44 protein-coding genes (1 of these 44 only partly in view) are annotated in these 42,760 nt (G+C 54.7%); 16 read left to right on the top strand and 28 right to left on the bottom strand.

Going from position 1 to position 42,760, the window contains the following annotated elements:
- Nucleotides 1-557 precede the first annotated feature (557 nt).
- Nucleotides 558-1,679, bottom strand: a complete 1,122-nt coding sequence (locus FAP39_RS05970) for a beta-ketoacyl-ACP synthase III (RefSeq protein WP_138015474.1) — start codon at nucleotides 1,677-1,679, stop codon at nucleotides 558-560.
- A gap of 173 nt (nucleotides 1,680-1,852) precedes the next feature.
- A complete protein-coding gene (gene truA / locus FAP39_RS05965; protein ID WP_138015473.1) occupies nucleotides 1,853-2,617 on the bottom strand; it encodes a tRNA pseudouridine(38-40) synthase TruA in 765 nt (254 codons plus the stop codon).
- A gap of 109 nt (nucleotides 2,618-2,726) precedes the next feature.
- On the opposite strand from truA, the gene FAP39_RS05960 reads away from it, so the two are divergent.
- Nucleotides 2,727-4,142 (top strand): YcjX family GTP-binding protein, encoded by a 1,416-nt coding sequence (locus tag FAP39_RS05960; protein WP_138015472.1) that lies wholly within the window; start codon nucleotides 2,727-2,729, stop codon nucleotides 4,140-4,142.
- Entirely contained in the window at nucleotides 4,139-5,128 is a 990-nt protein-coding gene (locus FAP39_RS05955) for a YcjF family protein (protein WP_138015471.1), read from the top strand. Before FAP39_RS05960 ends, FAP39_RS05955 begins: the two co-directional genes overlap by 4 nt.
- 5 nt (nucleotides 5,129-5,133) lie before the next feature.
- On the opposite strand, the gene FAP39_RS05950 is transcribed toward FAP39_RS05955, so the two are convergent.
- The gene (locus FAP39_RS05950) at nucleotides 5,134-5,550 is read right to left on the bottom strand and encodes a group III truncated hemoglobin (RefSeq protein WP_138015470.1); all 417 of its coding nucleotides are present in this window, start codon (nucleotides 5,548-5,550) and stop codon (nucleotides 5,134-5,136) included.
- 123 nt (nucleotides 5,551-5,673) lie between these two features.
- Between FAP39_RS05950 and FAP39_RS05945 the strand changes: the two genes are divergently transcribed.
- The 3 genes from FAP39_RS05945 to FAP39_RS05935 all read left to right on the top strand — a co-directional run bounded on the left by FAP39_RS05945 (nucleotide 5,674) and on the right by FAP39_RS05935 (nucleotide 10,076).
- A complete protein-coding gene (locus FAP39_RS05945) occupies nucleotides 5,674-6,384 on the top strand; it encodes a VIT1/CCC1 transporter family protein (protein WP_138015469.1) in 711 nt (236 codons plus the stop codon).
- A gap of 251 nt (nucleotides 6,385-6,635) precedes the next feature.
- Nucleotides 6,636-9,545: an isoleucine--tRNA ligase gene (gene ileS, locus FAP39_RS05940; protein WP_138015468.1), complete on the top strand. Its 2,910-nt coding sequence runs from the start codon at nucleotides 6,636-6,638 to the stop codon at nucleotides 9,543-9,545.
- A gap of 78 nt (nucleotides 9,546-9,623) precedes the next feature.
- Nucleotides 9,624-10,076: a methylated-DNA--[protein]-cysteine S-methyltransferase gene (locus FAP39_RS05935; RefSeq protein ID WP_138015467.1), complete on the top strand. Its 453-nt coding sequence runs from the start codon at nucleotides 9,624-9,626 to the stop codon at nucleotides 10,074-10,076.
- Here FAP39_RS05935 and FAP39_RS05930 read toward each other — a convergent pair.
- The 15 genes from FAP39_RS05930 to FAP39_RS05865 form a co-directional block, all read right to left on the bottom strand.
- Nucleotides 10,073-10,771, bottom strand: coding sequence for a CDP-alcohol phosphatidyltransferase family protein (locus tag FAP39_RS05930; protein WP_138015466.1), 699 nt, complete (start codon nucleotides 10,769-10,771; stop codon nucleotides 10,073-10,075). The genes FAP39_RS05935 and FAP39_RS05930 overlap by 4 nt on opposite strands.
- A 104-nt stretch (nucleotides 10,772-10,875) precedes the next feature.
- Nucleotides 10,876-11,694 (bottom strand): NAD(P)-dependent oxidoreductase, encoded by an 819-nt coding sequence (locus tag FAP39_RS05925; protein WP_138015465.1) that lies wholly within the window; start codon nucleotides 11,692-11,694, stop codon nucleotides 10,876-10,878.
- 78 nt (nucleotides 11,695-11,772) lie between these two features.
- Nucleotides 11,773-13,080, bottom strand: coding sequence for an ATP-binding protein (locus FAP39_RS05920; protein WP_138015464.1), 1,308 nt, complete (start codon nucleotides 13,078-13,080; stop codon nucleotides 11,773-11,775).
- A 112-nt stretch (nucleotides 13,081-13,192) separates the two neighbouring features.
- Complete coding sequence (locus tag FAP39_RS05915) at nucleotides 13,193-13,687, bottom strand: prepilin peptidase (protein WP_138015463.1); 495 nt, start codon at nucleotides 13,685-13,687, stop codon at nucleotides 13,193-13,195.
- A gap of 2 nt (nucleotides 13,688-13,689) precedes the next feature.
- The gene (locus FAP39_RS05910; protein WP_138015462.1) at nucleotides 13,690-14,547 is read right to left on the bottom strand and encodes a tetratricopeptide repeat protein; all 858 of its coding nucleotides are present in this window, start codon (nucleotides 14,545-14,547) and stop codon (nucleotides 13,690-13,692) included.
- A gap of 28 nt (nucleotides 14,548-14,575) precedes the next feature.
- Nucleotides 14,576-15,136, bottom strand: a complete 561-nt coding sequence (locus FAP39_RS05905) for a tetratricopeptide repeat protein (protein WP_171006786.1) — start codon at nucleotides 15,134-15,136, stop codon at nucleotides 14,576-14,578.
- A gap of 13 nt (nucleotides 15,137-15,149) precedes the next feature.
- Entirely contained in the window at nucleotides 15,150-16,106 is a 957-nt protein-coding gene (locus FAP39_RS05900; protein ID WP_138015461.1) for a type II secretion system F family protein, read from the bottom strand.
- Between the two features lie 15 nt (nucleotides 16,107-16,121).
- The gene (locus tag FAP39_RS05895) at nucleotides 16,122-17,090 is read right to left on the bottom strand and encodes a type II secretion system F family protein (RefSeq protein WP_138015460.1); all 969 of its coding nucleotides are present in this window, start codon (nucleotides 17,088-17,090) and stop codon (nucleotides 16,122-16,124) included.
- A 5-nt stretch (nucleotides 17,091-17,095) separates the two neighbouring features.
- Nucleotides 17,096-18,544: a TadA family conjugal transfer-associated ATPase gene (locus FAP39_RS05890; protein ID WP_138015459.1), complete on the bottom strand. Its 1,449-nt coding sequence runs from the start codon at nucleotides 18,542-18,544 to the stop codon at nucleotides 17,096-17,098.
- Nucleotides 18,545-18,560: 16 nt separating this feature from the next.
- Entirely contained in the window at nucleotides 18,561-19,814 is a 1,254-nt protein-coding gene (locus tag FAP39_RS05885) for a CpaE/TadZ family protein (protein ID WP_138015458.1), read from the bottom strand.
- Nucleotides 19,815-20,030: 216 nt separating this feature from the next.
- Nucleotides 20,031-20,666 carry an OmpA family protein gene (locus FAP39_RS05880; protein WP_138015489.1) on the bottom strand — a complete coding sequence of 212 codons (636 nt, stop codon included), beginning with the start codon at nucleotides 20,664-20,666 and terminating at the stop codon, nucleotides 20,031-20,033.
- A gap of 15 nt (nucleotides 20,667-20,681) precedes the next feature.
- Complete coding sequence (locus tag FAP39_RS05875; RefSeq protein ID WP_138015457.1) at nucleotides 20,682-22,109, bottom strand: type II and III secretion system protein family protein; 1,428 nt, start codon at nucleotides 22,107-22,109, stop codon at nucleotides 20,682-20,684.
- A gap of 192 nt (nucleotides 22,110-22,301) precedes the next feature.
- Nucleotides 22,302-23,162, bottom strand: coding sequence for a Flp pilus assembly protein CpaB (cpaB, locus tag FAP39_RS05870; RefSeq protein ID WP_138015456.1), 861 nt, complete (start codon nucleotides 23,160-23,162; stop codon nucleotides 22,302-22,304).
- 153 nt (nucleotides 23,163-23,315) lie between these two features.
- Nucleotides 23,316-23,492 carry a Flp family type IVb pilin gene (locus FAP39_RS17480; protein ID WP_171006785.1) on the bottom strand — a complete coding sequence of 59 codons (177 nt, stop codon included), beginning with the start codon at nucleotides 23,490-23,492 and terminating at the stop codon, nucleotides 23,316-23,318.
- Between the two features lie 174 nt (nucleotides 23,493-23,666).
- Complete coding sequence (locus FAP39_RS05865) at nucleotides 23,667-23,846, bottom strand: hypothetical protein (RefSeq protein ID WP_138015455.1); 180 nt, start codon at nucleotides 23,844-23,846, stop codon at nucleotides 23,667-23,669.
- A 337-nt stretch (nucleotides 23,847-24,183) separates the two neighbouring features.
- Here FAP39_RS05865 and FAP39_RS05860 point away from each other — a divergent pair, with 337 nt between their 5' ends.
- On the top strand, nucleotides 24,184-24,993 hold the full coding sequence (locus tag FAP39_RS05860; protein ID WP_138015454.1) for a lytic transglycosylase domain-containing protein: 810 nt from the start codon (nucleotides 24,184-24,186) through the stop codon (nucleotides 24,991-24,993).
- A gap of 59 nt (nucleotides 24,994-25,052) precedes the next feature.
- Here FAP39_RS05860 and FAP39_RS05855 read toward each other — a convergent pair whose 3' ends face one another.
- From FAP39_RS05855 to FAP39_RS05845, 3 genes are all read right to left on the bottom strand, one after another.
- Complete coding sequence (locus FAP39_RS05855; RefSeq protein ID WP_138015453.1) at nucleotides 25,053-26,426, bottom strand: L-serine ammonia-lyase; 1,374 nt, start codon at nucleotides 26,424-26,426, stop codon at nucleotides 25,053-25,055.
- A 2-nt stretch (nucleotides 26,427-26,428) separates the two neighbouring features.
- Complete coding sequence (locus tag FAP39_RS05850) at nucleotides 26,429-27,133, bottom strand: glutathione S-transferase family protein (RefSeq protein WP_138015452.1); 705 nt, start codon at nucleotides 27,131-27,133, stop codon at nucleotides 26,429-26,431.
- A gap of 73 nt (nucleotides 27,134-27,206) precedes the next feature.
- Nucleotides 27,207-27,650, bottom strand: a complete 444-nt coding sequence (locus FAP39_RS05845; protein ID WP_138015451.1) for a hypothetical protein — start codon at nucleotides 27,648-27,650, stop codon at nucleotides 27,207-27,209.
- A gap of 76 nt (nucleotides 27,651-27,726) precedes the next feature.
- Between FAP39_RS05845 and FAP39_RS05840 the strand changes: the two genes are divergently transcribed.
- From FAP39_RS05840 to FAP39_RS05810, 7 genes are all read left to right on the top strand, one after another.
- Nucleotides 27,727-28,158 carry a MarR family winged helix-turn-helix transcriptional regulator gene (locus tag FAP39_RS05840; protein WP_138015450.1) on the top strand — a complete coding sequence of 144 codons (432 nt, stop codon included), beginning with the start codon at nucleotides 27,727-27,729 and terminating at the stop codon, nucleotides 28,156-28,158.
- 85 nt (nucleotides 28,159-28,243) lie between these two features.
- Nucleotides 28,244-29,032 carry a ribose-5-phosphate isomerase RpiA gene (gene rpiA, locus FAP39_RS05835; protein WP_138015449.1) on the top strand — a complete coding sequence of 263 codons (789 nt, stop codon included), beginning with the start codon at nucleotides 28,244-28,246 and terminating at the stop codon, nucleotides 29,030-29,032.
- 9 nt (nucleotides 29,033-29,041) lie between these two features.
- A complete protein-coding gene (gene gor / locus FAP39_RS05830; protein WP_138015448.1) occupies nucleotides 29,042-30,397 on the top strand; it encodes a glutathione-disulfide reductase in 1,356 nt (451 codons plus the stop codon).
- 65 nt (nucleotides 30,398-30,462) lie between these two features.
- Nucleotides 30,463-31,611 carry an FtsH protease activity modulator HflK gene (hflK, locus tag FAP39_RS05825; protein WP_138015447.1) on the top strand — a complete coding sequence of 383 codons (1,149 nt, stop codon included), beginning with the start codon at nucleotides 30,463-30,465 and terminating at the stop codon, nucleotides 31,609-31,611.
- A complete protein-coding gene (gene hflC / locus FAP39_RS05820) occupies nucleotides 31,611-32,483 on the top strand; it encodes a protease modulator HflC (protein WP_138015446.1) in 873 nt (290 codons plus the stop codon). Before hflK ends, hflC begins: the two co-directional genes overlap by 1 nt.
- Nucleotides 32,480-32,677 carry a DUF2065 domain-containing protein gene (locus tag FAP39_RS05815; RefSeq protein ID WP_171006784.1) on the top strand — a complete coding sequence of 66 codons (198 nt, stop codon included), beginning with the start codon at nucleotides 32,480-32,482 and terminating at the stop codon, nucleotides 32,675-32,677. The genes hflC and FAP39_RS05815 overlap by 4 nt, the downstream gene beginning before the upstream one ends.
- 223 nt (nucleotides 32,678-32,900) lie before the next feature.
- Nucleotides 32,901-34,334 (top strand): Do family serine endopeptidase, encoded by a 1,434-nt coding sequence (locus FAP39_RS05810; RefSeq protein WP_246058968.1) that lies wholly within the window; start codon nucleotides 32,901-32,903, stop codon nucleotides 34,332-34,334.
- A 72-nt stretch (nucleotides 34,335-34,406) separates the two neighbouring features.
- Here FAP39_RS05810 and FAP39_RS05805 read toward each other — a convergent pair whose 3' ends face one another.
- Nucleotides 34,407-34,823, bottom strand: a complete 417-nt coding sequence (locus tag FAP39_RS05805) for a peptidoglycan-binding domain-containing protein (protein ID WP_246058961.1) — start codon at nucleotides 34,821-34,823, stop codon at nucleotides 34,407-34,409.
- Nucleotides 34,774-34,929, bottom strand: coding sequence for a hypothetical protein (locus tag FAP39_RS17750; RefSeq protein WP_246058959.1), 156 nt, complete (start codon nucleotides 34,927-34,929; stop codon nucleotides 34,774-34,776). The genes FAP39_RS05805 and FAP39_RS17750 overlap by 50 nt, the downstream gene beginning before the upstream one ends.
- Nucleotides 34,930-35,239: 310 nt before the next feature.
- Here FAP39_RS17750 and FAP39_RS05800 point away from each other — a divergent pair, with 310 nt between their 5' ends.
- Nucleotides 35,240-35,563 (top strand): 2Fe-2S iron-sulfur cluster-binding protein, encoded by a 324-nt coding sequence (locus tag FAP39_RS05800; RefSeq protein ID WP_138015444.1) that lies wholly within the window; start codon nucleotides 35,240-35,242, stop codon nucleotides 35,561-35,563.
- A complete protein-coding gene (locus FAP39_RS05795) occupies nucleotides 35,563-36,324 on the top strand; it encodes an FG-GAP repeat domain-containing protein (RefSeq protein WP_246058957.1) in 762 nt (253 codons plus the stop codon). The genes FAP39_RS05800 and FAP39_RS05795 overlap by 1 nt, the downstream gene beginning before the upstream one ends.
- Nucleotides 36,325-36,337: 13 nt before the next feature.
- On the opposite strand, the gene FAP39_RS05790 is transcribed toward FAP39_RS05795, so the two are convergent.
- The 3 genes from FAP39_RS05790 to purD form a co-directional block, all read right to left on the bottom strand.
- Nucleotides 36,338-37,921: a hypothetical protein gene (locus FAP39_RS05790; protein ID WP_138015443.1), complete on the bottom strand. Its 1,584-nt coding sequence runs from the start codon at nucleotides 37,919-37,921 to the stop codon at nucleotides 36,338-36,340.
- A gap of 70 nt (nucleotides 37,922-37,991) precedes the next feature.
- Complete coding sequence (locus FAP39_RS05785; RefSeq protein WP_246058966.1) at nucleotides 37,992-38,603, bottom strand: helix-turn-helix transcriptional regulator; 612 nt, start codon at nucleotides 38,601-38,603, stop codon at nucleotides 37,992-37,994.
- A gap of 223 nt (nucleotides 38,604-38,826) precedes the next feature.
- The gene (purD, locus tag FAP39_RS05780; RefSeq protein WP_138015441.1) at nucleotides 38,827-40,089 is read right to left on the bottom strand and encodes a phosphoribosylamine--glycine ligase; all 1,263 of its coding nucleotides are present in this window, start codon (nucleotides 40,087-40,089) and stop codon (nucleotides 38,827-38,829) included.
- Between the two features lie 74 nt (nucleotides 40,090-40,163).
- On the opposite strand from purD, the gene xseA reads away from it, so the two are divergent.
- On the top strand, nucleotides 40,164-41,648 hold the full coding sequence (gene xseA, locus FAP39_RS05775) for an exodeoxyribonuclease VII large subunit (protein ID WP_138015440.1): 1,485 nt from the start codon (nucleotides 40,164-40,166) through the stop codon (nucleotides 41,646-41,648).
- Nucleotides 41,649-41,675: 27 nt separating this feature from the next.
- Here the strand turns inward: xseA and FAP39_RS05770 are convergent, their stop codons facing one another.
- Together FAP39_RS05770 and FAP39_RS05765 are read right to left on the bottom strand one after the other, a co-directional pair.
- Nucleotides 41,676-42,068, bottom strand: coding sequence for a hypothetical protein (locus FAP39_RS05770; RefSeq protein WP_138015439.1), 393 nt, complete (start codon nucleotides 42,066-42,068; stop codon nucleotides 41,676-41,678).
- Nucleotides 42,069-42,100: 32 nt separating this feature from the next.
- On the bottom strand, nucleotides 42,101-42,760 hold the 3' portion of the coding sequence (locus tag FAP39_RS05765) for an alkane 1-monooxygenase (RefSeq protein ID WP_138015438.1). It continues 381 nt past the right edge of the window; 660 of the gene's 1,041 nt are visible here — the last part of the coding sequence; its start codon lies off the right edge, out of view; its stop codon occupies nucleotides 42,101-42,103.

Genomic DNA, 42,760 nt, shown 5'->3' with positions numbered 1-42,760 from the left:
ATGAACATAAACCAGATGCATCTTAGCCAAGCCGCAAACCTGTCCTAAAAAGCAGGACCACTTCAAATCGCGCGGAATTGGCGGCCCTTGCCATGAGCGTGGGGTTGTTGCCTGATCCGCTCTCACATTCTGGAGAAAGCCGAGAAGTGGTCCGGGTTGATATGGGGGTGCCAGAAGTCGGATCACGTAAATCAACGCGTTTCCGAATTCGAGAGTGACTGCGGTCCTAAAAAAGGACGCCCCAAAAAAGGACGTCCCGATGCTGCTAAAATCACTTCACGATACACCGAGCCCACTCACGGAACTATACTCGGCATAGCTGTACGTTACCGCACAGGCAGAAGACTTCTCGAGGTGTTGCCTAGAAAGCTGGGTACGTACTGGCCCAATGAAAGGCCGTGTGCCTGATTATCTTCCGCACCCTATTTTACGATGATCAGAAACGATTGTCGCGTAGGGAATACCCAACTTTGGGGAGGAATGATGATGTCTTTATTGACAGTACTTTTGCCTAAATCTGTAACAAATAACAGTTAACGAGGGGGGCGCCAGAATTACTATACCCGCTTGACGAGAATCGACCCAACCGAGTATCCGGCGCCAAATGAACAAATAAGACCGACATCGCCAGGGCGCAGATCCGCCGAGTGCTTTGCGAATGCAATGATAGATCCCGCCGAAGACGTATTCGCGTAGTCTTGCAAAATGTTGGGTTGTTCACCTGCTTCAGGGGCGCGCCCAAGAACCTTTTTCCCAATAAAATCGTTCATGGTTTTGTTGGCTTGATGAAGCCAGATGCGCTTCATATCGGTGTTTGTCAGCCCATTGTCGGCCATATGAGACAAAATGTGGCCAGAAACCAATGGGAGGACTTCCTTAAAGACTTTTCTGCCATTTTGCATAAACTGCATGTCACGGCGATCTTTCACGCCATCGGGCCGAGAGCGACGTAGAAATCCGTTGTTGTTGCGGATGTTGTTTGAAAATTGGGTCGCGCAGCGTGTTGATAGAATTTCAAAGGCATCCCCTTGGACGTCTTCTTGGCGTTCGATCACGGTCGCGGTTGCGACGTCTCCGAAAATAAAATGACAGTCCCGGTCCCGCCATTCCAGATGTGCCGAACAAATCTCTGGATTGACGACGATCGCCTTTCTGACCGAGCCAGAGCGGATCATATCGGCAGCGGCTTGAATGCCAAAGGTCGCAGATGAACATGCAACATTCATGTCAAACGCAAACCCACCCGCGCCAAGCGCTTGTTGGATTTCGATTGCGACGGCTGGATAGGCGCGTTCCATATTCGACGCCGCGCAGATGACCAGATCAATGTCTTGTGCAGCGACGTTGGCCTGTTCCAATGCTTTTTCGCAGGCATCCACTGCCATTTCCGCCATCAATGAAATTTCATCATCCGCGCGTTGGCGCAGCTTTGGGTGCATCACCGTTGGATCAAGCACGCCGGATTTGTCCACGACATACCGCTGTTCAATTCCCGAGGCTTTGAAAATGAAGTCAGTCGAAGAATGTTCGATGGCATCCATGTCGCCTGCTGCAATCGCATCGGCATTCTGTGCGTTTGTCATATCGGCAAATGCATTGAAGGCTTCGACCAACTCGCCATTGGTGATGGTTTGGTCGGGGGTGAACACTCCGGTGCCGGATATAGCGGGCTGATACATTGAAAACCTCGTGAATGATGCGCTCTACCAAGCACCAACCAAGGGGGAATGGTCAAGAGTTACCTTAAGGGAAAGCATCGAAATTGGGGGCGCTCAGTGAAACCCTACCGCATGGGTTGTACGTAAGGGGGGCGCAGAAGGCAAAGGCATGCATGGCTTTGCGGAATCTACGTTCAAAAAGGCGCTTCAGGATATCCGACACCTGCAAGATACAGTCCTTGCGGGGGGGACACCGGCCCGCACGCCGCACGATCACAGGCTTCAAGGGCCTCTCTAACATCTTCGGGTGCCCAGCTCCCGGCTCCGACGCGTTCCAGCGTTCCAACAAAGCTACGGACTTGGTTGTGCAAGAATGATCTGGCGCGCACGTGAAAGTGGACCTCGCTGCCCCAAGGCATTTCAACCGGCTCAATGCGAAGCTCGTCCAAGGTTTTGACGGGGCTGGCTGCCTGACAAATCGAGCTCCGGAACGTGGTGAAATCGTGGTGCCCCAAGAGCATATCTGCACCAGCCTGCATTGCGGTCACATCAAGATGCTGGTTCACCTGCCACACAAGACCTGCTTGGTGGGTCGCGGGCGCACGCCGCATCAGAATGCGAAACAAATAGCGTCGTTCGACAGCTGAAAATCGGGCGTGCCAGTCATCGTCTACGCGCACAGCATCTACAATTGCGACCGGAAGTGGCTTGAGATGAAAATTAAGCGCTTCGGAAAGGCGAAAGGGGTCCCAGTCTTTGGTCAAATCACAATGGGCGACCTGCGCAAGACCATGTACGCCGGAATCTGTGCGACCCGCGGCGGCAATGGTGTGCGGACCAGTTTCGAGTTTCCCCAGCGCATCTTCGATGGCTCCTTGCACCGAAGGCTGGTCTGCCTGTCTTTGCCATCCGGCAAAAGGGGCACCGTGATATTCAACTTTGAGAGCAATTCTAGGCATGAATTTGCGATAAACCATCCAAGGGCGAAACAAAAGGCGTTGCGATACACCACTGGAAATGCCGCATAGCAGCGCCTAGGTTGACTTGGAATAATGAAAAGGGCCTGCCGTGGTCATCTCTAGCATTGCCGACAGTGTGACGCGCAGCGTCGAAACAGCGAGCGACCGGCTTTCGCAAAGCTTGTTTGAGCCAGTGATCCGTCTGGGGGTGACTGGTTTGGCACGTTCTGGAAAGACGGTTTTTATCACGTCGCTTGTGGCCAATCTGTTGGATCGCGGGCGTATGCCACAGCTGTCTGCCGCAGCAGAAGGGCGCATTGTGGCGGCGTATTTGCAACCACAACCAGATGACACTGTCCCGCGTTTTGATTTTGAAACACACCTAAGTGATGTGACTGGCCGCGCGCCCCAGTGGCCAAACAGCACCCGATCCGTGTCCGAATTGCGCCTGTCTCTTAAGGTGCAGCCCACCGGCATTTTGGGGGGCATGCAGGGCCCGCGCACCGTGCATCTGGATATCGTTGACTATCCCGGCGAGTGGCTTTTGGATTTGGGTCTGATGGAGCAGACATTCCGCCAGTGGTCTGGAGATACGCTGGCGCGCATTGCGGATCGCCCGCAGGCCCAAGCCTATTTGGATAAAGTTCAACACGCGCATGCCCTGAGCGATTGGCAGGAGCCATTGGCCAAAGACCTGTCCGAAACATTTACGCGGTATCTCGATGCTGCGCGGCGTGACGGATATTACGATATGACACCGGGGCGTTTTTTGCTGCCCGGTGATCTCGAGGGCTCGCCGGCGTTAACGTTTGCGCCGTTGATCGACGAGGATCGCCCTGACCGTAAGGGATTATGGCGTGAAATGGAGCGCCGTTTTGACGCGTATAAAGCCAAGGTTGTGAAGCCGTTCTTTCGTGACCATTTTTCCCGAATTGACCGTCAGATCGTGCTTGTTGATGCTTTGGGTGCCATTCACAGTGGGCCACAGGCCGTGCATGATTTGAACAGGGCAATGGTCAGCACGTTGCAGGCGTTTCGACCAGGGACGAACAGCTTTTTGTCACGGTTGTTGCGTGGCAAGCGGGTGGACAAAATCTTGTTTGCGGCCACCAAGGCGGACCATCTGCACCATACCCAACATCCGCAACTGACGGCCTTTATGCAGGCGCTTACCCGAGAAGCCGCTGATCGCGCGCAATTCGCAGGCGCAAAAACCCATGCGATGTCACTGGCGTCTGTGCGTGCAACGGTGGAAGAAACCTTGAACCATGATGGTCAAGAATTGGCCTGTGTCCGTGGCACGTTGTTGGAAACCGGAAAACAAGCAGCGCTATTTCCCGGAAACCTACCGGATGATCCGTCGCATCTGTTACAGCCCGCGCGCAATGGCGCCAAAAAATGGCTGGATCAGGATTATCAAGTGATGAATTTTGCGCCTGCTCAGTTGACCCTTCGCCCCGGAGAAGGACCACCACATATTCGGTTGGATCGCGCCGCTGAATTTTTGATCGGAGACCGTCTATGACTCAAGGGCCTGTATTGATTGATCTGGACGACGCGCAAACGCCAAAGGTCAGCGAGGCGGCACCTGTGCCCGATTTGCCTGATCGCGCCCCCGAAGGGCAGGCCATGCAAGTGGCGGCCCGTCTTGCGGCGCGCAAGCCATCGCGGTTGTCGCGGTTGTTCTGGAGTGTTCTCGGCCTGCTTCTTTCGACTGTGGTGTCGGTGGCCGCGTGGGATTTCGCCACAACGCTCATGGCACGCGCACCAATTCTGGGGTGGGTGGTCACGGCCCTGATTGGGACGTTGATATTTATTGGATTGCTTTTGGCAGGGCGTGAACTTGCGGGGTTTTCCCGTTTGCGCCGCATGGATAGCTTGCGACAGGCTTCGGATGCGGCTTTGGCCTCTGGTGATTTGGGGGATGCTCGGCGCGTTCTGGATCAACTGGTGACACTGTATCAATCGCGCGATGACACATCGTGGGGCCGCCAGCGCGTGGCCGAAACCCGAGATGACGTGTTGGATGCCGATGGTACGCTGGCCTTGGCCGAGACCGAGCTCTTGGCGCCTTTGGATATGGCGGCGCGCGCCGAGATCGAGGCCGCGGCAAGACAGGTTGCGATGGTCACAGCATTGGTGCCGTTGGCGCTGGCGGATGTGGTGGCCGCCTTGACGTCAAATATCCGGATGATCCGACGTATTGCTGAAATCTATGGCGGGCGCTCCGGGACATTGGGCAGTTGGCGATTGTTGCGCGCGGTGATGACCCATTTGGTGGCCACAGGGGCCGTGGCGATTGGCGACGACATGATAGGCACTTTGGCAGGGGGTGGGGCGCTGGCCAAGGTGAGCCGCCGATTTGGCGAAGGTCTGGTGAACGGGGCTCTGACCGCGCGTGTCGGGGTGGCGGCGATGGATGTCTGTCGGCCGCTGCCCTACGTCAGCGCCAAGCGCCCCTCTGTGACCCATATCGTGAAGCGGTCCCTGACAGGGCTTTTTGGAAAATAGGTGCGCTATTTCAGGACCGGCGGCGTATCTGCGGGGCGGCGCATCTGCTGAATGCCAAATTTGAATCCATCACCAATCCGATGCGCCAACGCAGAGAACGCGCCTGCGGCAGTTGGGTCTAGTTCTTCTGAGAGGGTCTGGTCAAAAAGCCCAAGCCACATTTCGAAATGCTCAACTTTGATTTCGGGCGTTTGAAGGTGCACTCGCATTGGATTTCCGGAATACGAATTCTCGCGCAGAATGGCATTTCGCCAGAAATCGGCAATCTTGGCTTCGTGTGCGGGCCATTCATCATGATCGATATGCGCTCCAAAGACCGGGCCCAACTCTGGGTGCTCGCGAATACGTGCATAAAATACACGCACAACTTGCTGAATTTCGTCCGGCGAGATTTCAAAGCGTTGTAATGGGTTGGACATCATAGCTTTCCCTAAAGAGGCAGCTATTGGTCTGGAGGAGTTTTCAGGGAAACAAAAGGGGCAATTTCGCCGCGCGTGCTCGGTCTTGTGGTTGAAGGATGGGGCGGCAACCATCATGATGGCTGTATGCAAGATCACGGTCACACACTCGGGGAAATCCGGCAGCGCATTGATACACCACCTGGTCGCGGCCAATTGCGGGATCTTGTGTACGGCGGCATCGACGGGTCGGTCACAACCTTTGCCATCGTCGCGGGGGTTGCTGGGGCGGGATTGCCGCCATTGATCATCGTGGCATTGGGGTTTGCGAATGTCCTCGCCGATGGGTTTTCTATGGCGGCGGGTAATTACTCTGGGACCAAAGCCGAGCTTGATAACGCTGAGCGGTTGCGACAGGTCGAGATACGTCACCTGCGTGAATTTCCAGCTGGAGAACGACTTGAAATCAAGGAAATTCTCAGCCGTAAGGGCTTGAGCGGGGCGGTGCTAGAGGCCGCGACTGATGCCATTTTTGCCGACAAAGAGGCCTCGGTCGAATTGATGCTGGAAGGGGAATACGGACTGGCCAGTGTTGATCCGCACCCCATGCGCGCAGCGGTTGCGACGTTTATTGCGTTTTTGGCCGCTGGAATTATCCCGCTCTTGCCATTTGTGATGGGTTTGCAGAATGCGTTCTTGGTGTCTGCGTGTGTTACAGGCGGGGTTTTCTTTGGAATTGGCGCGCTCAAGAGTCGGTGGTCACTGGCGAAATGGTGGCGTTCGGGGCTGGAAACCTTGTGGATCGGCGGGATCGCGGCCGGAATAGCCTTTGGTGTCGGGACGTTGTTCCATACGTAGCCTCACGTGCTGAATTGGCGCTAACGGATACTCTGGTGATATCGATGTATGCTTGCCCACCTGCGATGACTTGGACCTTTACCCTGCTTGGGCTGCGGCCTATAACGCGGGCCATGACACGCCTTATCGCGATCATTATTCGAATTATTGGCCCGGCGCTCTGATTTAGACGAGCCGCCGGGACAAGGCGTATGGGATACCACGCCGCCCCTTCATCCTTGATATGATCCGACAATTGAAGGACGCCACAGATGTGCGCCGAGACCCCCGACTATAAAGATACTTTGAACTTGCCGAAAACCGCGTTTCCAATGCGCGCAGGATTGCCCAAGCGCGAACCAGATTGGTTGGCACGCTGGGCCGAAATCGGCGTTTATGATCGCCTGCGCGAAAAAGAAGGCCGCGAACCGTTTACGCTTCATGATGGTCCTCCCTATGCCAACGGGCATTTGCACATTGGCCATGCGCTAAACAAGACCATCAAAGACATGATTGTGCGGTCTCATCAGATGATGGGCTATGACGCGCGCTATGTGCCGGGCTGGGATTGCCATGGTCTGCCGATTGAATGGAAAATCGAAGAAAAATACCGGAACAAGGGCCAAGACAAAGACGACGTACCTGTGATTGATTTCCGTCAGGAATGTCGCAAGTTTGCCGAAGGTTGGGTCGATATCCAGCGCGAGGAATTCAAGCGTTTGGGCGTCGCGGGCAATTGGGAAAACCCGTATCTGACGATGGATTTCCATGCAGAGCGTGTGATCGCCGAAGAATTTATGAAGTTCCTGATGAATGGAACGCTGTATCAGGGGTCAAAGCCTGTGATGTGGTCGCCAGTTGAGAAAACTGCTCTGGCTGAGGCCGAGATCGAATATCACGATCACAAGAGTCATACGATCTGGGTGAAATTCCCGATTGTGCGCGCGATCGAGGCGACCGGTGCGCGCTCGGGGCTTTTGGGTGTGAATGTGGTGATCTGGACAACCACACCATGGACCATCCCGTCAAACCGCGCTGTCGCGTTTAATCCGACGCTGTCTTATGGCCTGTACAAGGTGACCAAGGCGCCAGAGGGCAACTGGGCGAAAAAGGGCGATCATTACCTGTTGGCGGATAATCTGGCCGAGGATGTGCTTAAGGCGGCGAAAGTCGACGAATTTATTCGCAAGCGCGATGTGACCGCCGAGCAATTGGATCTGGTGATCTGCGCGCACCCGTTCCGCGATATCGCGGATGGTGAAGGCGAATGGGATTATGATGTACCGATGCTTCCCGGGGATCACGTGACGGACGAAGCCGGAACCGGTTTTGTTCACACGGCCCCCAGCCACGGTGCGGATGACTTTATCCTTGGTGTGAAGCACGGTCTGCAAATGACGCATAACGTCATCGAAGACGGTTCATTCCGCAAGAGCCTGCCGCTGTTTGGTGGCGAGGTGGTGATTACGCCAAAAGGCAAAGAGGGCGGTGCCAACACAGCCGTGATCAACAAGATGGCCGAGGTCGGTGCGCTGATTGCACGCGGTCGTATCACACACAGCTATCCACATTCTTGGCGTTCCAAAGCGCCGGTTATCTTCCGCAACACGCCACAGTGGTTTGCCGCGGTTGATAAAGATGTCGAAGACGGGCAGGACACCTATGGCACAACCATCCGCCAGCGTGCGCTGACCAGCATTGATGAATTGGTAAAATGGACGCCGCAAGCGGGTCGCAACCGTCTGTACTCCATGATCGAAGCACGGCCTGATTGGGTGCTCTCACGCCAACGCGCGTGGGGCGTTCCGCTGACGTGCTTTACCAAAAAAGACGCACTACCGTCGGATGAGGATTTCTTGCTGCGTGATGAAGCCGTGAATGCGCGGATCGTCGAGGCGTTTGAAGCAGAGGGTGCCGACTCTTGGTATCAAGACGGTGCAAAAGCGCGGTTCTTGGGCGATGATTACAACCCAGACGAATGGGAGCAGGTCCTAGACGTGCTCGACGTCTGGTTTGATTCCGGTTCGACGCATGCCTTTGTGTTGCGTGATCGCGAAGATGGTTCGCCGGACGGGATTGCCGACGTCTATATGGAAGGCACGGACCAGCATCGTGGATGGTTCCATTCATCGTTGTTGCAGGCTTGCGGAACGCTTGGGCGCGCGCCCTATCGCAACGTTGTGACACACGGCTTTACGCTGGACGAGAAGGGCAACAAGATGTCCAAATCGCTTGGCAACACAATTGTCCCCGAGACGATTGTGAAACAATACGGTGCTGACATTCTGCGTTTGTGGGTCGCCCAGACCGATTATACAAATGATCAGCGCATTGGACCTGAGATCCTCAAGGGCGTCGCGGATAGCTATCGCCGTCTTCGTAACACCATGCGATTCATGTTGGGTGCGCTGAATGATTTCTCGGAATCTGATCGTATGGACCCATTTGAAATGCCCGCAATCGAGCGCTGGGTTTTGCACCGTGTTGCGGAACTGGATCAAAAAGTACGCGCCGGATACGCCGCGTATGATTTCCAAGGTGTGTTCTCGGCTGTCTTCAACTTTGCGACTGTGGACCTTTCGGCGTTCTATTTCGATGTGCGCAAAGATGTTTTGTATTGCGATGGTGATACCGAACGCCGCCGCGCCGCGCGCACGGTGTTGGATATTCTGTACCAACGCCTGACGACATGGTTGGCACCGATCTTGGTGTTCACCATGGAAGAAGTCTGGCTTGAACGGAACCCTGATGCGACCAGCTCGGTGCACTTGATGGATTTCCCTGAAACGCCTGCGGCCTGGACGAATGAGCTGCTTGCGAGCAATGTTGCTAAGGTACGTCGCGTGCGTCGTGTGGTGACCTCTGCGCTTGAAATCCAACGTCAGGAAAAGGTCATTGGTTCGAGCCTTGAAGCGGCTCCGCGTGTGTATATTTCGGACGAGGAAACATTGGCGTTGCTGCGCCCAATGCCCACGGAAGAGCTGTTCATCACGTCGGACGTTGTGTTGACAAATGATCCTATGCCAGAGGATGCGTTCTGTTTGCCGGACGTTGAAGGTGTTGGGGTCGTTTTCGAGAAAGCGTCTGGCGCCAAGTGCCAGCGGTGCTGGAAGATCCTTCCCGATGTGGGCACGCATGCGCATGCTGATGTGTGCGGGCGTTGCGACACAGCCTTGAGCTAAGCACACCGCCACCACTATGGCAGTCACGATTGAAACGCCCCGCTTGCGGGGCGTTTTTTTGTGACGCATGATAGGGACATGACGCAACTCACGCTTGATACCCCAACGGGGCCCATGTGCTTGACCGAACGCGACGGTGCGATCGTCCGCTTGGAATGGGGTGAAGGCGGCCATGATCATACGCTCTTGCTGGATGCGGCCATGCGTCAGGTGCAAGACTATTTTGCGGGACAGCGCGAGACGTTTGATTTGCCGCTTGTGGTCGATGGGTCGGATTTTCAGCGCGCGGTCTGTGATGCGATGATCGCTATCCCTTTTGGATATACAAAGACGTATGGCGAGATCGCCAAGGCGCTGGGCGTACCTGCGCAAGCGGTGGGTCAGGCCTGTGGCGGCAATCCGATTCCGGTGATTATTCCATGCCACAGAGTCATGGGAGCCAAGGGGTTGACTGGCTTCTCGGGGCAGGGCGGTGTCGAAACCAAAGTCGCCCTGTTGCGCCTAGAGGGCGCGGGCGGCTTTCTGATTTAAGCTTCGTCTTGTGCGGGAAAGACTTGCTGTGCGATCCCAGCAAACAAAAGGTAAATTGAGGTTACGACCAGCCCCCAGTGGGCCCAGCTTTCGGGATGAAAATCAACCCATGCGGCCCAACCGGCAAAGAATGTCCAAGCCAGCGCCATGGGCAGAGTGACAAGCCGCCAGCGTTCGGTTCTGACAGGGTGCACAAACTTGAGCGGCACAAACATCCCAACGGCCAACACAGACACCAGCACAAATGAAACCCAAAAGTTAGGTTCGAGCGCAAAGATCACCAGCACCACCATATTCCAACACCCGGGAAAACCCGCGAAGGAATTATCCTTGGTTTTCATGCGTGTATCCGCAAAGTACATCGCGCTGGCGAAGGTGATGACTATAATGGCGAACCAACCTGTCCAGCCGTCCATCAGGCCGGATTTGAACAGCGCAAAAGCTGGAATGAACACATAGGTGAGATAGTCAATAATCAGGTCCAGCAACACACCATCAAACTGTGCTGCGTATGTTTTGACCTCATAGCGTCGTGCCATCGGGCCATCGAGGCCGTCCACAAAAAATGCGACAACGAGCCAGACAAACATCAGGCTCCACTTTTCATCCACCGCAGCCAGCATGGCCAACATGGCAAAAACTGCTCCGGTGGCAGTAAACAGATGAACGGCAAGGGCGCGTGTTTGAGGTGTCATGCCGATCTCATGCCGTACTTTGCGCTAATGTGCAATATTTCTGAAGCGCGGTGACAACGATTGATGTTGAAACATCAACCCGTCGCAAGTGTCGTGGCACAAGGTCAACATTTTTGGTGCCGAAGTTTGAGCGCACGGATATTGGCCTGGATCAATTCTGGCAGCGATGTGTCTGCGAGTTCTGGCGCAGCATCCAACGCGCTTGCGACATCTTTGGTCAAAATGCCAATGGTGTTGTCGGCCTGCCAGCCGTCACGCGCGAATTCGATGGTGTCAAATCCGGATGCCAACCAGTTTTGACCAGATGACGTATCAATCAGGTTCAAGAGCTTTTGCTCATCGATCCCTGCTTGATCCGCCCAGTCCAAAACCAGACGTGTCATGGCAGTATGCGACGCCGCCAACAGATTGTTCAAAACTTTGGCCTGCATCCCCATTCCAAAGCCTCCCATGCGATGAAAATGCTCGCCCATCGCGTCGAACAAGGGTTGGTGCGCATCCAAATCTTGGTCGGTGCCGCCAAGCATAAAGGACAGCCGCGCGTCTTGAGCCGAGATTGCAGCACCAGACATCGGGGCATCAATCAAGGTGATATGGGCTGGGATGCGGTCGCGCAGGTCACGCACATATCGCGGCGAAAGCGTAGATGACAGAATGATCGTGCGCAGGTGGGGGGCTTGAACAAAAGATTGCGCACCGAACAACAGGTCTTCGGTTTGAGGGATGTCGCGCACAACGCTGATCAACACCTCCAGACGTTTGCTGAATGCTTGGTCGGTCAGCATGAAAGGTGCGAGCGGCCCATAGCTATCATAAGGTTTTACGTCATATCCTGCGGCATCAAAACCCGCGTTGCGCAGCGCGGCGAGCATTGGCGCGCCCATGCGGCCACACCCTGCTACACCTATCCCCGAAAGCGCCATGCGAAGTCCTTCCAAAATCAACTATGCATCGTCACCCTGCGAGCAGAATTGGGATAGCGCAACAGGATATCGCGGTCGCTATTTTACGATGTGTTCGTCTTTTACAAACATGTTTGCCCATGCGCGATCGATCAAGTCTGGTGACATTTGATAGGGTATCCCTTCAAAATCACAAATCGATGCCATCTGATCAATCAGGAACACAGGTTGATAGTTGGCATATACGTTATCGATGGTCGGGTACTTCTTTTTCAACAAATGAATCAGCGCTTCTTCGTTCAGGGGCATGCCTTTTTTCTTGGCGACAAGTGCAAAAATCTTGAGGAAGTTCTCTTGGTTCGGACCGTCGATTTTGATCTTGAAAAAGATTCTGCGCAACGCCGCTTGGTCAAAGATTTCATTCGGGTGGAAGTTGGTCGAGAAGATCACCAAGGTGTCAAAGGGCACTTCGAATTTCTCGCCAGACTGCAGGGCCAGAATGTCTTTGTTTTCTTCAAGCGGGACAATCCAGCGGTTGACCAGAGATTGTGGAGGTTCGGCCTGACGGCCAAGGTCGTCCACAATAAAAATGCCGCCAGTTGATTTTAGCTGAAGCGGCGCCTGATAGGTACGCGCCGTTGGGTTGTAGACAAGGTCAAGCATATCAAGGCTGAGTTCACCACCAGTGATGACCGTGGGCCGGTCACACCGAATATAGCGCGTATCATAGCGCGCAGCACGGCGCAGACGCGTTGGATCATCTTCTTGGGCTTGGGCCGCAGTATGAACAATAGGGTCGTAAACTGTGATTACCTGGCCCGCGTATTCGATCGCATAGGGCACATAAATCTTGTCCCCCATGGCATCACGGATGCCGTTAGAAATTGATGACTTACCGTTCCCGGGAGGGCCATACATCAAAATGGAACGACCTGACCCGACGGCAGGCCCCAAGTGATCAAGCAAGCTATCAGGTAAGATCAAATGACCCATGGCTGCTGTCAGCTGTGCACGTGTGATCTGGACGTTTTTGATCGACTGGCGTGCGATTTGCTCGCGGTACACATCAAGCGGCACAGGCATCGCGCCAAAATACTCGGATTGCGTCAGCGCATCTAATGCGCGCGCTTTGCCAACATCGGTGAGCTGATACCCCATCTCGTTGCCACTGTTGGCATTCAGGGTGCCTGTTGCCTCGAGCAGACGCTGGTCACGCGCCATATCAATGAGTTCTTGTGTCACCGCAGTCGGGAGACAGATTGCCTTGGCCACATCGCTGACCATGTCGACGTTTTTACGAAACATGGTCTTCAACAGAATGTCGCGCATCATGACGATTGGCAGCTTCATCTCGTCTATCCGACGCGGAGCAGGGGGGGCCATAACAGTGCTGGTTTGCATATTCATAAGCGGGTCTCTGGCTGGTATCTTTGCGGTTTTCGATGCCCACATCGCGCAGAAAATGCACGTAAGGACACCGTCAGGTTTCCCTAGGTACACATCATAAACATGGCAATTTTCAGGCCCCGTAGAGGCACGCCAGTATTAAATACAAGGAAAGTGTCCCGCCCAACGCGAGCCCCATCGGGAAATCCCAACCTTGGTCCCAGCTGGTCCAGTCCGGCACCATGCGTCTGATCGGGGAATGTTTGGCTATCCGGTGTGTGACCCAAGCCGCCAACAAGTTGGCCGCAAATAGCGCCCCAAGTAGATGCAAGTCACCAATCGCCACGAAAGGCGCCGCAGCAGCGGCGAATTTGGCATCTCCTGCGCCGACAAGACCGGACGCGTTCAAAATCATCCCAACCAGTAATACGATCACCAATTGCAACAATCGCCAGCCATACTCGGGCAGAGGAAACAGGAATATGCCGATAACGACAAAGATTGCGGTCAGGATCAAAACCGATTCATTCGGGATACGCATGGCGCGCATGTCAGACCAGGCCACATAAAAGCAAACCGGAACGACAAACGGCAGAAACCACAGCGCGGCTGTTGCAGACATCAACATCTTTAGCTCGCTGAGCCTTCTTCAAGCGCGCGCAGTGAGCGCACAGCGGCTTCGAAATGCTGTGGGTGGGTTTCGATGGCTTCGCGCAACAGGGTCTTACCCGTTTCGGTGTCGCCCTGTTTGATCGCGGATAGGGCCAAGGTATGCAAAAGCTGGGCGCGCTCTGTCTGGACCATCGGGATCACAGGAAGCGTATATTTGCGTTGGGCACCACGGGCGAGAACCATATTATTCTTGGCTGTGAACAGGGATTGATCCTGACGAATGGCGTCGCCAAACAGCCGTTCGGCATCTGCGTAATCCCCACGGGACAATTTCGAATAGCCCCAGTTATTCAACACACCCGACGGACGTGTGGTCAGGCCCACGGCCGTTTCATAATAGCTGTCTGCCTTGCGCCATTCTTGATTGCTGTCCGCAATCATAGCCTCAAGGCGATATCGCTTGAATGTTTCGTGGGTTGGCGGGATGGCATCAAGTACCTTTTCGGCACCGTCCCAATCGCCGGCACGGATCATTGCATCCGCCATGTCAACACGGTCCACATCTGTGGAGTCCTTGTGTTTGACAACTTTTTGCCACGCGGGGACGGCCTCGGTGTACCGTTTTGCACGTACCAGCGAGATGGCAACGCCGCGCTGCAGGTCAATGCGGTCCGGGTTGTCCTTGAGCGTGCGTTGGAAATAAGACACCGCCTCGTTTGGATCGGCGACCGTCAACATCACGTCAGACAGGTTTGTCTCGTCCACAGCGTTCACATTTTGAATCGCGCGTTCCACAGAGTCGTCCTTGGAATCGCCGCAGGCAGATAATGCCACGGCGCCAGTTAGACACAGGGTCACAAGAAAGGGATGGCGCATTTTTGCGTCCTTTTACTGCTCTTGCCTCTTACGGTGTTTGACGGATTACATAGTCACTGCTGCCCCGCCGCACCAATTTATAGTCTTGTTTTGAGCCATCATAGGCAGAATTATTCGTTTTTGCGAGTGCCAAGCGCAAATTATCGCGAATAGAGTCACTTTGGCCATTATCTAGGGCATAGGCTTTGCGAAATACTTGTTCTGCCTCGGCATTTTTGTCCCGTTCCATTAGTACCACACCCAAATTATTCCAGATTTCAGGGCGGGTTGGGTCAAGTTCAATGGCGTCGCGCAGCAATTTTTCGGCCTGTCCCAGTCGCCCCAACCCCAAATTCGCAGTCCCAAGCGCACTCTGAACATCTGCGGTCATGCCTTGGTCTGCGGCGGCGCGGATAAAGGCGTCATATGCCAATTCGTATTCACCTGCGGCCATCAAGCGGTGCCCGACAACCAGCCCATCAACGGCATTTTTGTTTGGGGCGCGAGAGGGGGCATAGGGGCTGTCGCTGGACGTGCCAAGGCCGCCTGCGGTGCAAGCGGCCAATGCAAAGCTTGTGATCAGCATCGCAACAAATAGAGCGAATCTCATACTGTGTTTTCGCTTACTGCCCAAGTTTGGTGATGTTGATGATCGAAGGAGATACCAGAATGATCAGCAACGGCGGAACGGTGAGCATCATAGTGGCAAGTGTCATCTTGGTTGGCAACTTGTTTGCGGCCTCTTCGGCGCGCATCACACGCTTGTCGCGCATCTCTGCGGCATAGACCCGCAACGCATCGGCAATGGATGTCCCGAAGGTGGTCGATTGGATCAAAACGGTCACAAAAGATGACACATCCTGCACGCCACAGCGTTCGCCCATGTCGCCCAGAACCGAGGCTTTGTCTTTGCCAGCCTTCATCTCATAGGCCACGATGTCGAATTCGTCTGCCAGTGATGGATAGGACGCGCGCAATTCAGATGCGACCCGCACAATGGATTGGTCCAAAGATTGGCCAGCCTCGACGCAGACAAGCATCATATCAAGCGAGTCAGGAAAACCTGCGGTGATCTCTTCTTTGCGTGTTTCCACGCGACGAGTCACCCAATATTTGGGCAAGAAATATCCGGCCGCACCTGGCCCGAGAATGGACATCAACGTGTCTTGCGTGGATGAGGATACGCCGCCTTTTGCGACCATGAAATAGGCCACCCCCAAGCCGAGTCCCAAGATGCCTAGCAACATCTGAGCAAGGTGAAAGGCACGGACAGCGTCACGCGACTGATAGCCTGCCTGCATCAATTTGAGGCGCACACTGGACAGTTCTTCGGCGTTTTGTGGTTCCAGAAAGGATTTGTATTTGGCCAGCTTTTCGTTGGCCGAGGCGCGGCGCAGCTTTTCTTTGTGGTGGCCTTTGGTTTTTTCAAACTCGGTCCGCTTTAGTTTATCCAGAGGGTCGTCACGCCCTTTGATCATCATCGTAACAGTGATGAGCACCATAACGATGCCAAGCACGTCGACGATGATAATCGGACCAAATGGGCCCAAAGTGTTCTGAATGAGGTCAATAATGGCCATGGCTAAATCTCTCTCTTACACTTTGATGTCGGTCAGGATGCGCATGATAAACAGGTTCGCTGCAAGGAAGAGCGCCACCGTGATACATCCAGGAATGAACAACTCGTGGGTTTTTACGTCATCGTAATAGTGCGGGTCGCTCAGGTTGATGAAGATCAACGCAGCCACGGGGAAGCCGGACAAAAACTTGCCTGACCATTTGGCCTCGGCGGTGATCGCCTTGACGCGGCGGAACAAGCGGAACCGCGCGCGGATCACTTTTGACAAACCCGCAAGAATTTCAGCAAGGTTACCACCAGATTGCTGTTGGATGGTCACGGCCACAGCCAAAAAGCGCATATCCTGCATTTCCAAACGTTCGGCCATGTCTTTAAGGGCTTCGCCAACATCGCGGCCATAGGCGCTTTCGTCTGCAATCATACCAAATTCAGTGGCCAGAGGATCATCCAGTTCTTTTGATACGATTTGGATGGCCGAAGAAAACGGATGTCCGACCTTGAGTGAACGCACCATCAGCTCGATCGCGTCAGGAAGTTGCTCTTCGATCATGCCCATACGCTTGCCGGCTTTCATGCTGACCCAAAAATAGATGCCACCGATGCCCATGATCACAGCGATAATGGCATTCATCATCGGTCCAGTTTGCGTCCCAACGGTCAGCCCAATAAAGGCAACAACCGACAAACCACCCATCATCATGATCAATTGCTTGGGCGAAAAGGCAATGGCTGCTTTTTGTGCTTTGCTCGCCAGCATGGAATACAGGGGGATCGTCCGTGCTTTGCCGTGCTGCTGCATTTCCTTGCGCAGCTGCTCGAGCACTTCTTCACGGCGCGCACCTTTGTCTAGCATATCCAGACGACGGCTTACTTTGTTGTTCAAGCTAATCGAACGGCCAAATACTGTCAGATAGACGCCTTCGACGAGGACAACGACACCTACAAAGATCAGGCCATAAATAAGAAGTTCGGGGCTGATAGGCATGTGATTTATCCCGCTGTTGGTTCGTAGATGCTTGCGGGCAAGTCGTAGCCCCACATCTTGAAGCGTTCAGAATAGTGGCTACGCACACCTGTTGAGGTGAAGTGACCGATGATTTTGTTATTTGGGCCAAGGCCTGTGCGCTGATACCGAAAGATTTCCTGCATCGAGATCACGTCGCCTTCCATGCCCGTGATTTCTGTGATCGACGTCATGCGGCGCGACCCGTCCTGAAGACGGCTTGCCTGTACAATTAGGTTCACAGCTGACGAGATTTGCGAGCGAACGGCCTTGAGCGGCATTTCAATGCCGGCCATAGCGATCATATTTTCCAAGCGGCTGACACCATCACGTGCCGAGTTGGCGTGGATTGTCGTCATAGAGCCGTCGTGGCCCGTGTTCATGGCCTGAAGCATGTCGATGACTTCTTCGCCACGGGTCTCGCCCACAATAATGCGATCTGGCCGCATCCGCAGAGCGTTCTTAAGACAGTCGCGGGGTGACACTTCGCCTTTGCCTTCGACGTTTGGCGGGCGGCTTTCCATGCGTCCAACGTGAGTTTGCTGAAGCTGAAGTTCGGCGGTGTCTTCGATGGTGAGGATACGTTCTGCGTTGTCGATGAAAGAAGACAAGGCATTCAGGGTTGTTGTTTTCCCCGAGCCCGTACCACCCGACACAATTACGTTGAGGCGCGTGGCGACGGCCGCCTGCAAATAGGCGGCCATTTCTTCAGAAAAGGCCCCAAAACTCACGAGATCATCAATGCCGAGTTTGTCCTTTTTGAACTTCCGGATCGACACCAGGGATCCGTCCACGGCAACAGGGGGCACCATCGCGTTAAAGCGGGACCCGTCCGCAAGACGCGCATCCACATAGGGGTTTGATTCATCTACACGACGGCCAACCGCCGAGACGATTTTGTCGATGATGCGCAACAGGTGCTTTTCATCTTTGAACGTGATGTCGGTCAGTTCAAGTTTGCCCGCGCGCTCCACAAAGATTTGCTGAGGGCCGTTCACCAGAATATCGTTCACAGATTCATCTTTGAGCAGAGTCTCGAGTGGGCCAAGACCTGTGACCTCGTCATAGAGCTCCTGATTCAAAGTTGATCGTTCATCACGGTTCAAAACAATGGCACGATCCTGCAAGACCTCACTTGCGATTGCGCTGATTTCATTGCGTAAATCGGCTTCGGTCGCGTGCTCGAGCGCTGATAGGTTCAAGTTGTCCAATAGCTCGCGGTGTAGCTCTAGCTTGATTTCCCCTAGGCGCTCCTTGCGCTTGCGTTCCTTGTCGCCTGATGCTGCCCGCGCTGCGACCTGTGGCAGTGGCTTGCGTGCAATCGATGGTTTGACGGCTTCTGGGGCATCATTCGCAGGCGCAGCCGTAGCGACCGGAGCAACTGCGGCAGGTGCTGCGGCCTTTGGGGTGTCTGCTTTTTTGTAACGTGAAAACATTCTCTGGTCCCTCTATTCAGGCCGCTTTGGGATCTGTTTGATCAAGCTGGTGCAGGCTCTGCGCCAGTTTTGCGATTTCCTTGCGCAACGGGTTTTTCGCCGCTGACGCTAAGAGGGGCTGGCCGTGATCTGCGCCCTGCATGACTTGGCGCCCGCCGTCAGGCAACAGCACATCAATCGAGATGCTCAGGCTCTCGGCAAGGCGCTTCACGCGGCTTTTCCCGGCCAAGTCGGTAAACTTGGGAGCGCGGTTCAGAACATACCGCAGCTTTTCAAAGGGAAGGTCTTCGGCTTGAAGGGCACGCTTGAGACGCATTGCGTTCTGGGCTGAACGCATGTCGATTTCCAAGGTGGCGAAATAGACATGCGCGGCCGTCAGAACGGTTTCGGACCACTGCACCAGCGTAGATGGCATATCGACCACAACATAGTCGAAGTGGCGTCGGGCTGTATCCAGAATACGCTCAATGTCTTCTGATGCCACCAAATCCAGAGGGATCATATCCGAGGGGGCTGTCAAAACGCGCATCTTGTCGTCAAAGCTGACAAGCGCCTGATCGAAACTCTCGCTGTCCATGCTTTCGGTGTCCGCCAAAAGCTCGAACACGGCTTCACGTCTGGGCAGGTCTAGGTATGTCGACACCGAGCCAAACTGCAGATCCAGATCAAGCAGGCAGACTGATGGATTATCTTTTTTGCTTGTGTTCGCCAGTTCCCACGCCAGGTTCACCGCAAGCGTGGTCGCGCCGGTGCCACCTGCAAGGCCGTGCACCGCAATAATCACGCCTTCGCGAGATTGCTGATCCGGTTGCAGAGCCATTGTGGGGGCGGCCTGGGGTTCCGGGGCAGGGGCTTCGACGGTTTTTGGCGTGCGGATGCGTGTGATGGCGTCCTGAAGCTCGCCTTGAGGGAGCGGATACGGAATAAATTCGTCGGCTCCATGCCGCAAGAGCTTGTGCAAGGATGCAGGTGTAACGTCTTCGGCGATAAGTATGATGCGGATGTCCCGGCTTTTGGCAGCGTCGATGACAGTCATCAACTGAGCGAGGTTTTCCTCGTCATAATCGTCAATTGCGAGCGCAATGAACTCAAGACTCTTGGCATCTGGTTGTCCGAAAAACTGTAAGACGTCAGTGAAACCAAGGTCACCCCATTGTTCGCCCAGTGCGTCTTCCATATCGACGATCAACGTCTCGAAATTCTGCACATCCCGGCATACGGTGCATGCCAAAATTGGGCTTGGGTCGGATTGTATCATGTCACTCGTCATTGTTCGCCTCGGTTCCTGTTTGACGACGCTGTGAACTGGTTGTCCGTCCGCAAGAGATACAAACACATCTCGTGGGGCGGCATTCACTTGTGTCGTGCCCGACTCACGCCGGACGCACTACTGCCTTTGGAATGAATGTCGCTGTGAACTTGGGCAACATTGGGGCCAAAAAACCGAAATTGTGCGGTATTTTGAGACGATAACCGGATTGGGGCCTTATTCGCTCTCGCTGCCAGCGCTTGCGATACCGGACAGCGTGGTCTTGACCTCGGCGCTTTGGACATAGTCGCGGTAGATGATCGCAGCGTATTTGCCATCAAGCACAGTTGGGTGCCGTTCCACAAATCCAGAGACCTCGGTGACGGTGCGGCGATTCTTGCGTTCCCGACCCTGGCTTACGATCAGAGGTTGGGTTTTGCCCAATGAAACAACGGCTTCTAGGCGGTCACGCCCAATGCCCTGTCTGGACAAATAGGCGACAACTGCATTTGCGCGACGCTTGCCCAGTGCATAGTTATAGTTGCTGGACCCAACCGCGTCGGTGTGGCCATAGACACGGAAACGTACTTCTGGAAATTGGCGAATCCAGTCGGCTTGTTGCCGCAAAACTGTTCGCGCTTGATCATCCAATTGAGCACTGTCGAACCCGAATGTCACAGTAGAGGTGACTTCGTCGGCAAACCGGTTCGCCAAGTCTATTCTATACTGCTTTTCACCCGAGTGAATTTGCGTGTTGTTCACGGTCGCAATGCCAAAGGTGCCACGATCAATCGATGCGCCGGCCTCGCGATAGTTGTCAAACGAGCAAGCAGATAAGGCAATCAGTGCGCTGGCGGCGATGGTTTTCTTCATTGGTTCGCGCATGCCTTAATCCATCACATAGCCATAAGAACCGGTAAAGTCTTGCTTGGCGACCTCTCCGGCGGTCCCTTTTTTCGGGGCATTTTCGCGCGCGACGCGGCCAAACAGGAAGAGATCGGATTCGCTTGGCGGCTTAATACGGTCTGTTGGGAGGGCCAGGGCCTCTCCACGTGTTGGTGTCACGAGATGCGCAGTGATAATGATCACCAACTCTGATTGAGAACGCTGATAGTTCGCGCTCCTAAATAGTGAGCCCAACACTGGAATATCACCAAGCCAAGGCACCTGACCATTCGCATCGCTAAAGTCATCCTGAAGCAGTCCGGCAATCGCAAAGCTCTCGCCATCGCGCAATTCTACGGTGGTGGATGTTTCGCGGCGCTTAAAGGCGCTGATGGTAAATGTCCCGTCTTGATACGCGTTCGTGGAATCTAGTGCGGACACGGCAGCCATCAATTCTAGATTGATCAAGTCGGTGTCTACAACGCGAGGCACAAAGTTCAGCTCAACACCAAATGGTTTGAATTCAATTGTAACGGCACCGTTTTCTTGGCTGACGGGAATTGGATACTCGCCACCCGCAAGAAACTTGGCTTCTTGACCAGAAAGAGCCGTCAAATTCGGTTCTGCTAAGGTGCGCACAACCCCTTTGCTTTCAAGGGCTTCCAGCAATAGCCCGACTTGGACACTGCCTGCGTTAAAGCCAAACAGAACTGCGCCGTTATTATTATTTGATGTTGGCAGGTTGCCGGACAGTGCATTGTCTACGGCCCCGTTGGTGACCGTCGTGTTGGTCCCGCCTTTGACGCCAGTGCTTCCACCGCCCAAAGCGCCGCTTATTGAAAGCGAGGAACTTAGGGATTTAGATACGGTGCGTTGCATCTCGGCAAATCGGACCTTCAGCATGACTTGCTGAACGCCACCAACAACCATCAGGTTGGACACGCGCTCGGGGGCATACCGCTCGGCGAGATCCATCGCGCGCTGAAGTTTCTGCGAGCTGGACACGGTACCTGATAACACGATGCCATCATTTGCAGTGCGCACTTCGATTTTCTCGCCGGGCAAGATCTGGCGAAGGCGCTCTTTGAATTCGCTGATATCGGGTGCGACGCGCACCTCTACATTGGTGATCAAACGTCCAGAGCCATCAAGCAACGTCAAGGTCGTTGCCCCTGGGGCCTTGCCCAAGACATAGATCGTACGATCTGAAAGAGAGGAAATATCCGCAATCGCGGGGTTGGCGATAGAGAGTTCTGCAAAGGGTACGTCGCTTTCCACGACCACCGCGCGATTCATCGGCACCCCAAGCGTTGAGGAGGTTCCGTTACGTACAACACGAAGAGTTTCCGCCTGCGCAATGGGCGCAAAGCTAGGAACTATACCAATGGACAGACCCAACAGGGCTGCGCCAACTAAACTGCGATATTTCATGTGACCTGCCTTTTTGATCACGCCTCGGGTGTGGATCTTTTGCCCACATTTGGGATCAATGTGCGTCAATTTGCGTTTCATTGCAAGAATCAATGACTTCGACGATCTTATTGATGTGTGCGCCGGGCAACATAGCGACAGCGAAAAGAGGGCGTTTCTGGATGAAGCGCCCTCTAATAGATTGATAACATGTTAGTTTGTGCAAGGGATTGGAATTTGTACAACATCGGCTCCGCGGCGGGTCTTGATGGTACAAACCTTTTCTTCCTCGATTTCTTGCGCAATTTCCTCGCGCTCAATCCCCAAGAGGCTGCGTTGATCGACCTCAATGGCATCTGCGATGGTGTCATCTTTTGCGCCCACCAAGGCCAACATCAGGCTACCGGTTGATTGCGCCTGTGCCAGTGCCGCAACTTGCTGAGGGCTGACGGCCACGGTGACAGTGCGCGCCACTGTGCCAGCTTCGACTTCTTCATTGGCCGTCTGGTCGATTGCGAGCAATCCAACGCTGGTTTCGATGAGCTTTGTCACCTCTTTACCTTCGTTGCGCTTGCCTGCGTCACGCACGCTTCCGGTCCAGTATACGTCTACGCGATCACCAGGGCGCAAAAAGCCGGACACGCCGCTGGCGACATCAACTTTGATTGCAAACGCCCGCATTCCGCGTTCAAGGCGCGAGGTCAATCCGCCATCTTCCCCGGGCTTGGAAACCTTGAGCGCCATGATGGCTTCGTTTTCTTCCATTGCGCGCAACACCACGCGTCGACGATCATCATTTTCGGGGAACAGATCTTCTTTGGTTTGAAAGACCCCCTCAGGAAGCGCCTCTTTAGGGAACTTCACGATGCGGGCGTCCTCCTCCAGCAAATCTTCGCCGTATTTGATCGTACGCGTCATGACATAGACATCCACGGTTTCGATGTCCGGCTTTTTGGCCGCGCGTTCCTGCTCCAAGGCGGATTGATACCCTTGAATATAGTTCTGGGCCATATAGACGGCGAATCCTGCCAATCCTAAACCGACCAATAGAACGAGAGCGAATACTATACGCATGTCGTGTCCTTTCTTTCCAATGCGCCACATAACATCCGCCAACGGGGTGGGGCGGGCACAAGTGGGTTCGAGCTAAGTTTCACAGAGGATTGTGGCGAAATATTGGAGCCTTATGGCTCGTTTTTGGGCTTTCCCGCGTCATTTGCGCGAAAATTATTTCGCGCGATCTGAAATAGTTTTTCCGGTGGTGGTCGCAAGGTTGGTCGCCTCTGTCTCAATCAGAGTCATGGCCGCTACGCCAAGCGCAACAACGCCCGCGACGATAACGACCCAGTCAACGGTGACTGCGCCGCGCTCGTTTCCGCGAAACTTTGTCAAGAAGCGTTTCATAGTATCGACCTTCACTTGAGAGTGCCTGATATTGTCAAAGCTAACGAAAGTAGGGCAGCCGTCTTAAACAGATAGGACTTGTCTATATCGGGAAAGATGTTTTCCGCGTTAACAAGCTTTGGGGCCACGCCCTCTGGCGAGGCCCCAAAACAGAGATACGAATTAGGGAGGGGCTTATTTGCCCACTTCGCCTTTAACAGTTGTTGCCGCTTGAGCAGCCAGTTCTTTGGTGTTTGTTTCGATGGCGGTATAGGCTGCAACAGCCAGGCCAACGACAGCAGCTGTCAGAACAACCCAGTCTACAGTTACAGCGCCGTTGTCGTCTTTGCGGAAGTTTTTGATAAAGTTCATCATGGTGTGTCCCTCCAAAGGATCAGTAAATTTTTGTCTCAACCCGGCCGGGCAAACATTGATGGGCTAGAACTGTGTGCCCGTGTCCGACTTGGTATGAGGATAATATCGCTGTTGATTGGGGCACGATTTGGGCGCGAATGGTGCGATTTTAGGAAGGTTGTCTAAATATCCGGAAAATTATTTTAAGGTATTGTAAGTATTGTATAATAATTATCATCTGCGATAATTTATGCGCCCGTAATAGTTGAATTTCGTCCGAGCAGGCGGTGAAATCTGGTGTTGAAAGAGAGTTTCTGACAGTCTGGCCGACATGTAATCGTACAATGAGTCGAAAATGATGAGCTTTAGGTTGTGTCCCGGCATATTGGCGATTGTGTTGACCTGTGTCACAAGTGCGCGCGCCGAAGCGCCCACGCCCTTTCCTGACTTTAGTGCGAAACGCGTAAAACCGCCGAAGCCGGGGCAAGGTCCAAAAATTGACGTGCAAATCTCGCCCGAGGACCCCCAGTATGTAAGCCCCGTGAGCCCTAGCACAGCCGATGGCGATGCAGTGCCGTTGTCACGATATGATTGGTTTTGGGAGAGCACATCCCCCTTGATTGCTGATTCAGGACCGGGGCGGCTTGCCCCGGCTTTGGTGTCGTTGGGGAATCCGCCGCAAGGAAAAGGCGTGGCTGCGCCGCGCCTGCAAGATATGCACAATATTGCGCGGGCCTATGGCGTAGATATCTTGCGTGCTACGGTCGGTACGCAGGTTTCTCCGGCGTTGGTGTTGGCCGTGATCGCGGTTGAATCCGGAGGGGACAGCGATGCTGTGAGCGGAGCAGGGGCGCAGGGTCTTATGCAATTAATGCCTATCACGGCTGAACGATTCGGCGTTGATGATGCCATGGTCGCGCAAGATAACATTAAGGGCGGGGTCGCTTTTCTTGATCTCTTGATGGAGAATTTCGAACGTGACCCGATTTTGGTTTTGGCCGGATATAACGCCGGTGAAAATTCTGTGAGATCGCACAACGGGGTGCCACCTTTTGCCGAAACGCGCGACTATGTGCCTAAGGTGCTTGCCGCATTCACTGTGGCGCGCGGGATATGCAAGACCCCTCCCGAACTGATTTCGGATGGATGCGTATTTGCGCTAAACTGAGATTGGCGATGATGCCCATAGGCGGCTGGTGGCAAATAATCCTAGATGCCACCAGAACCTCAGCAGTTTGGCACGTTGACGGCAAGGCCACCTAATGAGGTTTCTTTATACTTCTCATGCATGTCGTGCCCGGTCTGACGCATGGTTTCAATGACCGAATCCAATGGTACAAAGTGTTGCCCGTCCCCGCGCAATGCAAGCGATGCAGCGCTGACGGCTTTAATCGCCCCAAGACCATTGCGTTCAATGCACGGCACCTGAACAAGCCCTTTTACAGGATCACAGGTCATGCCAAGGTGATGCTCGAGCGCGATCTCCGCTGCGTTTTCCACCTGCTCGGGGGTGCCCCCCATGACCGCGCACAGGCCGGCAGCGCCCATTGCTGCCGCACTGCCGACCTCGGCCTGACATCCTGCTTCGGCGCCCGAGATAGAGGCGTTGAATTTCACCAACCCGCCGATGGCGGCTGCGGTTAACAGAAATTCGTCAATTCGCGTTGCCGATGCACCCGGAACATGATCCAGCCAATAGCGGATGACCGCAGGCACCACACCCGCTGCGCCGTTTGTCGGAGCGGTGACAACTTGACCACCGGCGGCGTTTTCTTCGTTAACCGCCATCGCATAGGTGCTCATCCAATCGTTGATGGTATGCGGCGCATTCAGGTTCATGCCACGCTCTGCCTCAAGCGCATCCCGAATCCCCTTGGCGCGACGTCGGACATTCAATCCACCGGGTAGAATGCCCTCGGTGGCCATGCCGCGTTCAATGCACGCGTTCATCACGTCCCATATTCTGGCTGCACCCTTTGCAAAGCTCTCGGGGCATCCGCGTGCAATTTCGTTGGCCTTTTTCATTGCAGCGATACTCAGGCCCGAGGCCTGCGCCATCTCCAGCATTTCAGCAGCCGTTTTGAAGGGATACGGTACAGGGGGGCCCTCGTTTGTGTCTTTGCCGGCGGCCAGCTCGGCCTCGGTCATGACAAACCCACCGCCGATGGAATAGAATGTTTCCTGCAGTATGATGTCGCCTTGGGCGTCAGTGGCCATCAGCACCATACCATTTGCGTGACCGGGCAAGGCCGGTCCAAAATCAAAAAGCAGATCGGTCTTTGGGTTGAAGTGCAACTCGGGCAGGCCTTGTGGCGCGACGCGCTGGTCGGTGTGAATCTGGGTAAGCGTCAGTTCCGCTTTTTGTGCGTCATAGGTATCGGGCACGAACCCGGCCAACCCCAAAATCGTGGCCCGATCGGTGGCATGCCCTACGCCCGTGAACGCCAATGACCCATGCAGCGAGGCGCGCACGCCGTGGAATTCAAACGGTGAGGCGCGCATCATATCCAAGAACTGTGCGGCGGCGACCATTGGGCCCATCGTGTGGGAGGATGACGGGCCGATTCCCACCTTGAACATGTCAAATACGGATAAAAACATTGCTACAGAGCCACTCCTTCGGGCGGATTTGGGGCAGTAGGTCGGGTGAACGGGGCCGGTTCCATGCCTTCGGCGGCACAGAGCGCGGCAACGCTGTCACGCGTTTCCAGATTACGGGCGATCGCAGACAGATTTGGCCAGTCCGTAAGGTCGAACCAATCGGTTTGCCCCTGCGGATACAGCGCCATCCAGCGTAGGATGGCCGCCAGATACAACGTGAGAGACGACGGGGCCTGAGTTGAAAACCAACTGTGGTTTTCTGCGGCGAGGCTCTCAAAGAGCGAAAGGCTTTTGCCCAGATTCGCTTGCACTTGTGTGCGCAGGGCAGCTTGGCATGTGGTATCTTCGCCAACATATTTGTCAGGATAAAAAGACATGCGCAGGTTCGGGTGAACTGTGTTGGACATATAAAACAGCCACTTGAGAAATGCCCCACGGTCGCAAGATCCCACAGGTGAGGCCAATCCGCCAAAGCGATCAGACAGCCAAAGCAGGATCGCCCCTGTTTCAAACAGTGGACCGTCTGGCGTTTCCAGCGCGGGAATAAGCCCTGCCGGATTAATGGCCAGATAGGCAGGGCTATTTTGGGCGCGGGTCGAGCGATCTACCAGCACGGTTTCGTATTGCAGCCCCAATTCTTCGAGGGCCAGCCGCACGATCAGCGAGGCATTGTCAGGGGCATAATGAAGGCGCAAAATTTCAGTCATAAAGGCATATTACTGGCCTTGTTTTGCAACTGGTCGGCCTAAAACGACGTTTCCTATCGGAAACGCGCAGGGCCTAGGTTCGTGATAGCTTTCGCGCTCGCAAAGCAAGGCCATCCTTCATGTTGCGTGTTAGCAGCGTGATATTGGTTGCGCCTGCAACAAGTTCCAGAGCTTGTACTGAATAGAACAGGGCATCAAATTGGTCAGCTCTGGCACGTAGAGCTAAGAAAATCGCACTGGGTAGTAGGATCAAGAGACCATTGGCGGCGATAATTTGCATTCTCTTGGATTTACGACCAACTTGCGGCAACTTCCATCCTTTACCAAGCGCAGCACCAGTTGCACCCGCAGTTGTCATCGCTGGAATAAGAACGATCATCCCGAAAAGAACACCGGTTTTAACGCTCGCGATGGTGGCGTGACTCGCAAAGAGTTCACTCAGCACTGTGCTGATCCAAAAGGTCGAAATTGTCAGTAAGGCAATGCCGCCTGAAAGGGCGTGTATCTTGAGTTTCATGTGGTCTCTCCTATTGAATAGCATGCTATGTAAAATGCGATTGAATAGCTGGCTATGCAATTGCACATTTGTGCACATGAGTTTTACAAAAATGCACTCGGCCGGATATCTGGCCAACCATTTCGCGCGACTGATGGCGGTCGGGCTGCAACGACGCCTTAAACCTCTTGGTTTGGCGCCCGCCCAATTCATGGTGCTGCTTGAGCTGTGGGACCGTGATGGGCAGACCCAAGCCGAGCTTGTTGTGGGGTTGGATGTCGAGCAAGCGACAATGGCGAATACGCTGTCTCGGATGGAGCGTGATGAGTTGGTGACGCGCAACCCGAGTGATGAGGATAAGCGCGTCAAGATCATCCGTTTGACCGAAAGGGCCAAGAAGCTGCGCGTGCCGGCCCAAAAAGCAGCATACGATCAGAACATGCATGCCTTGTCTGATTTGGATGAAAATGAACAATTTCAGCTGGTTCAATTGATGCAGAGGGCGGTTTCCACCCTTAAGCGGCGCTAGTTAAGACGGTTTTGCGTGATTTCCCCATAGCCCCCCGAACGCTTCTTTCCTATAACTCTGGCAACACGAACAGGGGAGTCGCGCCATGACCGGAGAATTGTCACCCATAGACAAAGCCAAATTCGTCGCAGCCAAGAAGGCCGCCGAGTACGTCGAGGATGGCATGCGTGTCGGGCTTGGAACCGGGTCTACTGCCGCGTGGTTGGTGCGGTGTCTCGGGGAAATGGTGCGTGACGAGGGGTTGCGTATCAAGGGTGTCCCCACATCGACGCGCACAGCCGAGTTGGCACGCGAAGTCGGAATCGAAGTGATCAGTCTGGATTCGGCCAAGTGGTTGGATTTGACCATTGACGGCGCAGACGAATTCGACGGCAACATGAACCTTATCAAAGGGGGCGGTGGGGCGCTGTTGCAAGAAAAGATCGTTGCGACCGCCAGTGACCAGATGGTGGTGATCGCCGATATCGGCAAAGAGGTTGAAACACTTGGCGCGTTCCCTCTGCCCGTAGAAGTGATCCCGTTTGGGTGGCAAACCACGCAGGCCTTGATCGAAGAAACGCTGGTCAGCATGGATGTTCTAGGACGTACATCGACCCTGCGTATGAATGGCCAAAGCCCGTTTGTGACCGACGAAGGCAACCATATTCTTGATCTGCATCTTAATCGAATTGGCGATGCGCGTCAGTTGTCGATGGTTTTGAACCAGATGCCCGGTGTGGTTGAAAACGGCCTGTTCGTTGATATCTGTGACGTAGTTGTGATCGGCTATGGGGATGGACGTGTCGAAGTGCGAGACATAAATGCCGGAACAATCGAAGAGAGTATGCTCGACTTTGCCGAGCCGGATAATCTCTTCACTGATCTGGTAGACTAAGGACGAAACATGGCTTTTGATTATGATCTGTTTGTCATCGGTGGTGGATCCGGTGGCGTTCGGGCCGCACGGGTGGCTGCTCAAGAAGGCGCCAAAGTCGCGCTGGCTGAAGAAGACCGATATGGCGGCACCTGCGTGATCCGCGGATGCGTGCCCAAAAAACTCATGGTGTTTGCCAGCGAATACGCCGACATGGTCGAAGATGCCCAAGCGTATGGGTGGGATATCAAGCCCGGAAAGTTTGACTGGAATGTCTTTCGCGGCAAGCTCTATGCAGAGCTGGATCGCTTGGAGAACGTGTATCGCGGTATCCTGAAAAACAATGGTGTCGACACATTTGACCAACGCGCCAAACTGGCCGACGCGCATACGGTTGAATTGGCCGATGGCACGCAAAAAACTGCCAAGCACATCTTGCTGGCAACAGGCGGCCGTCCGGTGAAGCTTGATATGCCGGGTGCTGAACTTGGCATCACGTCAAACGACATTTTCCATCTCGAGAAAATGCCAAAGAATATTCTGATCGTTGGTGGGGGGTATATCGCCAGCGAGTTTGCAGGCATCTTGAATGGCCTAGGTGTTGAGGTCACACAGTATTATCGCGGGGCACAAATCCTGCGTGGATTTGATGACGAGGCACGTGGCTTGGTCAGTGACGAGATGTGCCAAAAGGGGATCAATCTTCATTTGGGCACCAACATTGTCAGAATGCACAAAGAGGGTGACCAAATCCGTGTGGTTGCCACCAACGGCGACGAAACGCTGTTTGATCACGTGATGTTTGCAACGGGCCGCGTTGCGAATGCGGATGATCTGGGCCTAGAGGCTTTGGGTGTCGCGCGTGGACGCAAAGGCGAAGTGATTGTCGATGACTATAGTCAAACGGCTGTACCCTCGGTGTACGCCGTGGGCGATATTACGGATCGCGTAAACCTGACACCTGTTGCGATCCGTGAAGGTATGGCGTTTGTCGAAACGGTCATCAAAGGCAACCCGACCAAGCCGGATCACACGCTTATTCCGACAGCCATTTTCACCCAACCCGAGATGGGGACCGTCGGTCTGTCAGAAGAAGCCGCGCGCGAGCAAGAGCCGATCGAGGTCTATGCGACCAGCTTTAAGCCGATGCAACAAAGCTTTGCAGGGCGCAGCGAGCGGGTCCTGATGAAATTGGTCGTCAGCCAGAAGACACGCAAGGTATTGGGGTGTCATATCGTGGCGCCCGGCGCAGGCGAAATGATCCAGCTGGCAGGTATCGCGGTAAAAATGGGTGCAACGAAAGAAGACTTTGATCGCACCGTAGCCGTGCATCCGACCATGTCGGAAGAATTGGTAACAATGAAGACTCCCGTAAGAACGGGTTGAATTTTCCCCTTGCGCGCCACAGGTATGAGGCTGCGCATGGGAACAACGGAAGGGGATACACCTTTATGTCAGGTAACAATGGCGGCCCTTGGGGTGGCGGTGGAAATCAAGGCGGCGGTGACAATCGCGGCAACAACAATGGCGGTGGCGGCGGTGGCCGTGATCCCAAAGATGATGGTCCGCAGATTCCAGATATCGATGAGCTGATGAAAAAAGGCCAAGATCAACTGCGCGTCCTGATGGGCGGTCGTGGTGGCAACGGCAGCAATGGCGCTGGCGGTGGTCAATCCGGAGGGCGGCGTCCTTCTGGTGGCGGACTGTCTAAGGGGACAGTTCTGTTGGGAACCGCTGCCGCAGTCGTTCTTTGGGGTTTGGCAAGTTTCTATACCGTGCGCCCAGAAGAACAGTCGGTAGAATTGTTCCTTGGAGAATACAAATCTACGGGCCTACCTGGTCTGAACTTTGCGCCTTGGCCTTTGGTCACGGCGGAAATTGTACCGGTAACGCGCGAGCAAACCGAAGACATCCCGTCGTCGGGCCGAGCAACCGAAGGTTTGATGCTGACGGGTGACGAAAATATCGTCGACATCGACTTTCAGGTCGTGTGGAACATCTCTGATCCAGCTCAGTTCCTGTTTAACTTGCGTGATCCCAAACAAACGATTCAAGCGGTGTCTGAATCCGCGATGCGCGAAATTATCGCGCAGTCCGAGCTGGCGCCAATCCTGAACAGAGACCGTGGGATCATCGCGGACCGTCTCGAGGAGTTGATCCAGTCCACCCTTGATAGCTATGATTCGGGCGTGAACATTGTGCGGGTCAACTTTGACGGTGCCGATCCCCCCGAGCCCGTAAAAGACAGCTTCCGCGAGGTACAATCTGCCTCGCAAGAGCGTGACCGTCTTGAGAAACAAGCAGACGCCTATGCAAACCGCAAACTTGCGGGGGCACGTGGTGAAGCCGCACAGATTCTTGAAGAAGCAGAAGCTTACCGTGCACAAGTCGTGAACGAAGCCGAAGGTGAAGCCAGCCGCTTTACAGCTGTTCTTGGAGAATACCAGAAGGCGCCAGAGGTTACGCGGAAACGTTTGTATCTGGAAACCATGGAAGAGGTCCTTGGCCGCGTAGACAAGGTCATTCTGGATGACACCGAAGGCAATCAGGGCGTTGTGCCGTATCTGCCTTTGAATGAACTGCGTAAGGGAGACAAGTGATGCGGAAAACAACCTATCTTTTGCCGATCCTCGTCATTCTGGTCGCAGCCGCTTTGTCGTCGGTGTTCATCGTGGACGAACGTGAGAAGGCGCTCGTGCTTCAGTTCGGCCGCGTTGTCACAGTCAAAGAAGATCCCGGATTGGCGTTCAAAATTCCACTTATTCAAGAAGTTGTCGCCTATGACGACCGTATCCTGAGCCGTGAAGTGGGACCTTTGGAAATTACCCCGCTTGATGACCGTCGTTTGGTTGTGGACGCGTTCGCACGGTATCGGATTGCCGATGTCAAACAGTTCCGCCAAGCCGTAGGTACTGGCGGTATCGAATTGGCCGAGCGTCGTTTGGACAACATTTTGCGGGCGCAAACCCGTGAAGTTCTTGGTTCTGTGTCCTCAAACGATATCTTGTCGTCTGATCGTGCCACGTTGATGCTGCGTATTCGGAATGCCGCAATTTCCGAAGCACGTGGTCTTGGCCTTGAAGTGATTGACGTGCGTCTTAAGCGTACCGACTTGCCGCAAGCCAACCTCGAAGCCACCTTCTCGCGGATGCGCGCCGAGCGTGAACGCGAAGCCGCAGATGAAATCGCGCGTGGTGAAGAAGCCGCGCAACGTGTGCGGGCGCAGGCTGATCGGACCGTGGTTGAATTGGTCTCTGATGCCAAGCGGGAATCAGAAATCGCGCGTGGTGAAGCGGACGCAAAGCGGAACGCAATTTTTGCCACAGCTTATGGCGCCGATCAGGAGTTCTTTGAGTTCTATCGGACCCTGAATGCCTATCGTGGTGCTCTGAACGAGAACAACACCACAATGGTCATGTCGCCTGATGGTGATTTCTTTAACTATCTGAAAACTGCTTTGCCTGATCAATGATTGGCATCGCACTATTAGCGATCGGCCTTGTGCTGATCATCGAGGGGCTGGTGTATGCACTGGCCCCTTCGCTTGTCGAGGATCTGTTGGAAGCACTGCGTGCGCTTCCAGAGAGCCAACGCCGCACGATGGGCCTTGTGGCAATGGCATTGGGTGTCGTTCTGGTTTGGATGGCGAAATCTCTCGGGGCCTAAATTCAGGCGCGTGATATAACAGGATGGAAAACGTCGTTGCACGTGGTGGTAACGGGGGTTTCACATCTAATTGTCTGCGTGAGAGGGACGGTGAGTTGCACATAGCCCAACCTGCATTACATTAGAGACCAGCATGGTGCCCCGTTTGTGTGGGGCATCACCCCGTATCAATACAGGAGATTTGGGAGTGAACACTCAGGCAATCGCAATAGGGCGCCAGCACATGGCGCAGATGCGACTCATTTGGATTTCAGCTCTGGCATTTGTGTTGGTGCTCGCGCAGGCCCTTGTCGCGCAAGCCCGTCCAGATAGTTTTGCTGATTTGGCCGAGAAGATCAGCCCGGCCGTTGTCAATATCACGACGTCCACCGTCGTGGCAGGCCGCACTGGCCCGCAAGGCATTGTCCCAGAAGGCAGTCCTTTTGAAGATTTTTTCAATGAATTTCAGAACCGGCAAGGCGATGGCGACAAACCACGGCGCACGTCCGCGTTGGGCTCTGGCTTTGTGATCTCAGAAGATGGATATGTCGTTACAAATAACCACGTTATTGATGGTGCCGATGAAATCCTGATTGAATTCTTTTCTGGCGAAGAACTTCCGGCAAAAGTGGTGGGCAAAGACGCCAATACCGATATTGCGCTTCTCAAAGTTGAGTCTGACAAGCCGCTTTCTTTTGTGAGCTTTGGCGACAGTGACACAGCCCGTGTCGGCGACTGGGTTCTGGCGATGGGGAACCCTCTTGGGCAAGGGTTCTCGGTATCGTCTGGAATCGTGTCCGCCCGTAATCGCGCGCTTTCGGGAAGCTATGATGACTATATCCAGACCGATGCCGCAATCAATCGCGGGAACTCTGGTGGGCCGTTGTTCAACATGGATGGGGATGTCGTAGGGGTAAACACCGCGATTCTGTCGCCAAATGGCGGGTCAATCGGCATCGGCTTTTCAATGGCATCCAACGTCGTGACGAAGGTTGTAGATCAGCTGAAAGAATATGGCGAAACGCGTCGTGGTTGGTTGGGCGTCCGCATTCAGAACGTGTCCGAGGACATGGTGGATGCGATCGAAGGGTTGGAAACAGCCGAAGGTGCTATGATCACGGATGTGCCCGAGGGACCTGCGCTCGAAGCTGGGATGCTGGCTGGCGATGTGATCCTAAGCTTTGATGGTCAAAACGTTTCTGATGTGCGCGGTTTGGTGCGCGTGGTCGGAAATACCGAGGTTGGCAGCACCGTGCGAGTGACTGTGTTGCGCGATGGCAAGACGCAAACCCTAAAGGTAACGCTGGGTCGCCGCGAGGCTGCTGAGGGGACCGCTGGAAACAATGGATCTTCCGAGGCACCGGTGGAAAAGCAGGCTGACAAGATGATCCTTGGCTTGACTGTGGGTCCCTTGACCGATGCGTTGCGCGGCGAACTTGGCATCGACAGCAATATGAGCGGTCTGGTGGTTAAAGACGTCGACGAAATGTCGGCGGCCTATGAAAAAGGGCTGCGCGCGGGGGATGTCTTGACAGAGGCAAGCCAGCAAAAGCTCACGTCCGTGGCTGATCTTGAGGATCGGATATCAGAAGCCAAAGAGGCAGGGCGCAAATCTTTGCTGCTTTTGGTGCGCCGTGCGGGCGAGCCCCGTTTCGTGGCCCTGAATATCCAAGAGTAACCAAATGAAAACAACAAGGGGCGCAGTTGTGTGCCCCTTGTTTCCCTGACAGCGTCGCACAACTGATGTGGGTTACGCAGGATCGCGCTCTACGGCCACCAGCCCCAACTGACGCGCAGCTTCCAAGGTCAAGATTGAACTGTTCAGGCCTTGTGGTTCTTGAAATCGACGGATTGCGGCCCGCGTACGTTTGTCCATTTGCCCCGAAATAGGTCCATAGAAATGGCCGCGCGCTTTGAGAGCACGTTGCACCGATGCCGTGAATTCTTCGGTCCAGACATCTTGGCAGGGCGTTTCAAACCATGTTTCACGCCGTTCCTTGACGATGCGTTGCTGGGTTTCGCTACGGTAGATGGCCTGGCTGATAACTGTGCCGTCCGCCTGTACTTCGGCGGGTTGAATAATGACTTGTTCGGTTACGGTTTCGATGATTGCAGGATCAACCTGTCGCCGCCCCCGGAGGCGCTGCAGCCTGCGTGCGCACGACATCCGGTTCCCCCAAAGCCCCAAGATCAGGCGCAATACCGCTTGCCTGATCGCAGGCCGCCACGAGCCCGAAGGCCAATACTGGCAGGGTGGGGAAACGAAGTGTCATGCTCTAGCCTTTGGCGCCCTCGTGCGGGGTGTTTAGGTCTTCTTAGCTGTTTTTGTCTCATCTCAAAAGCGTAATGCGTGAGGAAATGTTGTGGCGTTGGCCCGTGATGCGCCAAATGGTAAATTGGGCAGGTCCAAAGGCGTCGGGACCAGAGGTGGAAATTGGCCGCGTCCTCTTGAGGAGCCAAACCGAATTGGGTCGACATGGACGCAGATCACAAGGAATTCAGTGGCAAAGTACAAAAGGGGCTGGAAGGTGGCGCAGAGCAAGATTAGATGTGGGGAAATTCTTGCAAGGAAAGTGCGCAGACATGCCTAAAATTACTTATGTCGAACACAACGGTACCGAGCACGTTGTAGATGTCGCCAATGGCCTGACCGTTATGGAAGGGGCTCGTGATAACAATATTCCGGGCATTGAGGCGGATTGTGGCGGTGCCTGTGCATGTTCGACATGCCATGTGTATCTTCACCCGGATTGGGTCGAGAAAGTTCCCGCCAAAGACGACATGGAAGAAGACATGCTGGACTTTGCCTTTGAACCTGATGCCGCACGTTCGCGCCTGACATGTCAGATCAAGGTGACGGATGCGTTGGACGGCCTGGTCGTGCAAATGCCTGAAAAGCAAATCTGATGTGGAACGGGGCGCGGCGTCTCGGTGTGCGCGCCCTGAAAACACACGCGCGCCGCGTGCGGCACGTCTTGAGCGCGTGGCTGGCTGTTATGGCCTTGGGGGCTGTGGCAAATGCCGAAATCATGTCCGCAACCTATGCAGACCCCACGACGCGATACGATCACGGCATTCTTGGAGACGCAATCGAGTTTGAAAGCTTGGTTCTAAAGTTGGGTGACGGGCGCACCGTGCGCATTCGCTTGCCCGACACGCGTGTCTTTGAGGATGTGGCACCCCGATTAGCCGATGTTGACGGAGATGGTGCCCCAGAGGTGATCGCGATTGAGACCGATCTTTCAAAAGGCGCACGCCTTTCGGTTTATGGTGCACAAGGGTTGATTGCAGCGACACCGTTTATCGGACGTACGCACAGATGGCTTGCGCCCATCGGAGCAGCGGATTTGGATGGAGATGGCCAGATCGAGCTTGCGTATATAGACCGCCCACACCTCGCGCGCACGCTTAGGGTCTGGCGTTTTCAGGGCGGGGCGCTTGTGCATCTTTGGGATCAGCAAGGGCTGACCAATCACAAAATTGGGCAAGACTATATTTCAGGGGGGCTTCGCGCGTGTGAGGCCAAGATTGAGATGATCACGGTCAATCGTGATTGGAGCCGGATCATGGCCACATCATTTGATGGCACACGCACTCACAGTCGTGACATTGGCGCGTATCGTGGCCGCGCGAGTCTGGTGACAGCATTGGCCTGTCCAAGCGAATAATCCGAACAGCAAATTAGTGCGTATACGTCGACGCGCAAAAGCGGAATCGCTCTTGGGCATCTCGTGATATACCCAAGACAACCAGCAAGTTTGGCGTGATCCGCCCCTCAGAGTTGCTTTGACCGAGCAGCTGTTCATGGGCGCGCATTATTCCTTTGCGGGTATTGCCGCCCGGAGAACCGTCGGGCCGCCCTACGTTGATCCCCAGCGCGTTCAACTTTGCCTGAACTTGGCGTACAAGTTCTGGGTTTGCGTCATCCAGAACCCCGCAATATTCCGCAGGGGTCGTGATTTGCGCGGCGGTTAATGGTACCGGCGCAAAATGCCAGTAATCGTCTTTTGCGAACTCGCGCACGTAGGCCAACAGCGCCCCGCGATGGGCGAAATCCTTGATCGCGATGCCCAGTTCAGTGTTATCTATGCCCACTGCGATCGAGTCCATCTGGTCATAGTATTTCAGCGTTGTGGGCTTTTGCATGAAGGACACCTGCCCATATCCAGATAGCCCGCAATAGGTCGGACCACAGACGTGTGTGTTCCAAGTGTTGTCGGGTTGGCGAATGCCCATACAGGCAAAATTCCGACCTGCTTCAAAGGTGATAAAGCTGTTCACGTCAACTTGAAGGTTGTGGATGATATCCATGCTCGAGGTCTTATGCATCGCGCGAAATTGTTGACCACAATAGGCCAACGCGGCCCCGCGCGTTGCCGAAAGCGCGCCAACCAGATCGGATTGCGTGTCCTTAGCCTTTGCAATCAGGTGAATATGCTCGCCGGCCATCTCGATTGGGCCCAATCGGTGCATCGCGTTTGCGGGCGTTGCATACATCGCATCCAGCAGGCCAATCGAGACACCCGATTGCAAGAACAGTTGCGTGACCCGATTGGTTGATGTCGACAGAAGAGCAAGGATCGTGTTCACCTCTGATGCCGAATATGTTCTTTCCGGTAAGGTGAGAGCAGGTTGGTGCACGCCAAGTTGCGCGGTGATATGCGCGAAACGACGGGGAAAGAAAAATCCTTCGTATGTTGTGAGACCTGCCAGAAAGACCAGAGCACAAGCACTTTCACACCGCGTGTTTCCACCAAGAACGGTCACAAAGTTCTCGGCGCGGACCAGTTCCGCCATGCGGAGCGCCTCTGCAAAATTTCCGCCAGGCGAATCCAGTGAAATGACATTGGTAAAGGGGCAGTATCCAGCCGACAAACAGTTTGAAAGCCCGGCATCACGCACCAGTGCCGCGAGACGATCCGCATCCCCTTTGGCGATCTGCCCCGACACATGCACGACGCGCCCCGCGCGCAGACTTCCGAATGCGGCGGGCATATGAAGCGTTTCATAGGTGTGCGCACCGTCACCCGATAGCCCTCCATCAAAGGCCCAACGCCATTTTTCGGTCAGCACATCCAAGTTCGGGGGCGGGCCATATCTCTGAATCATACCGTCCGCGCCAATATAGGCCGGATTCAGGTTCAAAAGCCGTAACCGCCCGTCATCATAGGGGTTCTGTGGCAAAATTCGAATATCGGCAGCAAAGCTTGGAACGGCGATCCAGCATGTCAAAACCAGAGCGAGCAGGCGGGAAAGAATACGCATTAAGCCTCCGAGCATCGTGTCAGTGCCCCAAGGTTACAGTGCAATCGCAAGAATACAAATGCCCAGATTGTTATCGGTTGGTGCTGGTTGATGCGATATGGTTGCTGCCGATGGCGCCAAGCGACTGAAACAAGCCTGCGGTATTGCTGGCACCGAATTTTTTGAGCAGGTTCGCGCGGTGGACCTCCACTGTGCGATTGGACATCTGGAGCTTGATCGCGATTTCCTTGCTGGTCAGGCCTTCCCCCATCAATGAAAACACTTCGCGCTCTCGCCGTGTCAAAGGGTGATAGGGGCGCGAGTCACTGAGGTCGGCAAAGCTCCAGACTGCGCGTGTCAAAGGGTCTTCGGGCGTAAAGGAATGCCCCCGAACCCGACACCAAAACAGATCGCCCCCGTTGCGCATCATCACGCGTTCATCCCAATACTGGTTGGTCTCGCGTAATTCTTGGATGCCACGGTGTCGGATGTTCGCGAATTCTTCCTGTGTTGGATATAGGGTCGCAAACGTGTGATCCTGCAATTCTTCGCGTTCATATCCAAACATTGCCGCAAAGGTTGGGTTGCAGTCTCTGATAACTCTGCTTTCAGTCACTACCAAGCCAATGGGTGCATAGGCGAATGCCAAATTCGCAAAGTCGCGGTCCTGATAGGCTGCGTCAATTGAGGGTAAGTCAGAGATGGTGTGGCCTCGAAAATCTGTTGATTTCCTGTACGATAGACCGTGTCTGGCCAGTGCGCAATTTGTTTGACCATGTTGGTGCATGCAAACCTGGCACATGTGATTGCCGCGCTTGCCACAGGGCGCAATCTGCGATTCAGCAGCGTTGCATGCCAACGAGCGTTATGCTGCTCTCACCTCGAAGCAAGAGCAGCCCTGAGCCGAGCGCAGGCCGGGTTTTGGTTTAGAGAGCACGCCACCCGATGTCAGACCGATAGAACCCTTCTGGCCAGTCGATTTGATCCACCATGGCATAGGCGCGATCACGGGCGTCCTTTAGGCTGGAGCCGCGCGCCGTCACATTCAGAACACGTCCACCAGTTGCGGTAATCATCCCGTCTTTGGCCGTGGTGCCCGCATGAAATACCATGTTTTTACTGTCCTGCGGAATATCCCCTAGGCCCTTGATGACAGTTCCCTTTTCATACGACCCGGGATAGCCATTTGCGGCCATGACAACGGTAATGGCGTGGTCATCCCCCCAGTTCACCTGCGTATCAGCCAATCGTTCTTCGGCGGCGGCTTGCAGCAGATCAAGCGCTTGTGCACCTAGGCGCATCATCAGAACCTGACATTCAGGGTCGCCAAAGCGTACGTTGTATTCGACCAGACGCGGCTGACCGTCTTTGATCATCAATCCCACATACAGAACACCTTGGTATGGGGTGCCGCGTTTGGCCATTTCATCGATGGTGGGTTGGACAATCTGATCAAGCGCTTTTTGCGCAATGTCATCCGTCAGAACCGGAGCCGGAGAATAGGCGCCCATGCCGCCAGTATTTGGGCCGGTATCACCTTCGCCCACACGTTTGTGGTCTTGGGCTGTCCCAACCGGCAATGCGGTTTTACCATCACACAGAATAAAGAACGACGCTTCCTCGCCCTCCATGAATTCCTCGATCACGACCTCTGCGCCCGCGCCGCCAAATGCACCGCCAAACATGTCATCAATGGCCTCAAGGGCTGTGGCTTCGTCCATGGCGACGATCACGCCTTTGCCTGCGGCCAGCCCATCCGCCTTGACCACGATTGGCGCGCCGTTTTTGCGGATATGCGCTTTGGCCGCATCCGCATCGGTAAAGTGACCATAGGCCGCTGTAGGAGCGTTAGCTGCATCACAGATTTCTTTGGTAAAGCTCTTGGAGGCTTCCAGACGTGCGGCGGCCTCTGAGGGGCCAAAGACCAGAACACCCGCATCACGCAGGCGATCCGCAACCCCGTTGGCCAAAGGGGCTTCTGGGCCGATGATCACAAAGTCGATGGCGTTTTCTTCGACAAAGTTTACCACCGCGGTGCCGTTGTCGATGTCAAAGCTTGCACAATCGGCGATCTGGGCAATACCGGCGTTTCCGGGGGCGACGATCAGCTTGTCGCATTTCGGGTTTTGCATCACTGCCCATGCCAGCGCATGCTCGCGTCCACCGCTGCCGAGAATAAGAATGTTCATGGGATGCCCCTTCTGCTTGGCCTTCGTCTTTGGGCGTTCTAAGCTGTGCCGAGCAGTTGCACAAGCGAGGCCAAATGTCCGACCTCATCGATTCTCCAGCCGAGGGCGAAAATGCCCCCGAATTTAGCGTCACCGAAATTTCGAGCGCGCTCAAACGCACCATCGAAGGTGCCTTTGGGCGTGTCCGCGTGCGGGGCGAAGTGGGCCGCACCATGTTGGCCCGTTCGGGGCATTTGTATTTTGATGTCAAAGATGATCGGTCGGTGATCGCCGCCGTCAGTTGGAAGGGGCAGGTGTCACGTCTGTCTGTCATGCCCGAAGAGGGTATGGAAGTGATCGTGACCGGCAAGCTGACCACATTTGGATCCCAATCCAAATATCAACTGAATGTGGATGATGTGACCGTTGCGGGCGAAGGCGCCCTGATGGCCATGCTCGAAAAACGCAAGAAGCTGCTGGCCGCAGAAGGATTGTTTGACCAAAGCCGCAAGGCCCCGCTGCCGTATTTGCCAGAGGTCATCGGGGTTGTGACCTCGCCCAGCGGTGCTGTCATTCGCGATATTTTGCACCGGTTGCGGGATCGCTTTCCGCGCAAGGTGTTGATTTGGCCAGTCGCTGTGCAAGGCGACCAATGTGCCCCACAAGTGGCCCGCGCCATCGAAGGGTTTAACAAACTGTCGGTTGGCGGTGCCATGCCGCGCCCTGATTTGTTGATCGTGGCGCGTGGTGGCGGCAGTATCGAGGACCTCTGGGGATTTAACGAAGAAATTGTCGCCCGCGCGGCGGCGGCGTCTGACATCCCGTTGATTTCGGCAGTTGGTCACGAAACCGATACCACGCTTATTGATTTTGTCTCGGATCGGCGTGCCCCCACGCCGACAGCGGCTGCTGAAATGGCGGTTCCTGTCCGGCTTGACCTGATGGGGTGGGTCGATGAACAGGGTGCGCGGCTGACGCGGGCCATGGGTGATGGGGTGACGCGTCGGGGTCAGCGCCTTCAGGATGTGGCGCGTGCCTTGCCCCGTGCTGACAGTTTGCTGCAAACTCCGTCGCAACGTCTGGATCACATCGCAAACCGGTTGCCACAGGCGCTTATTGCGGGTGTGCAAACCCGCAAGGTGGCGCTGAGCCAGTCAAGCGGGTCGCTGCGGGCATCGACCTTGACACGTATGATCGACACCAAGCGTCAAGCATTGGGACGTCGTGCAGACCGTTTGAGCGCCGCGACCTTGGTGCGTGAAAATCTGCGTCGGCGCGACAAGCTCGAGGCCCTGTCTCGGCGGCTGTCAGATACCGGGCAGCGACAGGTGCGCACACTCTCAGATAAACTTGAGCATCTGGAACGGATGCGTACCACGCTTGGGTATCAAGCCACGCTTGATCGTGGGTACGCAGTTGTTTGGGGCGATAATAAAGTCGTGACCGATTCCGTTTCGGCCAAGAAGGCATCCGAGATTGAAATTCAATTTGCGGACAAACGGATCAAGCTTGGGGGGAAGTCTCCTGTCAAGAAACCAGCAAAACCACAGGATAAACCCGACCAAGGCAGCCTTTTTTAGGGCAGGGCATCGCCGTGGTCATGTGGCCTAGACCCCGACTTCGGGTCCAAGGCAGAGCATTTGCGTGTCGCCATGATCCACTTCGTACAAGTTGGTTGCGGTGCTGTCTGAGGTGAACTCGGCCAGCAACTTGCCGCCTCTCAAAAAGAACTTCCAGCATTGCGGGGCAGGGTTGTCTTCATACACAAAGCAAATGCTCTGATGATCTGGATACCAATAGCCCTCTTTGCATTTACCATCCAGAAAAGACCAGCGGACACCTCGGTTCGATAGATATTCTTCGGCCCCATAGTGCTGACCGTTATTGCCATAAAACAAGGTCTTGCCCTGCGTATATGCGTCGAATTGCGGTCCGGTCATAGGTGTTTCGGCCAATGCAGGCAGACCAAGGCAGATCAAAAGCGTACAGAGTGTTTTCATGCAGGGATGTTGGCCCAGCATGGGACGTGAATCTAGGGGATGGTGTGTGATTGGCGCAAAGCTGCCAATTTCGGGTCCATCACTGCGCGCCATTTTTGTGGCCAAAGCGCCAAAAGCCCCATAACGGGCAGGGAACGGGGCAACGTGGGCATCTCTGTCGGATCAAGATCCAGAGACGGATATGTCTTGAGCGGATGCATGTGATGGTCTGAATGTCGGGGCGCGTTCAGCATAAGGGCGCTTGAAAAGAATTGGGGTGCGTTCCAGCTGTGTTGTGCAGAGACTGGTCCAAATCGGCCGTCCGCACCGCGTTCGCGTGCAAGGCCATAGTGCTGAACATAATCAGAGATCAGCAATTGCATTTGGGCATATCCGGTGAGCAACACCAGTGCAACTAAACCGCCAAGGCCCATGACGGCATGGGTCAAATACGCGACACACAGGCCTCCGGCGATATACGTCACATAGGGGTGGCTCCAGAAATGCGGCGGTGTGGTCTTGCGCGCGCGCAGACGTGTTTCGGCCATCCAGCCTTTGCAAAATGATCCGACCCAAGCACGCATCCAAAACTGATAAAAGTTCTGGCCTTTTGCGGGGCTATTTGGGTCCATCGGAGTCGCAACCCAAACATGATGAACTTTGGGATGTGCCGAGGCATGATGCCCAAATAGCAACGATATATAGACGGCTTT

This window comes from Shimia litoralis (assembly GCF_005518135.1).
Taxonomy (GTDB): domain Bacteria; phylum Pseudomonadota; class Alphaproteobacteria; order Rhodobacterales; family Rhodobacteraceae; genus Shimia_E; species Shimia_E litoralis.
This window is presented reverse-complemented; position numbering and strand designations above follow the sequence as displayed.

Coding starts and splice junctions, on each gene's coding strand:
- FAP39_RS05970 (WP_138015474.1), bottom strand. CDS start 1,679: ATGTATCAGCCCGCTATATCCGGCACCGGAGTGTTCACCCCCGACCAA.
- truA (WP_138015473.1), bottom strand. CDS start 2,617: ATGCCTAGAATTGCTCTCAAAGTTGAATATCACGGTGCCCCTTTTGCC.
- FAP39_RS05955 (WP_138015471.1), top strand. CDS start 4,139: ATGACTCAAGGGCCTGTATTGATTGATCTGGACGACGCGCAAACGCCA.
- FAP39_RS05950 (WP_138015470.1), bottom strand. CDS start 5,550: ATGATGTCCAACCCATTACAACGCTTTGAAATCTCGCCGGACGAAATT.
- FAP39_RS05945 (WP_138015469.1), top strand. CDS start 5,674: ATGCAAGATCACGGTCACACACTCGGGGAAATCCGGCAGCGCATTGAT.
- ileS (WP_138015468.1), top strand. CDS start 6,636: ATGTGCGCCGAGACCCCCGACTATAAAGATACTTTGAACTTGCCGAAA.
- FAP39_RS05935 (WP_138015467.1), top strand. CDS start 9,624: ATGACGCAACTCACGCTTGATACCCCAACGGGGCCCATGTGCTTGACC.
- FAP39_RS05930 (WP_138015466.1), bottom strand. CDS start 10,771: ATGACACCTCAAACACGCGCCCTTGCCGTTCATCTGTTTACTGCCACC.
- FAP39_RS05925 (WP_138015465.1), bottom strand. CDS start 11,694: ATGGCGCTTTCGGGGATAGGTGTAGCAGGGTGTGGCCGCATGGGCGCG.
- FAP39_RS05920 (WP_138015464.1), bottom strand. CDS start 13,080: ATGAATATGCAAACCAGCACTGTTATGGCCCCCCCTGCTCCGCGTCGG.
- FAP39_RS05915 (WP_138015463.1), bottom strand. CDS start 13,687: ATGTTGATGTCTGCAACAGCCGCGCTGTGGTTTCTGCCGTTTGTCGTT.
- FAP39_RS05910 (WP_138015462.1), bottom strand. CDS start 14,547: ATGCGCCATCCCTTTCTTGTGACCCTGTGTCTAACTGGCGCCGTGGCA.
- FAP39_RS05905 (WP_171006786.1), bottom strand. CDS start 15,136: ATGAGATTCGCTCTATTTGTTGCGATGCTGATCACAAGCTTTGCATTG.
- FAP39_RS05900 (WP_138015461.1), bottom strand. CDS start 16,106: ATGGCCATTATTGACCTCATTCAGAACACTTTGGGCCCATTTGGTCCG.
- FAP39_RS05895 (WP_138015460.1), bottom strand. CDS start 17,090: ATGCCTATCAGCCCCGAACTTCTTATTTATGGCCTGATCTTTGTAGGT.
- FAP39_RS05890 (WP_138015459.1), bottom strand. CDS start 18,544: ATGTTTTCACGTTACAAAAAAGCAGACACCCCAAAGGCCGCAGCACCT.
- FAP39_RS05885 (WP_138015458.1), bottom strand. CDS start 19,814: ATGACGAGTGACATGATACAATCCGACCCAAGCCCAATTTTGGCATGC.
- FAP39_RS05880 (WP_138015489.1), bottom strand. CDS start 20,666: ATGAAGAAAACCATCGCCGCCAGCGCACTGATTGCCTTATCTGCTTGC.
- FAP39_RS05875 (WP_138015457.1), bottom strand. CDS start 22,109: ATGAAATATCGCAGTTTAGTTGGCGCAGCCCTGTTGGGTCTGTCCATT.
- cpaB (WP_138015456.1), bottom strand. CDS start 23,162: ATGCGTATAGTATTCGCTCTCGTTCTATTGGTCGGTTTAGGATTGGCA.
- FAP39_RS17480 (WP_171006785.1), bottom strand. CDS start 23,492: ATGAAACGCTTCTTGACAAAGTTTCGCGGAAACGAGCGCGGCGCAGTC.
- FAP39_RS05865 (WP_138015455.1), bottom strand. CDS start 23,846: ATGATGAACTTTATCAAAAACTTCCGCAAAGACGACAACGGCGCTGTA.
- FAP39_RS05860 (WP_138015454.1), top strand. CDS start 24,184: ATGAGCTTTAGGTTGTGTCCCGGCATATTGGCGATTGTGTTGACCTGT.
- FAP39_RS05855 (WP_138015453.1), bottom strand. CDS start 26,426: ATGTTTTTATCCGTATTTGACATGTTCAAGGTGGGAATCGGCCCGTCA.
- FAP39_RS05850 (WP_138015452.1), bottom strand. CDS start 27,133: ATGACTGAAATTTTGCGCCTTCATTATGCCCCTGACAATGCCTCGCTG.
- FAP39_RS05845 (WP_138015451.1), bottom strand. CDS start 27,650: ATGAAACTCAAGATACACGCCCTTTCAGGCGGCATTGCCTTACTGACA.
- FAP39_RS05840 (WP_138015450.1), top strand. CDS start 27,727: ATGAGTTTTACAAAAATGCACTCGGCCGGATATCTGGCCAACCATTTC.
- rpiA (WP_138015449.1), top strand. CDS start 28,244: ATGACCGGAGAATTGTCACCCATAGACAAAGCCAAATTCGTCGCAGCC.
- gor (WP_138015448.1), top strand. CDS start 29,042: ATGGCTTTTGATTATGATCTGTTTGTCATCGGTGGTGGATCCGGTGGC.
- hflK (WP_138015447.1), top strand. CDS start 30,463: ATGTCAGGTAACAATGGCGGCCCTTGGGGTGGCGGTGGAAATCAAGGC.
- hflC (WP_138015446.1), top strand. CDS start 31,611: ATGCGGAAAACAACCTATCTTTTGCCGATCCTCGTCATTCTGGTCGCA.
- FAP39_RS05815 (WP_171006784.1), top strand. CDS start 32,480: ATGATTGGCATCGCACTATTAGCGATCGGCCTTGTGCTGATCATCGAG.
- FAP39_RS05810 (WP_246058968.1), top strand. CDS start 32,901: ATGGCGCAGATGCGACTCATTTGGATTTCAGCTCTGGCATTTGTGTTG.
- FAP39_RS05805 (WP_246058961.1), bottom strand. CDS start 34,823: ATGTCGTGCGCACGCAGGCTGCAGCGCCTCCGGGGGCGGCGACAGGTT.
- FAP39_RS17750 (WP_246058959.1), bottom strand. CDS start 34,929: ATGACACTTCGTTTCCCCACCCTGCCAGTATTGGCCTTCGGGCTCGTG.
- FAP39_RS05800 (WP_138015444.1), top strand. CDS start 35,240: ATGCCTAAAATTACTTATGTCGAACACAACGGTACCGAGCACGTTGTA.
- FAP39_RS05795 (WP_246058957.1), top strand. CDS start 35,563: ATGTGGAACGGGGCGCGGCGTCTCGGTGTGCGCGCCCTGAAAACACAC.
- FAP39_RS05790 (WP_138015443.1), bottom strand. CDS start 37,921: ATGCGTATTCTTTCCCGCCTGCTCGCTCTGGTTTTGACATGCTGGATC.
- purD (WP_138015441.1), bottom strand. CDS start 40,089: ATGAACATTCTTATTCTCGGCAGCGGTGGACGCGAGCATGCGCTGGCA.
- xseA (WP_138015440.1), top strand. CDS start 40,164: ATGTCCGACCTCATCGATTCTCCAGCCGAGGGCGAAAATGCCCCCGAA.
- FAP39_RS05770 (WP_138015439.1), bottom strand. CDS start 42,068: ATGAAAACACTCTGTACGCTTTTGATCTGCCTTGGTCTGCCTGCATTG.